The organism is Paenibacillus sp. Y5S-9 (genome assembly GCF_036894235.1).
In the GTDB taxonomy this organism is placed as follows: domain Bacteria; phylum Bacillota; class Bacilli; order Paenibacillales; family Paenibacillaceae; genus Paenibacillus.
The window spans coordinates 1,268,772-1,326,442 of sequence record NZ_CP145887.1; the positions used below are offsets into that span (position 1 = coordinate 1,268,772).

Below are 57,671 nucleotides of genomic sequence, written 5' to 3' on the forward strand. Positions count from 1 at the left end.
ATACGGTTTCCAGCGTTAACCCTTTGGCACCTAACGAGATTGCGACAAACATACTTAGCAGCAGTATGGCTATGGCAGACAAAAACGTGAGCCCAACGGTCACTGCAGATTTTTTTGAATTAGACGGACGATGTGGCAGTCCCGGATGTTGAATACGGGTCACTCCTTTGGTACCAACAACGCATTTCATTGTTATTGATTATCATTATCAATTAGTGATCATTATAGAATCTTAATTCAGGCCCGTACATGGCATAAATTAAGATTTTGGAGATGGACATTTTTTAGATTACAAAAGTGAAGGTTTGTTCGTCAACATAGAGAGCGCTTCATTGAGCTGGATGTTGATGGAATATGGAGCGTATACGACCCATGAGTTCCAGTCGATGAGATGTACACGTCCGTTTTTTACCGCAGGATGGCTGTTCCACAGTGGATTCGAAGCCATCTCTTTCAACAGTGTTGCCTTTTCATGCATAGAATTAATCGCCAGTACCAGCACATCTGCCTCCAGTCCGTCCCATTCTCCTGGTGTGAAGGGCAGCCAGTTGAATCCAACGCCGGGAGATTTGCCAGCCAGTTCGGTCTGAATGCGCTGAGGAGCGGCCAATTGCAGACTGCGGTAAAAGACGTGTCCAAAGTTGCGATGGCTGTACATCCGTGGACCTTTAGGTGTTAACGTGCCAACGGCAACGGTAATATCCCCGACCAATTCCTTCATTTTTTTGCGTGCGCGCTCTACCTTGCGTTCATGTCGATCGAGCCAATCTGTCGCTGCCTGGGTACGATCCACAATGGATGCAATCTGATGCAGATGACCAAAGACGTCAGTCTGGTTCCAGGGAATCGTGATGATGGGGGCGACATCGCCAATATGCTCCATCGCTTTGGCAGCTGCATTGTCCTTGGTCAGAATCAATTCAGGATTCACATCCAGGAAGGCCTGACGTCCCTGTTCCCACGGTTCATAAGCGTGGAAGGGCAGTGCCAACGATTTGGGCATATGAGGCAGGTGGCCCTGAATCTGAGCTGCGCATGGTGTGATACCCAGTGTCATCTAGTGATCCGTGTATGGATAGGAGAGCGACACAATATTCCGATGCACCTCCTTCGCATAGGAAGTGGGAGCGTATCCAGCATGGTTCCGGAAACGTCGGCTGAAATAGAATTCGTCACGGTAACCCACTTCACGAGCCACATCACGGACACGCAGATCGGAAGTGAGCAACAATTCCTTGGCCCGGTTCATACGCAGATGAGTGATGTATTCAATCGGATTCTTCTGCATGCGGCTCTTGAATAGCTGCGAGTAATAGGATGGATGCATATCAGCCAGTTCAGCCAGCTTTTCCAGTTTGATCTCGTGCATGTAGTTTTCGCGCATGTATTGCAGGGTGGACCTGAGCCACTGTTCGGGTTCATCCTGCCCAGCCCCTACGTCAGTCTGGTCTTCTTGAGGCCAGAGCATATGTAACAGTTCAGTTAGGAAGAGCTGTGCCTTCAGGCCTGTTTCCAAACCTTCGTTGGTCAGTTGTGTAAGCTGTGCGGCAATGCGCTGTATACCGTAAAATGGGCCCTGAATCCAGCCTGTAACAGGTGAGCTGAGCTCACGTTCGTAGATTCGTCTGGATTTTGTTTTCTCCGTAGCCCGATACAGATCGAAGTGAATCATATATAGTTCAATATCATGGTCTTCATCACTAATCAGTTCAATCGCAGTTCCTGGTGTGCATAGACAAGCTGATTTGCGAACCACGTGGGATTCGGTCTCATTCATAATCAGTTGGCCTGTGAATTTGTGCATGTATATGAAGGTATGATGAGCAAGCTCAGTTGTGGACCAGCGCCATTTCCCTCGGGTTATTATATGTTCTGCCTGACGAAGTTCAATCAGGGTATCATTCAAGAATGCATCCAGGCCTGCTCGGGTGGAGGATTCCTTTTCTGAATTGGGACTTGTCTGCTGATGTAACATGTGTGGATTCATGTCGTTGTGGGTGGTACCAGGGATGGTAGTCATGGTGCTATGCGACCTCCTCTCTTTTGAACAGTTAAGTAATAATGAATGAATCTGATACGTATCGTATTTTCTCGGGCCTGAACGTCTTACTTGAACATCTATTGATGCGTTTTGCATGATGCTATAATTATTAGCTGCCTTGGCAAAAAAATGCGTTTGCAGTATAGTCAGATGTTTTCTGAATAGCACACGGGTATGATCCCGTTATCAGATGTGATCGATAGTTTAACCAGATTGTCGCTAGTTACAAGTAGTTTAGGGACAAGACTTCTTGGCCCTAGTCTGCTGATAATCTTAGCAAATCTACTGGAGAATTGAAATGTACACAGATATGTTCGAGGCCCTGATGAGCTTGAATTCTATTGAAAGCACATAATCGAAATCGTTTTCTGACGTAAGCGTTTCTTTTTGGTAAAATAAAGGGGATAACATGTTGGCCTGATCTGAATCATGAACCTTTTCAACTCAAATTGCAGTAGGGAGGCTTTAATATGACAGAAATAGTGGGACGGGACAAAGTACGCTGGGGCATTATGGGCACGGGATGGATTGCATCCCAGTTTGCAAGGGATTTGGAGCATGCCGGGAACGCAGTGAAAGCAGCGGTAGGTTCACGGACAGCGGGAAGCGCGGAGAAGTTTGCAGCTGAATATGGTTTTGCACGCGCTTACGGTTCTTATGATGAGATGCTTCAAGACCCTGAGGTAGATATTATCTATGTGGCAACACCGCATCCTGTGCATAAGGAGAATGTAATGGCTTGTCTGGAGGCAGGCAAGGCGGTGCTCTGTGAAAAGCCGTTTACGATGAATGCGCGTCAGTTGGAGCAACTGGTGGAGACGGCACGAGAGCGCAACCTTTTCCTGATGGAAGGGATGTGGACACGCTTTTTGCCACCAATCGCTCAAGCCAGAGCATGGATTGCAGAAGGACGAATCGGTGAAGTACGTTTGCTCCAGGCAGACTTTGGATTCCGTGTTGGTTGGGAGCCGGAAGGAAGGTTGCTTAATCCGGATCTGGGTGGGGGAGCTTTGCTGGATGCAGGGGTGTACCCGATCTCCTTTGCTTCGATGATCTTTGGCGAACAGCCCCAGCATGTATGGAGTACAGCCAATATCGGTGAGACGGGTGTGGATGAGCAGTTTTCCGTATTATTGTCCTATTCCGAGGGACGTTCTGCGTCACTGAGTGCTGCCATTCGTCTGAACCTTAGCAATGAAGCGGTTATATACGGTACGGAAGGCAAGATTCGTCTCCCTTTATTCCTGGCGGGTAAAGAAGCCTATCTGCATGTGAATGGTCAGGACGAGCCCGAAAAGTTTACGGATGATCGAACGTGCATTGGTTATGCTTTTGAGGCAGAAGAAGCGGGACGTTGTATCCTAGAAGGCCGCACGGAGAGCAATACCATTAAACTGGACGAATCTCTGGAAATCATGAAGCTGATGGACACCATTCGGGGTCAGTGGGGTTTGCGTTACAAATCGGAGTAAACAGACAGGAGTTGACGTGTGATGGTGAAGATTCTGATATCCGGGTTTGAACCTTTTGGCGGGGATGTGGTGAATCCGACGGGGGCATTAATGGATGCTCTTGCAAACGAAGTGATCGAAGGTGCTGAGCTAAAAACAGTACTGTTGCCCGTGCACTTTGATGAATGTGCAGACCTGCTAATCGCAGAGATGGGAGCCTATCGGCCAGATGTCGTCATCGCCTGTGGGCTGGCCAAGGGCAGAACATCCATCACACCGGAGCGGATCGCCGTGAATGTCAAAGACATTCCGCCTGGCTCCTTCGCGGATAACCAAGGCCAGCGTCCTGTGGACGAGCCCATTGCAGATGGCAGCCCAGACGGTTTGTTCTCCACGTTGCCCATACGTGCCATGGTGAATGACATGTCCGCAGCAGGTATTCCCGCTGCCGTATCCAATACAGCAGGTACATATATCTGCAACAACACGATGTACCGGGTACTGGATCACATTCGAGTAGGGCAACTTCCGATCCGTGCCGGATTTGTACATTTTCCCGCCTCCACAGAGATGGCTGTGTTGCAGCCTTCCGTCCCGTCGCTGCCTATTCCCATGATGCTGGATGCACTGCGGATTATGATTCGTACGGTTGTGGCTGATTCGTAGGGGATGGTTCCGATTGTTCGGCTGCGGTTGCAGCAAATCGTAGGTGACGGTTGGATTCGTAGACCGCAGTTGTGAATGGGAGAGCAGTGGATTGGGATGGGTTGCAGTAGGGTTCAAGATGACTTGGAGAGCGTTGAGCTGCATGGGGTTCTTTCTGCTTCAATCTTGGGTTGAGCAGAGTGATAGATATGAGTATAAATATGAAGTTGAACATAGAGTGAAAAAAGAGCTGTCCCATCGTCATAAGTCTGACGTTAGGGGACAGCTCTTTCTATTTTGTGTGTCATGTGTAGACCAACATGGTTAGTGAGGCCACTAGTTTGCAGCAAGTATCTTGTTGCAAGTATCTCGCCTAGTTAAAAATTAGACTCTAAAACCCCAAACCCCAAACCCGAAACCCGAAACCCGAAACCCGAAACCCGAAACCCGAAACCCGGTAAGGCTTGTACAATCTTGCTGGAAAGTAGTGATTCAGCGAAATAGGTGCGGGGGAGTTTAAGGATAGACTCCGATTCGTAAGCCTTCTAAGCTTCTGAATACAACCTCTATTAACCCGAAGTAACCAAGCTCTTACAAAACAAGACGCAAGGACACCGCCATCACCCTGGCTAGCTAAGAAGTTTGTGTCCACGAATGAACCCCGAATAGACTTCTACGAAGCTTGCTCCTCAGAACGCTTTGGGACGGACTCAAACGAACCGAGCACACGCTATTTGCTGGAAATCCGCACATATCAATTTCTTACGAATCGTAGGATCGTTATTGTGCGAAATTATGCGAGTTTGTTGACGATAGGAACGAATTCTAGCCGAATACGGTGTCTGAGATTCGTTAGAATTCTCATACCACGTTATTCGGCTAAATAAGATGTGCTGTGTTCTTAAGATATAAAGCGTACAGATATAGATGTTAGATTCGCAACAGATCAAGGTCGAACTCGGGAACGAGTCCTTCTTTCATGGCACGGCCAAGCAGTGCAGTGATTGCACCGTAACCATCATCACCCAGGTTGGCGCTGAACTCATTAACATACAGTCCGATATGCTGTGCAGCTACGTCAGGGTCCATTTCTTGGGCATGTTCCATAACGTATGCTCTCGACTCATCCGGGTGCGCCCATGCATATTCAACGGAGGCGCGTGCCCATCCGGCGAGGGCATGAGCGTCCATGTTGCGACGTGCGATGATCGCTCCAAGCGGGATCGGAAGGCCGGTGTCGCTTTCCCACCAGTTCCCGAGATCCGTCATCAGTTTGAGATCATAGTTCTGGTACGTGAAACGTGCTTCATGGATGACAAGTCCGGCATCAATCTTGCCGTCTCGCACAGCAGGCATGATCTGGTCGAATGGCATGACCACAATCTCGCCTACACCGCCCGGAACATTTTGCGCTGCCCACAGACGGAATAATAGATATGCTGTCGAGCGTTCACTTGGCACAGCAACTCGTCGTCCAGACAGATAGGCTGGATCGGTCGTGCCATTTGCGGTCAGAACAAGTGGACCGCATCCTCTGCCGAGTGCGCCTCCAGCAGGAAGCAGAGCATAGTCAGATAACACGTATGGCAGTGCTGCATAAGATATTTTCATCACTTCAGGTGTATCGGGTCCATCCGGATTTGCCGCCAGACCATTGGTAATATCAATATCAGCATAACGGACATCCAGCTCAGGTGCGCCCGGGATCAAACCGTGCACCCATGCGTGAAAGATAAATGTATCATTTGGACAAGGGGAAAATGCAATTTTCATGATGTAATAACCTCCCGTAAAATGGAACTTGCAGCCTGTAGCGCATCGAGGGCATCCTTGATGCGCCAAGCGTCGCGGTCGCGTGGACCGACCGCGTTGGATATGGCCCGTAGTTCGAGTGCTGGCACGCCGAACTGCTGGGCAGCTGTTGCCACGCCGAAGCCTTCCATACCTTCGGCGGCGGCATCCGGCACGCGGCGCAATAGCTCCGCGGCCGTCTCCGCTGTTCCGGTCGCCGTGGACACGGTGACCGCAGTGCCTCCGCTGACGGCGAGCCCAGCCTGCTGCAGCTCATGGCGCAGGCGAGAGGCAAGCTCCGCGTCCGCCGCCACAATGGACGAGCCGAATCCGAGCTCGTCCACACTAAGGAAGCCGTCTGGCGTCTGCGAGCCCAGATCGGCAGCAACCATGGCGTCGGCTACCACGAGGGAGCCGACGTCTGCCCGGCCGGGGAACCCGCCGCCGATGCCGGCACTGATCACCAGCATGTAGGCTGGTGAATATCCGGCTCCGGCAAGGGGCCCCGGCCTTGAAGATGTGGCAGATGCCTGTGCCACATCGGATGGGCTTGGCGCAGTAGAACCCTGCGCCAACGCCCTAGTGCTTGCAGCCGCTACGGCATATGCCAATGTAGCGGCTGTTCCTGCTGCGGCCGAGGCTGGGCCAACGCCCGCTGCGATGACGTCAAATCGTTCCGCGCCCGTGTCTCCCAAACCACGGAGGACCGCATCTTTTTCCGCATCAACCGCGGTTACAATTAACACACGTTGTGATGAATTTGCTTGTACCGGACTTATATCTGAAGTGTTTATTTCCCCAGTTGAATCCCCGTGGTGTCCATTATTTTCGAATGATGCGTTGGGTTCATTATTCTGCTCTTTATCCTGTCTATGTTCATTCATCTCGGATTCTCCTTGTGAGGTATTCGAAGCGTAACCTATGCCTCCATAATATCTTTCTTACAGCAAGCTTTTAACTACACTTCTTAGGGTTATTACTGCCTTCTATATTTCCGTGTACATGTATAGTTCAACTTATATAAATGGAATTCGGACATAGTTTTGTCCACTAGAAAAGGACATTTATCTTCATTTTGTCTTTCAAAGAGTGGACACTTTTTCTAAAAAGGTACTATACCCATCCTTTAAAATAACACACTACATATAGATTTTTTCGGACGTAAAATTACAAATGATCTATATGTAGAAATCAAACTCCAGAGTGCTTTCTCATGTCTGTGTCCACCCTTTGAAAGACATATCTACAATATGTATGCTCAGTGCGGACAGCACGAGTTGGCGCTCCAAAAAGTCAGATAAACGATTGAAAAGGCTGGAGTCTGCCCCGACTCAATCAACGCTAATCATATATCGATTTTCGGATTTTAAACCAACAAACCAAATAAATAACTGGCCGACTCTACACCCGATCCCTACATAGTAGCTCATTTGTGTAAACTCATTTGTGCAAACCCGAACTTAAAGCAAGTACATAGTCTCGCTAACTCTAATTTAGCTACCTGCTGAACAGCCAACTACTGTGTAGACATTAGATCTATAACTGTGTAGACATTAGATCTATAACGCAACACAACATATCTAACGCATAACTGACCTAACAATCAAGCAGATTAAATGCGCACAAAAAAAGTAACCAAGATACAGTGATTATTGAACAATACTTCATCTCCATCATAACGGAAGGGGAAAGACCTGAACAACCTTTACATGTAATTCTGTCAAAGCGGTAAAGCAAAGGTTTTGGGTAGCTGACCGCATCACTTCTTCAAGTAGCGACATCTAGTCACATCTAGCCACATCGCTTCAGATAGCCGTTTTGCCTCATCTCATGTGAACGCCACCATGATCGTGCCGCGTCCTAAGCCGGAATGAACCTGCTTTCCAAAATTATATATGTCAAATAAACCATATAACCTCTCTTTATTAACGTACTCCCAATAAAACAAGAAGTCAAAGTCAACGGTTGACAATTCGATTTAACTGTATTAATAATAGTAGTACAGTTAATACACCTAAGAGTTGAATAGTACGGCACTACAGCTGTACAGCTTAGGTAACGCCTTTTTACACCTAGATATTTGCACATACACCTCAGATACAGTCATTTAAAACCGATAGGTTATTTCACACATGTACAGAAAGGAGGTGCGGGATGTTCGAATTAGATGTACGCAGCCGTAAGGCGATCTACGAGCAACTAGTGGACAAAGTCAAAGAAATGATCGTATACGGTATTCTAAAGCCCGACGAGCAGCTTCCTTCCGTTCGTGCGTTATCCACGCAGCTGACCGTAAATCCAAATACGATTCAGAAAGCGTATCGCGAGCTTGAACGTGAAGGTTACATTTATTCTTTGAAGGGAAAAGGGAGCTTCGTATCATCGTCTGTGGAACATCCGAATGAAGCCATGAGAGATGAGATCAGAGAGTCTCTGGTGAAGTTGATTGCAGAAGCTTCGTATTCCGGTTTGACCAAAGCGGATATGACGCTTTTGTTTGAGGAAGCGATGGCCCGTATAGAGAAGGAGGAGCCTCATGATTGAGCTGAATCAAGTCGTCAAAGCGTTTGAACAGGAAAAGGCAGTGGATGGCGTAACGATGAACATACATAAGGGGTCGATCTATGGTTTGCTCGGTTCCAACGGGGCAGGCAAGACTTCGCTGCTCAAAATGATGGCTGGCATTTACCGTCAGGACAGCGGGACTGTTCGTATCGAGGGTACTGAGATTTATGAAAATATGGATCTCAAAGGCCGCACAATTTTTATGGCCGATTCGCCGTACTTTTTTCCGCAATCTTCAATAACTCAAATGGCTGCATTTTATCGTTCTGTCTACCCGCGCTGGAATGAGGAGCGGTTCAAGCAACTGGCCACCGTATTCAAACTGGATGTAAAACGCAAGCTGCATCGTATGTCCAAAGGCATGCGCCGTCAGGCAGCCGTATGGCTGGGACTTAGCTGTATGCCTGAAGTGCTGCTGATGGATGAGCCGATTGACGGCCTCGACCCGGTCATGCGCCAGCAGATCAAAAACTTGCTGTTCCAGGAAGCAGCTGAGCGTCAAGTAACTATTGTTATCTCGTCTCACAATTTACGTGAGATCGAAGATCTGTGTGACCATGTGGCGATTATGCACAAAGGCCGAATTATTGTAGAGAAGGATCTTGATGATCTGAAGGCCGATACGCATAAAATCCAGGTCGCTTTCCGCCACCCGGACCATGCGAAAGCCATGGATGAGCAGATTGATATTTTGCATGAAGAGAAACGGGGAAGTGTATCCCTGTACATTGTCAAAGGCAACCGACAACAGGTAACCGATCAATTCCGTATACATGACCCGTATCTGCTGGATGTACTGCCTTTGACGCTCGAAGAAATCTTTATTTACGAAATGGAGGACGCAGGGTATGATATTCAACCGATTGTTCTGTAACCGGGGCATCCTGATCCAAAATTTCAGACAGCATGGATGGATAGGCATTTTATATCTCATCACATTGTTGTTCTCACTTCCGCTATATATCGCTACCGAGTACAGGGACGTGCCACAACAGATTACAAGTTTGTTTCAGGCCAATGGTGAAGTGCAGATTTTGTTCGCCATCACACTCCCCGTAGCGGCTGGAATCTTTCTGTTTCGGTATATTCAGTCCGGTGCACCTTCTGATCTGTTCCATAGTTTGCCGTTACGTCGTAAACATCTATTAACGGTTAACTTGTTGACTGGATATGCCATGATTTTGCTTCCGATCTGGATTACAACTGCAATTACCGGCTGGGTATGGGCAGTACTGGATCAACCTGCTTTTCTGTTCAATGGCAGCACGATCTGGATGTGGGGCTTGAGCATGAGCATATACTCGCTATTTATGTTCATGCTTACTGTGGCGGTCGGCATGTGCATCGGGCAGTCTGTGTTGCAGGGGCTTACCGTATACGCGCTCCTCTTGTTACCTGTTGTCGTATGGTTCATTATGTCACTTCATCTCCAGCATTATTTGCTTGGATATCCGTACGATGAATTGGGACGTAATGCGGAAGAAATGTCACTTGTTCTTCGCATGGCTTCAATCAGTTATGCTCCTATCACTAATGGAGAACTTATAATCTATTCGATATTCGCAATCCTGTTTATTCCTCTGACTTATGTGCTCTATGCGAGAAGACAGGTTGAATCTGCTACGCAAGCAGTTACATTTACTCTTGTGAAACCTATATTCCGATTTGGTTTAATGTTTACGTTGGTTCTGATTGGCGGAGCTTACTTCACGATTATTGCTCCAAGAGGATCAGCTGGATGGGGAATCTTCGGATATGTTCTTGGTGGAATTGTAGGTTATATCGTTGCCGAGATGATTATTCGCAAAACATGGCTGATCTGGAGCAGCAGGCTGCTGCCCAAGCTGATTTTATATGGTATTGTCGCTGGTTTGATATTGTACATCCCTATTGCCGGCTGGAATGGATACGCTGCGCGAGTGCCTGAACTGAACAAAGTGAACAGCATCAAGCTTGGTGGGGAGCGTTATATCTATAGTAACGGTGTCAATCAGAAGATGGACGATGCTCACCTCTATTCTAATGATCCGGAATACATGGGGGCAGTTATCGCTCTTCATCAAAAAATTGTGGATTCCGATCTTCCTATACTGAATGATCCAATCAATCCAGGTATGCGTGATGATGAGTATGTATTTATTAACTACAAGCTGGATAACGGCAAGGTGATGAAACGTAAATACTATATTCCAGAAGCCGAATTCCATCAGGAATTAATGGCTCTGAAACAGTCCCAGGATTACAAAAGAGTCGCCTTTGAAACGTATAAGCTGGAAGAGGATGCATTAAGTTTTGGCATTCGCTCTTCCACTAGTTCATACCGAAAGGTGTACATTAGCAATCCGGAGCAAGTCCGTGAATTCAAGGAACTCTTGAAACAGGACATTTTGGACCAGACCTATGAAGAACAGCGCTCGCCGTGGCAGTCGTTTGCTTACGCGGAGATGAATCAGGATTCTACTTCGAAAGATCCATCTCAACCGAGGGAGATGTGGAACTTTGAGATCAAACCTAGCTATGATCGGGTATTGGCTTGGCTGAAGGAGAACAAATTATACGATCAGTTGCTTGTCCAAGCAGACGAGATTATCTCCGCACAGTTTGCGAAGCAGGAGATCAACAGTCCGGGTTTTCTTCAGTGGGCGAATCCGCAGCCAGAATATATCGATGGGAGTCTAAGCATCAAGAAGCAGGTCGCAACCCAAAACAAAGAAATCATTAGCGATTTGCTCAAACGTCAACGGTCTGGTTATAAAACAGAGAAAGATACCATCTACCAGATCAAGTTGAATGTAACTCGTGGCGAGAACATCTACATGATGCTGAAAGAAGAGGATCTGACCGAGGAAATGAACGCTATTTTGGTCAATCAATAAGCTGAACTGTATCAGTTGTTAACTATAAGCGGGAGGGGTTCTCCCGTTGATCGAAAGTTTTACTCAACCAGTGAAACCAGATTTACTTGACCAGACACAGTGAATGGAATATATTAGAAAAAGGAAGGTTCGAGCGACTCGTTCAATCGAATCTCATATGGAACGGCTTATGAGGGAAGCACCCGTAAGAGCAGGCAAATGCCTGACTTGCGGGTGCTTTTTTGTCGTTCGCTGATTTCGTTGGCTATTCTGCTAAATATTTTAGAAGAAAGGGTGTTAGAGACGCATGCAAACAGAAACGTGGAAGGAAACGATAAATGAACAGGAGGCAATGGAGTGTTGTTCTTCCCTATTGGAACGAACAAACTCACATAACTTCATAGAACATGACGGCCTATTGGAAGAAAAAAAGGGGCGACAGCATATCGAAGATATAGCTACAGAAGATATAGCTTTAATGGAGACGAGTGACATACTATTCCCTTCTCCAATAGCAGGTAGCCATAGTCACATGATGGAACAAAGTAACGTTCGGCGTCGTCAATTGCCATCGTTGACTCATCTTATTTTCGGATCACGCCTGCTCATAGGGCTTGTGATTCTGTTCAGCGCAGGCACGATTTATTTTGCTTCTTCAGTGGAGGCTGCGGGCATAGATCTTGGCGTAACCGCGCAAAAAGCATGGGATTCCGTTTTGAACAAAGCCGACGCACAAACCAAGTTAACGTTGAAGCAAGCATACGAGAAAGTGGGGAACTGGAAGGCTCAAGAGCAGGTTTGGGAACAAAAAATAAAGACACTTCATGCCGCCAATACCGCAGAATTGGAGCGATTACGTGTAGAAATAAGACAAACCGATGATGCGAAGGTCGCAGCTCTAGCTGAAAAGGTAAAGCAAACCCAAGCCCGATATGAACCACTATTCGCCCTCTATAGTTCGGTCAATAGACAGTTGGATGCAGCCAAGGCCATCAAAAATAAGGAATGGAGTGCAGCAATCCGCACTCAGGCAGAGACGTTGAGACCCGTTGTGAAGCTTGCCAGAGAAGACATCCGAATCAAGAAAAAGGAACTTGCTGAAGTACGTAAACGGAAGAGCGCTGAAATAAAACGTTTACGAGCTATGGTAGCAGGGGCTGACTCCGCGAAGAAACAGATTCAAACGGCTAAAAAACAGGCGAGTCTGGCTAAAGAACGATATTCCAACGCATTACAACAGTTCAAACAGAGTACAAAGCAAAGCCAAACGTCACGTGTACTCAGCTCATTGAACACATTGGCTTCTGCAGCAGAGAAGTGCGCAGGTACAAAACAAAATATTCATACACTGGAGCAAAAAGTATCCACTACATATGTGAAAGTCAGACAGGAAATCGCCAAGAGACCCAAATAAGAGGAAACCCGGTCCTCTCCGCAACGTACACAACTTTAGATGTAAAGACGCTTCGATGATGATGGAACGAGGTGGAACTATTGCAGTCCAAGTTGGAAACGAAACGTACGGGGGCAAAAGGTTTTAAACGTAAACGTTACTGGATTCCCAGCGTTGTACTAATTTTGATCATAGGTTTTATCGGGATTGGTACACAATGGACACCCAAAATAGCTGTATTTTTATTAAAATCATTAATTGAAACTACTAATCCAGATACGAGCAGCAAGGACCGTATGATCTCGGAAGGCGTAACTCGTGTTGTGGATGTACCCTATGCAGACGAAGGGCGTAATGACAGTACGCTGGATATCTATTATCCTTCCGTAACATCGGAACCTTTGCCTGTTGTGTTGTGGGTTCATGGCGGAGGATGGGTCTTGGGTGACAAAAAGGATATCGCAGATTATGCCGTACAATTAGCCAAGCAGGGTTACGTTGTGGTCAGTATAAATTATGCGCTCGCACCGGATACGAAATATCCCATTCCCGTGATCCAGACGAATCAGGCTTTGACTTACGTGAAGAACCATGTCAGTGAGTATCAGGGTGACCCGGACAACATATTTCTCGCAGGCAATTCAGCAGGTGCCCAGATTGCAAGTCAGACCGCGGCAGTGGTGACGAATCCTTCTCTCGCCAAGCTGATGAATATAACACCAGCCGCCCAGCCGGAAGAGTTGCGTGGGGTTCTTCTATACTGTGGTCCATACAATCTAAGTACGGTAGCCAATACAGGTTTTCCACTCATACGGACATTTCTCTGGTCATATACAGGAGTCAAAACATTCGAAGATTATCCCCGTTTGCATGAAATGTCGACGGTGCTTCAGGCCACAGCAGCGTACCCGCCTGCATTTATTACCTCAGGCAATAATGACCCGTTGACCAGTCAATCGATTGAGCTGGCACAAGTATTGAAGCGCCTTGATGTTGAGGTGGAAACCTTGTTTTTCTCGAACTCGTCAGAGAAACTGGGACATGATTATCAATTTGATCTGGAGAGTGACGCTGGACAACAGGCGATACATTCGGCAGTACGATTCATGCAACAGTATAGTCGATGAGCAGACAAGTCTGTGGTACACTCGAAGCAAATGAGGGCGCAGGAGGAGAAGCATGGCAGATAAAGAAGATTTGACCCGGTTCGGGGTGGCGTTTCCTACACCTCTGATTGAGCAGTTTGACCAGTATATTGAGGAACAGGGATACAAAAACCGATCCGAGGCTTTCCGTGATCTTGTTCGAAAAACATTACTGCAACCTTCTGCATTACAATCCGACCAGGATGTGGCCGGCACCATTGTGATGGTCTACGATCACCATATCAGTGATCTTCCCATTCGTTTGATGGAGCTGCAGCACGAGGCGCATCATGACATCATTTCCAATATGCACGTACACCTGAACCATGACCAATGCCTGGAGGTTATTGCCGTACGAGGGAATCTGGGGCGATTGCGTCATCTGCATCAACAGATCCAGGTGCAAAAAGGGGTATTGTATGCAGAATTGTCAGTGACTTATGTGGATGAACTCAACAAACTGGCTCATGCTCAGAGTCATGATCAGGATGGCAAGCCGGATCAGAGTCTGGATCACAATCACAGTGCGGGTCAGCATGGTCACAACCATCATCATCGCTCTTCGGAGTAAGACAAATACGAGTGTAATTTCTATGAAAGTATAGCAAATCTAAAAAACAGACTATTGGTTAGATGCCAACCGTCTGTTTTTTTTGTTTGTTATAATACCTGACTCTATAGAACGCTACAAATGCTCGGCTATATAACTATTTAATTATTAATTCTGAAATATGAAAAAATATGGATTATGAAGTTAACTTTGTTGACATATGATTTGTATTTTGTGCTACAATTTCTCTAAAAAGTAACACGAAATAAGTGAGTGCAGCACAACTTTAGAGGGGGAACGACCAGAATGGGCAGATTTTCATGGAAATGGGGAAAACGAAAAGTTAGAACAGGATTAGGCATCTTGCTAGTATGTTCCATTGGTTTATCTGGTTGTGCACAGGGCACAGCGCCAACAGCTTCATCAGCAGAGAATGGACAGTCAGGTAGAGCCTTAACCAAAGACGAATTGGTGCTGGCCGTTGGCACCGAGCCGGAAGGTGGGTTTGATCCAACAACCGGATGGGGGCAATATGGGTCACCACTTTTCCAGAGTACCTTGCTGAAGCGGGATGCCAAGTTACAACTGGTTAACGACCTGGCTACGGCATACTCAGTTAGTGAAGATGGGCTGACCTGGACGGTTACACTCCGGAACGATGTAAAATTCTCTGATGGGGAGCCACTTACGGCTGAAGATGTAAAATTTACGTTTGATACGGCTGCTCAGAGTGGATCTGTGATTGATTTGACGAATATGGCTGATGTGAAGGCACCGGATGATAGCACGGTTGTATTCACATTGAAGTCGCCGCAGTCTACATTTATCAGTCTGCTGACGACACTTGGCATTGTACCTGAACACGCCTATGGTGCTGATTATGCGGAACATCCGGTCGGATCAGGGCCGTACAAGCTGGTACAGTGGGACAAAGGACAACAGGCCATCGTGGAAGCCAATGAAGAATATTATGGTAACAAGTCTGCATTCCACAAACTCACCTTCCTCTATCTGGATGAAGATGCGGCCTACGCCGCTGCGCAGGCAGGTACGGTGGATATCGCTGCTATCCCGGCAGCGTTTAGCAAACAACAGGTGAATGGCATGACATTAGAGGCCGTGAAAACCGTAGATAACCGGGGCATCATGTTCCCCATGCAACCTGCTGGTGCCAAGTCGGGAGATGGTCTTCCCGCAGGGAATGATGTGACATCTGATCTGGCGATTCGCCAAGCGGTGAACGTTGTGATTGATCGTGAGGCTTTGGTTGAGGGCGTACTGGAAGGGTACGGTCGTCCAGCGTATTCCGTCAGTGATGATCTGCCTTGGAGCAATGCAGATGCTGTATTTACGGATGCCAATCTCGAAGAAGCAAAGCGCATTCTGGCATCTGGTGGCTGGGTGGATGCGGATGGTGATGGTATCGTTGAGAAAAACGGCGTTAAGGCCGAGTTCAATCTGCTTTATTTTGCAGGTGATTTAACAAGACAATCTCTGGCGTTAGCTACTGCGGATATGGTTGCCCAGGCGGGAATTAAGATCAATGTTGAAGGCAAAAGCCGTGAAGAGACAAAAAAGATGGCTTACTCCAACGCTGTATTATTTGGTTGGGGCAGTCATGATCCTTTGGAAACGTATAACCTCTATAGCAGTACCCACAAGGGAGAAGGATATTACAATGTAGGACTGTACAGTAATCCTGTCGTGGATTCATGGATGGAGAAGGCCCTTCAGGCAACCAGTGAGGAAGAGGCATTGCCTTTCTGGCAGAAAGCGGAATGGGATGGCACAACAGGTTTCAGTTATCAGGGGGATGCACCTTGGGCATGGCTCGTAAATATAGATCATCTGTATCTTGTTAAGAACGGCCTGAACATTGGCGAGCAACAGATCCACCCCCATGGTCACGGCTGGCCGGTGACATCCAATCTGGAGGAATGGTCCTGGGATAACAGCACGAAATAAGAAGCTCAGCGGTAGCTTTAGCCTGAATTGGGGAGAGATTGGATGACGGGCAGGAATGGATGGGCTAGATTTGTTGGTTTTAAATTGTTGCGACTTGTATCTCTGTTGGTTGGGGTCAGTGTGTTGTCTTTTATATTAATGCAATTCTCTCCTGTGGACCCGATCGAAGCTTATATTGGTGGAGACATGATCAGGGTAAGTGCCGAACAGCGCAGTTTAATCGAAGAACGTTGGGGATTGAATGAATCTCCCATGGAACGATTGCTGACTTGGGGACAAGCGCTGATTCAGGGAGATCTGGGAACTTCGATGATCTACAGACAGCCTGTAGCGGATATTATTCAGGAACGGTTCATGAATTCTGTCGCGCTTATGGCTGTAGCTTGGATGTTATCCGGCATCATTGGTTTCACTCTTGGTGTAGTTGCTGCCATGAGACGGGATTCGAAGCTGGATCACCTGATCTGCTGGTATTGTTATACGCTGGCCTCCACGCCGGTATTCTGGATTGCACTATTGCTGCTGATGGTATTTGGGGTGTGGCTCGGATGGCTGCCAGTTGGCCTTGGAGTACCCGCAGGCATGTCGGCTGATCAGGTCACATGGGGAGATCGGGCTATTCATATGATTCTGCCAGCGTTGACCCTCAGTTTGACCGGGGTAGCTTCCATCGCTTTGCATACCCGGCAGAAGCTTACGGATGTGCTGGAGTCAGATTATATTCTGTTTGCAAGAGCGCGGGGTGAGCGTGGATTTCAGCTGTTCCGTCGACATGGGTTCAGACATGTTGTTTTGCCAGCCATCACGCTGCAGTTTGCTTCGTTCAGTGAACTGTTTGGTGGGGCTGTGCTTGCAGAACAGGTATTTTCATATCCCGGGCTGGGTCAGGCAACGGTTCAGGCTGGGTTGCGTGGAGATGTTCCACTGCTGCTTGGACTTGTGATGTGCAGTGCGATTTTTGTGTTTACAGGTAATATGGTTGCCGACATTCTGTATCGTATGATTGACCCGCGGATGAAGGAGGAGCTGATGTCATGAAGCAGACGGTAGAACGCTCCTCTGAGCAGACGACAAAAACATCCCCAGTACAAAAAGTGAAAACGGAGACTCCAGAGGTAAGGTTCAACATTAATCCGGGGTTACTACAAGCTGAGACTGGAAAAGGAACAGGAACAACACGCCAAACGAGAATAGGTTATGCGGGTGCCAGAGACCAAAATTTCCGCAATCCTCGCCAAAGAGCGGTGATCTGGGGAAGCCTTGCGGTGATCTGGATTGCCGTTGTGTGGTTGACGGGCAGACTACTTCCCGCTGGTTCTACCCTAACCTCATTAATGGATCGGAATCTGGCTCCAACCTGGGCGCATCCATTTGGCACAGATTGGCTCGGAAGAGATATGTTCATGCGCACGTTAAAAGGATTGGCAACCAGCATTCAAGTGGGATTACTTGCTGCATGTGGTGGTGGATTGATCGCAATGTTATTGGGTTTGGCTGCCGCTTCAAGCAAGGCTGCTGACCGGGTGATCTCATGGATTATCGACCTGTTCCTGAGTGTGCCACATCTGGTATCGCTGGTTATGCTGGCCTTTGTATTTGGGGGAGGTTTGGCAGGAGTGGCGGCAGCGATTGCGCTGACTCACTGGCCGAATCTGGCCCGGATTGTACGAGCAGAGATGATTCAACTGAAATCCGCAGAATATATTCAGATTTCACATAAGTTAGGTCAATCACGGTTACAAATTGCGGTGCAGCATATGCTGCCACATCTGGTTCCACAACTTTTCGTGGGCGTGCTGCTAATCTTTCCCCATGCGATTCTGCATGAGGCAGCCATTACGTTTCTGGGGCTTGGGTTGTCCCCGCAACAACCGGCAATTGGAATTATTTTATCAGAGTCGATGAGATATTTATCTGCTGGCATGTGGTGGCTCGCCTTTTTCCCGGGACTGGCATTGTTGTTGGTTGTTCGTGCGTTTGATGTATTGGGCAACAGTCTGAAGACAATGACGGGAACAGGTAGTTCAAGGGAGGTGAGGTAAATATGGCTCTTCTTGATATTGAGGGAGTATCGGTGTCATTTCGGCGTGCTCGTGGTTGGTTTGGACACGAACAGACTTACGTTATTCAGAATCTGAATCTTTCCATAAACGAGGGCGAGATCGTGGCTGTTGTAGGTGCAAGTGGATCGGGTAAAAGTGTGCTGGCGCAGGCCATTATGGGCATTCTGCCTGCCAATGCCAAGTTAGAAGGTAGAATTAGCTATGAAGGCAAGCCTTTAACCCCAGAGCGGCAGCTTCATCTGCGTGGAGACGAGCTGATGTTGATTCCACAATCCGTCAGTTATTTGGACCCGTTGATGAAGGTGGGGAGGCAAGTTCAGCCTGTAACCCGAGATGTGGGAAGGAAGCGCAGATTCATGACTCGATCCCACTTGAAAAAGACGGAGCAGGAGCTGACGGATCGTTATCATCTTCCTCAAGGAACAGCCGAGAAATACCCGTTTGAGTTGTCCGGAGGGATGGCAAGGCGGGTGTTGATGGCGACAGCGACCTCAGGCCAGCCGAAGCTGATCATTGCCGATGAGCCGACACCAGGTATTCATCCCGAAGTGTTGGCCGAGACGATGAGGCAATTTCGTGAGCTTGCGAATGATGGCGCAGGCATTCTGTGGATTACCCATGATGTCACGACTGCCCTGACGGCAGCCGATCGCATCGCTGTATTTTATGCGGGTGCCAATGTAGAGACGGCGCTGGTTGATGATTTTACGGGGATTGGAGAACGTCTGCGTCATCCATATACGAAAGCGCTCTGGAATGCGTTGCCGCAGAATGGATTTCAACCACTTCCGGGCTCCCAGCCATTGGCGGGTCAAGAGATTACAGCAGGATGTTCATTTGCTCCCCGGTGTAGCGCAGCAACCGCAGCATGTACCCGCGAACGTCCTCAGCTTCGTAAGATACGAGGCGGAGAGGTGAGGTGTTTCCATGTCACTTGAAGCAAAGAGTATAAGTTACCGTTACGATCAGAAATCGTGGGTATTTCAGCAGATGAATATGCAGGTGCAACAAGGCGAAGTGGTTGGCTTGTGGGGACCAAGTGGCTGTGGGAAAACAAGCCTTGGTCGCATTCTTGCAGGATATGCCGAACCTGTGGCAGGGGAAGTCCTTTTAAATGGGAAACCACTCCCACGTACAGGAGTATGTCCGGTTCAGCTGGTGTTCCAGCACCCGGAGAAGGCCGTGAATCCACGCTGGCGGATGCGCCGCGTGTTGCAAGAGGCGTCTGTGCATAGTGAACAGTTGCTCGAAGCATTGGGTATTCAGCAAACCTGGTTGGACCGTAGGCCGAGTGAATTATCTGGTGGAGAACTGCAACGTTTCTGTGTCGCGCGAGCACTCGGTACAGCGACACGTTATGTGATCGCAGATGAGATGACAACCATGCTGGATGCAATCACGCAGGCACAGATCTGGCATACCGTGATGGAAGTGGCTCGCCAACGTGATCTGGGGCTATTGATCATAAGCCATGATCGGGATTTGTTGGACAGGTTGTGCGACAGAATTACACCGATGCCGATATCGATGTGACTGTAATTTTAATTATGTTCGAATAAATAAAATGATCGAATGCAAAAGGGGTGCCCCTTGTGAAGTCATTGACCATGAATGTTAATCGTGGACTTGACTAAGGGGCACCCCTTTTTTTATATTGACAAATATTCACCATTTAACGAACAGTACACGTTCTGTTCGCAACGTACATTGATGTAACTGACAGCTTATTTGCCCGACAAATTGCTTAGCAACGCAGATAACCTGCGCATCGCCTCTTCAACCGTGGAACGTGGACAGGCTACATTAATACGCATGAACCCTGTACCCTCTGTTCCAAAGAAACTCCCGTCATTGAAAGCAAGCCCTGCTTCATGAAGAAGCATGTTGCATAGTTGTGCATGTGGGATATTCAGCTCCCGGAAATCCATCCATAACAGATAGGTCGCTTCGGGCAGAAGCATTTTAATCTGAGGCACATGTTCCGCAACATATTGCTGTACATACTCCATATTTCCACGGATATAGGCAAGGCACTCATCCAGCCATTCCTCGGCATCATTGTAAGCAGCTTCGGTTGCAACAGCCCCCAATGTGCTGATATTGGCAAGTCCCATCGTTTTTACACCCTGCGCGAACGATTCCCGCAACTTGGCATTGGGGATGATGATGTTGGATGTGCAGAGGCCAGGAATGTTGAACGTTTTGCTTGGAGCCGTGCAGATGATACTTAGATCAGAGACGGCGTCCGAGATCAGGGTCAGTGGTGTATGAGTTCCGCGCTGATGAGCAAGATCGGCATGGATTTCATCTGAAACCATCAGTACGTTGTATTGCAGACACAGTGACGTAAGTCCTTCAAGCTCTTCACGAGTCCATACCCGTCCAACCGGGTTATGAGGACTGCACAGAATCAGCATTTTGACCCGACCGGTCTGCAAGCTGGATTCCAGTTGTTCCAGATCCATCGTGTAATGACCGTTATTCTCTACCAAAGGATTGGTCATCAGTTCACGGCCTTGACCACGCACTACTTCATAGAAGGGCGCATACACCGGAGTTTGGATGACCACTGCATCTCCCGGGTCTGTGAATTGTTGTACAGCAATGCTGAGTGCGGGCACAATACCTGGAGTGAATACGATCCAGTCATCGTTAATCTTCCAGTTGTGGCGCCGTTCCATCCATCCTGCGACAGCCGCATGATACGCCTCAGTGCGTACTGTATAACCAAAAATCCCGTGCTCCATCCGTGTTTTCAGGGCCTGAATAACGGATGGTGGAGCAGCGAAATCCATATCGGCCACCCACATCGGAAGCGCATCAGCAACGCCGAAGATATCCTCAAGTGCATCCCATTTTTCTGATCCGGTAGAGATCCGGTTAATAGACTGATCAAATGTACTGTTATTGTTCATCGTATAAATCCCCCTTGAGTTCCGTTCCTTCGACCACAAATCGACAAACAATTATCTAATACATTGGTTAATTTCGCAACTGTTGTGCGTGTATGATTAGCTTCATATGTATGGTCCGGGATTCAGGACTTTATTCATATAAGAACAACTTAACGAGCCAGAGAAGAGCAGGCATACAACAAAGACTATTTTTGTACGCCCTTGGTCCTGTTTTGTCCATTTATCGTTTACAACCTCTTGTTAGATGCTATTATATTGCTAACATTTGGTGGAACAACGGGCTGTTATCCGAATAAGCTCGTGCCCATACATGATGAGCATAACTACATGAGTCTTTCGCGTACATCGAGCGATCGTCTTGAATCGTATTATGCATAAGGCTGACATTTGAACTCAGGAGGCGTTTAGGGATGAAAAGCAAAAAGTGGTTGATTGCTGCGGGTGTGTTTGGCATGGTGTTAACCGGATCGGCAGGTGTATATGCAGGTACACAACTGGAGACGATCAAAGCTTATCTAAACCATGGGCTCGCCATCGAAGTGAACGGACAGAAATTTACACCGACAGGTGACCAGGGCAAAAAACTTGCGCCAATTACATATCAAGGCAGTACATATCTCCCCGTTCGTTCGATTGCAGATGCGTTGAAGACCGAAGTGAAGTATGATTCCCAGAACAATAAAGTAAGCATCGGTTCCTCAAGCTCCACCGGTGGGTCAACAACCACAGGCAACAGCGGATCAACTTCACCATCCACAGGCACGAACACACAGGCTCAAGGTGTGAAGTCCAAGTATCTGCCAGCAGATTTCCCATTACCGAAGGATGCGAAGGCTACGAGCTTGATTGAGAGTAATGTGGGTGGCAACGATAAAAAAGTAGTCCTCACCTACACAACCAAAGAAACGTTGCTAACCGTTGGAACATCCTACAAAGACTATTACCAGACCAAAAACTTGAGCCAGAACACTCAGGATATCCAGGCAGACGGCTTCAGCATCGTGGGTCGTGAAGATGGCAAATATGCCGTAACGATCACAGGTTCGGTGTCTGCAACCAACAAGGATCTGAATGAAATCACCGTAGTGTGGGGCGAAGAGTAATCTTTCCTTCTATAAAAGGTGAACAGCAAAAGCCGTCCGTTGAAATCATAACAGATTTCATTGGACGGCTTTTAGGGTTTAATCTATATCTGGTCCTATACTCTAAATTAATAGTGTAATTAATAGTCTAAATATTAGTTCGTTACAAGTGCTCGTTAAACCAACCGGCAATATGCTCCAGACGACGTACTCTTAAGTGGGGGTGACCCCCACGAGATAACTCGTGGTTGGCACCTGGGAAACGAACAAGACGAGTGGTCTGTTTGCGTCGTTTCAACGCAATGTACAATTGCTCGGCCTGCTCAATCGGACACCGCAGATCCTGTTCGCCATGTAAAATGAGCAGCGGAGTACTAACGTTGCCGACATAAGCGAGCGGGGAATGTTTCCACAGCTTTTCCGTGTCATCCCACGCGTTACCCCCAATCTGATCTTCTGTGAAGAAATAGCCAATGTCACTGACGCCATAGAAAGATAACCAGTTGGAGATGGAACGTTGGGTAACAGCGGCCTTAAAGCGGTCCGTGTGTCCAACAATCCAGTTGGTCATGAAGCCACCATAACTGCCCCCGGTTACGCCCAATCTGGATTCATCGATAAACTCATATTGGGATAGGGCATAGTCCACGCTCTCCATAAGATCGCGATAATCGCCACCGCCATAATCTCCGCGACAGGCATCTACGAATTGCTGCCCGTATCCGAGCCCTCCGCGTGGATTGATATACACAACAGCGTAGCCTTGTGCGGCGAGAATCTGGAACTCGTGCATAAATGTAAAACCATACATCATGTGCGGGCCGCCATGAATCTCCAGAATGGTCGGGATTTTGACCCCGTCGACCATGCCATGAGGTTTCATGATCCATCCTTGCAGACGCAGGCCATCTGAGGAATTAAACCAGAAGGTTTCCGGTGTACTAAGGTGGATCTCATCCTCAAGCTGTGGATTACTGCGGGTGAGCTGAACCGGTTCTACCCCGGGATCTTCCGGTTGTTCATACATATAGAGATCACCAGGATTTCGTGTATCGGCAACAGCAGCAACGATCTGCCCGTTTTCCAATTCGGCAAATTGATAAATCTCCCGTTCGTCAGGCCATATATAGTCGGCACTGCTGCCGTCTCGTGCGAATTTGGCGATGCGTACACTACCATGGATGGTCGCCAGACAGAAGATTGAAGAACCATCCCTGCTGAATAATGGCCCCGTAGTTGTCAGATGTGATCGCATGTCGCCAACAATGCTGTGATTCAACTGTACGTCCCAATCCGTGCTCAGACATACGAGTTCACCACCTGATACTGGAAGGGTGTACAGCTTCACAAGTGTGGCATTTCCATAGGAACGGTCACTGGCGAGCAGTGCAATGGATTGTCCATCCGGTGCAAAGGCCAGTCGGCTGAACGTATATCCTTCCGGGGTTAACTGCTGCACATCCGATCCGTCTGCTTTGGCAAGGTACACATGATTAGTCAGGGTATAATCATTATGATCCTCGCCTTCTTCAGGCATTTGCGTGATCCATACGATGGATGTTCCATCCGGGGACCAGGCGTAGTCTCCAACGTCATAATGACCTGAAGTTACCGGGGTTGCTTCCGCGTACGCGTCAATCGGCGCGATGGTGAAGAGATGGGAACGTCTTCCTTTCCACAATCCACTGGCATCTGATTTCATTCGAATCCGGTCAACAACATGTTCTTGCAGCAGTTTGGGTTTATCGTTTATAGGATCTGTAGGTTCTAATTCTTCTTGTCCGCTCATATCCACGGATGATTTCACAAGTAAGGTATGACCATCTGGTGACCAGAGCAGGGAACTGACGCCATTTTTCAGGTGACTGATTTGCCGTGCTTCTCCGCCATCTGTTGCAATGATCCACACTTGGGATTTACCATCAACCTCTCGTATAAAAGCAAGCTGAGACCCATCTGGCGACCAGGCAGGGGAATGATCCTTCTCTCCAGAGGTAAAAGGCCTGTCCTTCTGACTTCCCAGATGCAGCAGCCTTAGGTGAGAACAATAACCGTCACGTGCTTCATTCGTTTTCCGGCTTACATATACCAGTTGTCCGCCTTGAGGGGACGGAGTTGGATCATTAACCCATGTAATCTGATAAAGATCTTCCGCTGTTATGCCGCGCTGACTCATCATTGTTTGTCCTCCCACCATGAATTAGAATTGGTTAATTTCCTAACCTTTCCATTTATATTAACGGAAAGCTAGGGGCAGGACAATAAGGGTGACAATGGAGGGGACAGAAATAACCTGAAGAAGCGGAGCGTTCGCCTAAAAGCTTTCTGTAAGAAAGCTGCATCGGAAGCATAGGCTATCCCCGGATTTTCACTTTGAAAAAGTGGAATCGAAAAATCTGGGGATAACAGCGATCGGAAGGTTGTTCTGTCATCGGAGTGGTCAGTGCAAACATTCTTTGTTCAATTCATATAGGTGTGTTAAAAGGATTTGCTCGAAGGATGACGAATCCTAATGTTGAATAAGCGCAGAAATGACGAAAAATGGTCTTAATTTAATGTTTAACATTGGTGAATTTGGTTTAATGTACAATGCAATTCCTGTTCAACATTCAGGTATTTGGTTCATGACCATTCGTTTATATAGAACTTGTATGATTCAGTCGCAATGGAGGAGGAACGTCACGTTGAGCACATCCTATGAGCAGCATGTAGAATATCCAAACCGGAAACGAATGGCGTGGCTTACGGCAGGGGCGGCACTCTTTGTGGCAGCCGGATTTTTTTTGATTTTTGATCGTTCTTCAGTTACGAATGATTCCATCCTTTCGGATGTGATTGGACTTCTATCCATTTTGTTTTTTGGGCTATGTTTCTGCTACAGTTTGGTAAAGATGATTAAGAAGGAACCCTCTTTTGTGATCGATGAGGATGGGTTTGTGGATGCATCTTCTTATACCGCAGGAGGGGCAGTGGCCTGGAGAGACGTTGAGAATATTTTTATGTATGAATTGATGGGACAGAAAATGATCGGGGTCAAATTGCGGGACGAGAAAGCTTTTCTGGATCGCCAGAACGGGATGAAACGCAAATTGATGACGGTCAACAGCAATATGGTCGATGCAACCATCAGCGTTGCCCAAAGTAGCCTCACAATGTCACTGGATCAGTTGTATATCATGATGATGAACCACTGGAGGCATGTGAGTGATAACATGATTTATGATTCGTATAATCGTCGTTAGAGAGGTTACAATGTCCATAAGTCTTCAGAATGGAGGAGTATAGATGATGCATGGTAATCAAACACGCACGATTCTGCTTCCGGATGGAACTGCCCTGCCTGCGATAGGACAAGGCACATGGTACATGGGGGAGAAGCAATCTAGCCAGGAAGAGGAGGTACGGGCACTACGTTCCGGTATTGAACTTGGAATGACCGTGATTGATACAGCGGAGATGTATGCAGAAGGTGGGGCAGAAGTCGTTACGGGAAAGGCCATCTCGGGCCTGCGTGATGACGTTTTTCTCGTATCCAAAGTATATCCCCATCATGCAGATCGCAAGCAGATGATTACCGCTTGTGAGCGTAGTCTCACGCGTCTTGGTACAGATCGTCTGGATCTGTATTTGCTCCACTGGCGGGGAGGAGTACCACTTGAAGAGACGGTTCAGGCATTGGAACAATTGAAGCAATCCGGTAAAATTTTGCGTTGGGGTGTCTCAAACCTGGATACAAGGGATATGCAGGAATTATGGAGTCTGCCGGAGGGGTCTCGGTGCATGGTGAATCAGGTGCTTTACCATGCAGCTTCGCGTGGTATTGAACATGATCTGCTTCCATGGATGCGGAAACGTAACGTTCCTGTAATGGCGTATTGTCCACTGGCACAGGGTGGCAGACTTCGAAGTGAATTGTTGGAGAATCTAGTCATTCAGGAGATTGCACAGGATCGAGGAGTTACGACTTCGCAGATCGCATTAGCCTGGGTGATCAGGGACGGAGATGTGCTGGCGATTCCCAAGGCGGTACAGCTGAATCATGTGGCAGACAATGCAGCAGCAGTGAATATCGTTTTGACACCAGAGGAACGGACCCGTTTGGATGAGGCATTCGCTGCGCCTAAAGGTAAGGTACCTTTAGATATCGTGTAGCTGGTTCTACTTTATCGGATAAGCATATGAATGAGATGACAATACGATTAATGAGTTATGCAGAGCAGATCTTCACGATCTGCTCTTTTTTTGTATGTATTTGGATAACCAAAGCTTACTCATCAACTGAGCGATTATATATTTATAACAAATGGGCTTTACAACACTATTTCACTAGTGTACTATGTAACTAACACACCAGTACAGAGAGGAGCGAGAGCTTTGTGACTATAGAATTTGATAACAACTTACCGATATATCTGCAGATCATGCAGTACATCAAAAGACAGATTGTAACCGGGACACTTCAAGCAGGTGACAAAATTCCTTCGGTTCGTGAACTGGCGGCCGAACTACAGATCAATCCAAATACAGTACAACGGACATTTCAGGAGCTTGAGCGGGAAGAAGTGGTCGAAACCAAACGGGGCTTGGGCAGATATGTGACCAGTGAGGAGCGGAAGATTATGACGATCAAAAAAGAGATGGCCGGTGAATTACTGGAACGTTTTCTGACCGGAATGCAGGAACTGGGGATTGAAGAGCAGGATATCTTATCCATCGTAGCCGATGCCGTTGCGGAAGGAAAGGGAGGAACAACGCATGAGTAACATCCTTGAACTGAACCAGATCAATAAAACATATGGCAATAAGAAAGCGCTCAGTAATATTACTTTGGATATTGCTCCAGGGCGAATCGTAGGTCTGCTGGGTAGCAACGGCAGTGGCAAAAGTACGCTCATGAAGCTGGTTGCAGGTTTGCTGCATCCGAGCAGTGGAACGATTCAAGTCACAGGTAAGCCTGTGGGGCTGGAGACGAAGTCACTGGTTTCATTTATGCCGGATCGTCCATTAACCGAAAAGTGGATGAGAGTGCGGGATGCGATTTCGTACTATCGCGATTTCTATGCTGATTTTGATGAGGAGAAGGCACGGGAGATGCTGGACTTCATGAATCTTGTCGAGAGTGACCGGGTACGGCATCTGTCAAAAGGGATGAATGAACGACTACAACTAACACTGGCACTTTCTCGTAAGGCTCGTCTGTATTTGCTGGATGAACCGATTGGCGGAGTAGATCCGGTTGCGCGTGGCAAGATTCTGGATGCGATCGTCAAATTCTATGATGAAGAGAGCAGTCTGATCATCTCCACACATCTGGTGAATGATATCGAACGGATTTTTGATGAAGTGGTCTTCATTCGTGAAGGTCAACTGGTGATGCGGGAAGAAGTGGAAACGCTCCGTCTGAAATATGGGAAAAGTGTGGATGAGATGTTCAAGGAGGTCTATGCGGAATGATGACATTATTGAAGTATGACTTTAGAAGGAACTGGAATACACTGCTGGCTGGGCTAGTTATTTTGATTATCGCTCAAGTAGGGCTTTCCCTTTTCGTGTCTGAGGTCACAGGGATTGTGCTTGGCATTATGGGTTATGTTGGAGTTGGTGTGGCTATTTATGTGAAAATGATTAAAACATACACGTCCAATATCCGCTCTTATAATCGCCGTCTGTTACCCGTAACGGGTCTATCACATGTGTTGTCTCCTTTGATCTTTGGACTACTTTGCGGGTTGGGGTTAGTCATTATTTTTACGACTCATGCCTACATCTATATTTCAATGAAGCTCAGAATGAACATGGCTAGCAATATTGATCTTTCGGGTCTGCATGTTTCGGATTATATTAGTTTGTTGCTGTTTAGCGCATGGGTTATGGTATTCATGACCGTCATTATCTTCCTTTCGATCTCGATTGCAGGCAGCTTCCGCTGGAAAACGGGACCATGGATCGGAATCGTTGCATTCTTTGTCCTCGTTAATCTGATTGGCTGGTTGGAGAATATTATTACGACTGGACGCTTCAGTCCAAATGAGATGTTCCGGTATACGGAAGAAAGTACAGGTATTGCAATCACAGCCAATGGCGTATTATGGTCGGACGGCATGTGGGTAAGCATTGTATTTGAAGTCATTGTGGCGGTCATCTTGGTGTGGGCTACCATTTATCTGAACAACAAAAAAGTCGAAGTCTGATGACAGGATAACTTGAACGTGATGCGAGCAACCAGGGTTGCTCGTTTTTTTTACATCCAGTGTTAATCCATATTTTGAATCCACTACCATTAATTATACGTATATATAGATATATTGTGTGCTCGATGCGAGATTAGGTTAAACAGAACAAAAGGATATGTAAGGGAAAGGAGCAATCGTTATGGAACTATACTTTAGGGATAACTTTTTTAATGCGGGTTACACCGAGATCATGAATCCAAATCAGGAACAGGCCGGGCATCTCGATTTGAAAAGTGTTTTTGGCTCTTCGCTCGATGTATCGGATAACTCGGGATTGGTTTGCAGTGGCAAATTCCGCATGTTAACCAATCGTTGGGATATCACTGCAGCCGATGGGAGACATCTGGGCGTATTGCGAGCGAGATTTAGTTTCTTCAGCAAAAAGTATGAGTATGATGCAGGATCACGCGGTACGTATGATGTGTCTGCTCCAGCATTTTCGCAGGAATATGATATAAGTGGCAGTGGCGGCCGCATCGTGGCCAGTTTTCGTCGCACCAGCGGCTGGTTTAGTTCTGGGGCATTTGTATTAGACAACCAGTCGGAACAACTGGACACGTATGAATTAATTGCAGTGGTCATGGGCGTGCATGCGATTAACAAAAGGCGGAATTCAGCTGCCAGCAGTGGTGGAGCAACGTAAGTGGATCGAGTAGAATTACTTTCGCTGATAAGTTTACGACATTTTTACGAGCAAGTAGGTATAGCGAAAAAAGGTTTGGATAAGGTTATCCAGACCTTTTTTTGTATATGGGACCAAATCATTGGCCATCGACTTTCGCAAGAGAGCCTTCCTCACGTTGGCGGTGCTGAACTTCATTCGCGCGTTCGGGATGCATATCAGGATCTTTTTCTACATAACGGGCCAATGCCTTGGCAGCTGTTTCGGACATCCGCTCCCGCAGCATCGTGTGGTCAGCGATTCGAACCCGTTTGCCTAGAAAACGCATCTTGGATAAGACGTAATCCATCTCATTGCGCGGAACGGTCAGCTCGATCCGATATGTCTGCTCGGCTTCCAGGTACTCGACCTGTTTCTCAAAGCAGGAGAAGGCATAGAGGATTCGGGACAGTTCCTGATTGAACTCGGGCAGTACCTCGATGGTGATGGTCGTTTTACGCTTCTCTGTTATCGCAGCAATTCGGGCAGTGTAACCCGAAGCGGTATCCGGCTCAACGGGTTGGGCTTCCACGGTAACGATGCTGTGCAGTTTGGTGGACATGAGCTTGTCGAAGCGAGGCGCGTACCAGAGCACATACCATTCTTTTTTGACCATGGAATACTCCAGTTTATACGGAAAACCAAATTCATCATGGCTTGTGCGTCCATTGCGGACGCGGCCTGTCATTCGAAATCCCTGATGATGCAGTATGATTAGCCTTAACTGTCGAAGTAGTGGGTGAGAGACACTGTTTTCTTCGCTTTTGGCTTTTTCGGTCAGGTAATCTTGAAGGTTCAGGTCCTGCTCACCATTCAGCATGTTGTACATTTTATCCAATGTTACAGCGCTCAGTGCTTCTCTCGCAGCAGGGTGATTCAGCATCATGCGAAGCCAGGCCCGTTCCTGTGAGGTCCAGGTGAACAGTCCGGTTTCATTCAGTCGTGTCATCATCTGGTAATTGAACATCTTCTCGAACAGGTTCATAATATTCCGCAATCTCCTTCCATTCCTTGATCATCTCCTGGCGTAGTCTCTGAGGTGCAATTATTTCGCAGCTTGAGCCAAAACTCCGTAACCACGGTTTGATCTCGGTGGTACCGTTGACCTGGATTTCGTAGAGAAAGGTATGGTCCGTTTCGGGTATAATCTTGCCCCATTGACCTTGCAGACGAACCCGATCCAGAATGAAGTTGCGCTGACCACGCTCCGGGTGGAAAAAGCGTGCTTGAACCGTCACGGTATTCCCCGTATCCACGAGCCAACTGTAGCGACTAATGTCGGTCCACTGTTGCTTCAGTTCGAGCATGTATTGCTCTTCTACTGAATCCTGTTCCTCCAGTTGGGTTATGCCTTCCATCCGGAATTTAACAAAGCCGCGTCGGCCCTGATACCCAATTACATACCAACGACCATACTGATGGTCATAAATCACTTCAAGGGGCACGATCCGGTTGGATCGACCATCTGCTTCCCGTTCAAAACGTGGATTCGTATTCTGTGAACTGTAGCTGGATGGTTTTTTCGGTGAATAGTATAGGAACTGCACACGTTTGCGCTGACGAATCGCACTAAGCAGCGTGTAGAGATGAGCTTCGTCCAGGATACGAGAATAATAGTGATACTTATAGATATAGGGTTCGGTCGCTTCTTCTTGCGGAAAACTTGCCGTAATGGCTTTCTTCAGACTGTCCCGCAATAAGTACCCCTGTACGGAAGGAACTTGGGTATTCGCCATCATATCCACAAAATCATACAACTCCAGCTGTTCCTCCACAGTTAATTGGGTAAGGACATCCTGTTGTAAAGCATATCGATATGGCCTGCCACCTGGCTCTTTTCGAATAACCCCAACCTCTTCCAGATACTTTAGATCAGAGCGAATGGTTTTCTCGTCAGGTAGTGCCAGATCTTCCGGCAGATCAGCACAGCAGGCGTCCAGCAGTTCCATCGCGGTTAAGGCTTCATCTTGTAAGGTATGCAAAAGGACAGAAAGCCGCTGAACTTCAGTCTCTTTCATCGACTTGGCACGGAAGAGAAAGAGCAGCATAGGCTCTGCCGACTCCCCGTATTGGAAGCGAACGAGATCGGCCATTTCCCGGCTTGCGTCGGCACCTGGGCGTTGATCAGCGACGGTCTGCATGATTTCTTTTAACCTGCGATTGGTTTTATCAAAGGTATGTACGGATATGCCAAGCCGCTCGGCATATTGTTTGCGGTTATATGCACCGCTTGTTAGGGATAACATGCGTAAGAACTGAATTTCTTTGTCAAAACTCTCTCTTGCCATGAACATTCACTCCTCGTTATCCCTTCATTGTAGCAGGATGAGCGGCAGGTTTCATTTTAAACTTGTGAAGGTTGACTCCATTTCAGAAAATGATTCGTCGCCATACTTTCGCCATGTTCGCGTGTAGGTGCGTGAGGCATAATGAGGTTGTGAAGCGGGGCAGCAACAAGCACTGTGGATCAAGGTTCCGAGGCGCCAGGGAGGGTTACTTCGACTGTTAATCGACCAGGTCGTTGGTTCGAATCCAATCGCCGCCGTTCATGGCGGTGTAGCTCAGCGGTAGAGCGGGTATTATACCTTCCCACCTTTTTCCTCGGAACATTTTATTATGAAAGAACAGCAAATAGACTCACACCGGGAGGTCATGAGTGATGAGCAGAGCGAAACAATTATTTAATCAACCTCAGCCAACGACACGTAATCATGGGGGCTATGGAGCCTATGAGCGATTGGTGGAGGAACAATATATACAGATGTTGATGACCAATACATTGAACAATACGTTCTATGCAGATACCCAGCAACTGATGGACGATGCGATGGTCAGTCATCAGGAGATGGCTGAGGTCGATGCAGGATTTATGGCACGGGCGCTGGTCTATGCTCGTAATGAAGGTTTGATGCGGTTACAGCCTCTATACGGGCTGGCATTGCTGTCCAAAGTGGACGCGGATCAGTTTTCGAAAGTATTCTCCAAGGTGATACAGACACCGGCTGACTTGGCCGATTTTCTGACGATTCTAAGAGGAACTGGTCGGGGACAGGGCGGTCGAGCGGTGAAGCGTCAGGTGAGTCTCTTTTTGAACGGGATCAGCGAATACTGGGCGATCAAATACAACGGACGTGGGCGTGGATACAGTCTGGGCGATATGATCGCTACAGCACATCCCAAGCCGATAGATATGAAGCAGCAAGCCTTATTCCGTTATTTGCGCGGGCATGAGGTGGATCTTACGGAACTTCCGCAGTTGCAGGCGTTGGAAAAGCTGAAGGCTACCCCAAACCCGGCAAGTCGGATGCATCTGATCGAGAAAGGTAAACTTCCGTATTCGGTGGTCACCTCGATCATGCAACCGACACGTACGGTGTGGGAGGCGTTAATGTCACAAATGCCGACTTTTGCGTTGCTGCGCCATCTGAATGCAATGGATCGGGCAGGTGTTTTTGAAAAATCGAAAAATATCGATTATGTTACACGTCGTCTAACCGATGTTGAGGCCCTGCGCAAGTCGCGGATTTTGCCTTTCCGATTCGCCAGTGCGTATGAAATGATTGCCAGAGAAGAGCTGCGGGGTGCTTTGCGACAAGCGGTGGAATTATCCGTTGGCAACCTGCCAACACTGCCGGGAAGAACGGCTATTTTCCTGGATCGCTCCGGTTCCATGCAAGGGGATTATTTGCGGATTGGTTCGGTGCTGGCACTGGCACTATATAAACAAACACGAGGTAACGCGCTGTTCTGGTTATTCGACCATATGGTTGAAGATGCTCGTCCGAAGATGAATGAGAGCATTATTTCCCAAGCTCACCGTATTCGCGCACAAGGTGGAACAGACACGGGTCGGCCGGTGCGGGAACTTCGGGATATCGGAGAAAAAGTGGATCAGATCATTATGATCACCGATGAACAGCAGAATGAAGGCAGCCCGTTATATGCTGAGCTTGAGCGATATCGGCGGATGATGAATCCGGAGCTGAAGGCATTTATTGTGGATATAGCACCTTATCAGCAGGCTATGGTACCGCCACGGGATGGCAAAACCTTTTACATCTACGGTTGGAGTGAAACAGTATTGACGTATATTGCCGAGACTGTGGCAGGCTATGATACACTCGCGAACCGGGTGAGAGAGATAGAGATTTAACTTGGGAATTTGGAGGCGACGGACCATGACCTACGTTCATGAAGAAATGAAAGATACGATAAGACAGCAACTGAAGCAGATTGAACAGGAGGAGCAGGTACGGATCATCTATGCCTGTGAATCAGGTAGCCGGGCGTGGGGGTTTCCTTCACAGGACAGCGATTATGATGTGCGTTTTCTGTATGTGAGACCGCTGGAATGGTACTTGTCGATTGAGGATAAAAGGGATGTTATCGAACGCCCGATCAGTGACCAGCTCGACATTAATGGTTGGGATCTGCGCAAGGCGTTGAAGCTGTTTCGCAAATCGAATCCACCATTGTTGGAGTGGCTGCAATCCCCCATTCAGTATGATGAACAGTATAACGTGGCACAGCATATCCGTGCACTGTCGCCTTTAACCTTCTCGCCCAAGTCCTGCATGTATCATTATCTGAATATGGCGAAGGGGAACTTCAGGGATTATTTACAAGGGGACCAGGTGAGAATCAAAAAGTATTTCTATGTTCTTCGCCCCTTACTGGCTTGTGGCTGGATCGAACGTCATGATGCGATGCCACCCATGGCATTTGAAGAGCTGGTGCAAGAACTTGTACCTGCAAATACATCGCTGTATACGGAGATTCATGAATTGCTGCGCCGGAAAAAGGCGGGCGAGGAACTGGATCTGGAGCCGCAGCTACCCGCAATACAGGCTTTCATAGCGGAGAAGATCGAGCATTTTGAACGACTGGCCGGCCTGATGGATAATGAGCAGATTATTCAATTTGAAGAATTGGACCGGATTTTCCGTTTTGCATTACAAGAGGTGTGGGGCGAAGGGGAATAAGAGAGAGAAAGTTGCATGTGGGTAACACTATCGCTAGAGTCGGAGTGAGAATATCCGCGTTTGTGAACTGTTATGTGAAAATAAATTTTGTTATTCACCTATATTGTATGGGTAATTATGGTATGATACTCTGGCTAAACTAATTGCTGGAGGTTATCCGTATGCGTATCAAAGTAATAAGCAGTTTGCTTGCCATTTTCATGATTTTTGCTACTGTTGCGTCTGCTCATCCAGGAAGAACAGATTCGAGTGGGGGGCACACCTGTCGAACCAACTGTGCAAAATGGGGGCTGAAACAAGGGGAATATCATTATCACAACGGAGGTTCTTCTTCGAGTTCCAAATCTTCCTCTTCAAGTTCATCCAGTTCAGGAAGTACCAAGAAAAGTAACAAGTCTTCAACTGCAACCCAAAAGAAAGCCACGCCTAAACCAGAATATATCATGTCTTCTGTTCAGGTGAAGGTGAATGGTTCCAAGGTTATTTTCACCGAGTCTCCAATTGTAATGAATAACACAAATCTCGTACCCCTGCGTGAGATGGCCGGAGCGTTGAAAGCCAAAACGTCTTGGGACAGTAAGACTCAAACCATTACCATTACCAAAGATAAGTACAAGCTAATCTTTACCTTGGGCAGTAAAAAGGTGAAGGTTAACGGGAAAGAGGTCACCCTACAGGCAGCACCCAAAGAAATTAAGGGAACGACGTACATTCCCCTCAGAGTTTTGGTAGAAGGGCTTGGGGCATCCCTCACTTCATCCGGTAATACGCTGACGGTGAAGGTGAAAGAATAAGAATTCATAAAGAAGCAGGTTAGGAGTTCATCCGGCCCTGCTTCTTTTTTTGTATATGAACTTCGTTAAAGCGAAACCTCATCAGGCCATTTTACTTGGCGCTACAACGTTGGATATGACCCGGATCAGTTAGTTGGTATGAGCAACGGCGCGAACCTCAATCAGTTGATGAGGGAAGGCGAGTCCGGATGTCCCAACCATCGTAACAGCTGGACGATGCGTACCAATGTACTCTTTATACACGGCAACACATGGCTCAAGATGCTCCTGCGGGTGAACCAAAAAAATCTCCAGTTCAGCAATGTTCGACTTGGTCACGTTAAATCCTGCGAGCACGCGATCCAAGTTATCCAGTGTCTGGCGGACTTGTGCTTCAATATCATCGACACCAATAAACGTCCCCTGCATATCATGCGAAAATTGTCCTGCAATGTAGATCGTACCGTTAACGCTGTATCCCTGAGCAACGCTAAATGCATCTTCCCAGGGCACACCGTGGCTATATATTTGAGCTGTAGTCATAAGTTTCTCTCCTTTGGAATTCAAGATATGGTTAGTATAAACGGAGAAAAACGACTTGTGCAGTACGCACTTTCATGACAGTGACTATCCATAAGGATAGCGTGAGCAGGGTGTTAGTAAGCCCAACGACTCATTTCGGAGAATCTTTATATCAGGATATTTAATTTAGCTATAACTAACTTAAGTCCTATATCCTTCCCCTAGAATCTGGGTAATAATTAAAGTAGGCAAGTGATTGATGCAATCTCATAACGTAACGATAGGGGGTAACCTGTATGGCATCCGTAATTCTGCTGGTGAAACAGACGGAGGACGATGAGAAGGTTATTTATCGATTCGGACCGAATGAGCGAAAGATGGGGCTCATTGAGATGAATAAGATCAAGGAAAGTGTGAGGGAACTGGAACCTGTCCAGGTGGATGGGGTAAGCCCGAGTTTTTTCTTTAACCGAGCCGCGCAGCGACTGGTACGATGTTTATTCAGGGAAGGCGGAAAGTTCCCGGAACGAACGACGTTTGAATCATAGTACACACTCGTTAAAATAAAACACTCTGTATCCCATGTTGTAGACTGGATACAGAGTGTTTTTAAGTTCTATTTGCTTGAATATTTTTTAAGTGTACCATCTGCTTGTAAATCGAGATATAACCTGTGAAGAATAGTTGCTGCTTCTGCTCTTGTTATTGTTTTTCTGGGATTAAACAGGCCTTCATTTGCTGTCATTATACCTTTCTTTTGTAAGGCTGCGAGACTGCTACCAACCAAAGCTGAGTGATCATCACTAAGTTCCAGTCCTTCAAAAAGTAACGGGTAGACCTTATTGGTCCCATCAACTTCATAGTTAAAGCGTCCATCTTTCAAATGTTCATCACTATACTCGCGTTTGGGGATATCCTTCATCGTGTGTAGAATGTCGTAGACTTCTTGACTGTCATCAATCTCATCGTATAAGACAGGTAGCAGGTTTACTACTCCGATACGAGTGAGCTTGTTATCAGGATAGAAGTAGTTGTTTCCCTTCTTAATGGCATATGTTGAATATGTAAACTGTGAGAGTGCTTTGGATGTGGAACTGTAAGCCCAGTGACTAGAAGGAACATCTTTAAACTTTCGAGTTGGCATGTCATCGTTCGTTATGTATTTATTAAATAACTGTGAAAACATCGTGATGAATTCTGCTTTGGTCACACTATTATCGGGTTTAAATGTGCCATTTTGGTAACCTTTGATTATTCCCTTCTTACTCATAAATTCAATGGATTCGATAGCCCAAGAGTGTTTGTTTTGGGTGACATCCTTGAAGGTGGAACCTTTGGCACTGGCAGCTGTAGAGCCTGCGATGAGAGATGACAAGAGGAACATGATGATAACTAGCTTTTTCATGCTGACTTCCTTTCTAAATGTAGATTCAAATTTTGGAAACTCCTAAATCTTAGCATAATAAATTTCGAGCGTATACTTATTTCAGGGAATAAAGGGACTATTTATCTATTCTAAAAAGGGTGCTGTGGCATTTGCTTAATGTAATGGATGAAAAAAGGCCCATCTCCACAATGTGAAGACAGACCGTTCTATGAATGCTAAGGATATTTATTCCATTCTAAAATTTCAGAACGTTTTGGCATAAGAGATCAGCGCCGTAATCGTAATGATGTTCAAGAGCGTTGAGATTAGCACCGTCTGGGCTGCAAAATCGGGTTCGTTATCGTATTCTTCCGCCAGGATGGATGCGTTGACACCGGTTGGCATACCCGAAGCGATAATGAGTGCCTGTGCAGCGATACCTTCCAACCCAAGCAGAAGCACAATTGAAATCCCGATAGCCGGGCCAATCAGAAGACGCAAAAATGTGCTAATATACACATCAAGGCGATACAGTTGAATTGGATATTTTACAATCTGTGCCCCGAGTGTCAGAAGCGCCACGGCAACCATACTTTGCTGCGCATAGGTTAGTGGCATGGACAGGAATGTAGGCAAGGGAACCTTCCACATGTGAAACAGAATGCCCAGCAAGAGCGCATATGGAACAGGCATTTTAAGAAAACCAATAATCACCGCGCGGTAATTACCTTTGAGCTTCGCGCCCTGAATGGACAATACGCCATAGGTGAATGTCAGTAATGCCTGCAAAGACATGACCAGCGCCTGAATGGAGGAGGCGAGGGGATCGCCGCGGAATACCAGTGCATTGATGGGCAGTCCATAGTTGCCTGCGTTATCCAGCATAATACTGTTGTTGAAGGCAGCCTTCATGCCTTTATTCATCCGAAGCGAGCGCGCAACGACAGAACCTACAATATAGAGAATCAATACATATATTGCGTAAAAGAGTGTCACAGTCCCGAGAAGTTCCCCGGACATATCCGAGTGATACATGCTCATAAAGACGGCTGCGGGGGTAATACAATAGAAATTGATTTTGGCGAGGGTGTACAAGTCCAGCTTGAACACCTTTTGCATCCAGGACCCGACGGCAATCAGGAGAAAGACGGGCAGGACGACTTCAAGCATGATGTCTGCAATCATTAGTTCAGCTTCCTTTTTCATGAAAATTTCAATCCGATTTCGAAAATGCTTTGCTCATTATATCATTTTATACACAACGGAACGTGGGAATAGGCTAAAAAAGATCAGGAGGGGTTGCATCATGATTCCAGATCATCTGGATGTTGGTTTATCGATATTGTTTATTGGTTTCAATCCTAGCATTACGTCTGGAGAGACGGGTCATCATTATGCTTACAAAGGAAACCGCTTCTGGCGCATTCTTGAACGGTCGGGATTAACCCCGCGTTTATATGATGCACAAGAGGATGGAGAGTTGCTGAAGCTGGGATATGGGTTCACAAATATCGTGGCCCGGCCCACTAAAGGTATGGAAGATATTACGAAGGAAGAATATGCAGAAGGACGCCAGATTTTGCGGCAAAAGCTGGAGGAATACCGACCGGACATCGCCTGTTTTGTCGGAAAAGGAGTGTACACCCAGTACAGCAAACGTGCCAAAGTGCAATGGGGATTCCAGGACGACCCGGTCGTCAAGGAGATTCAGGAGTTCGTCGCTCCGTCGTCCAGTGGACTCGTGCGCATGTCGATGGATGAGATTGTGGCGATCTATTCACAGCTTGCTGATTTTGTCACGGAGAAGAACGGGGAAGATTAAGAGGCAAGTAAGCAGAGTTCACCCAGTCGGCTTCGCCGATAAGGGCGAATTCTTTTTTTTGGATAAAGTGAGAGGTTTCGGGAACGGCTTCCGTCTATATAGTACAGAACCATGCATGGAAGCTGTAGAGAAGGGGGATTACATGACTCAACAGATACCGGAGGAGGAGCTTATTCAGCGCATTGTTGCAGGGGATAAGCAGTTGTTCTCCGTGCTTGTGGATCGATATAAAAATAAAGTCTACGGCATCATGCGCGGAATGGGCGCGAGTCATCCGGATGCACAGGATCTCGCTCAGGATACGTTTATTCGCATCTATCGTTATCTCCCGTCGAGGCGGGAGGGAAGCAGTTTCTCGTCATGGGTGTACACCATTGCGGTGAATCGGATGCGGGATTTTATACGGGAAAAGAAACCCGTCATGTCTCCGGTCGATCAGGCGATTGAACCTGTCAGTAATGAAACACCGGAAAAACGTGTGCTGCATAAAGAGATGCAGCGTGAAATATACCGCCAGCTAGAACAGTTACCGGAATCGTATCGCTTGGTGTTATTACTGAAGTACACAAACGAGTTGAGCTATGAAGAGATTGCGGATATTACAGGCATGAGTTCAACCAAAGTGCGCAATGCCCTTTATCGCGGGAAAAAGACACTGAGGAAGCAAATGGAACGCAAAGGAGGTTTAGCTACGTATGAAGCCTATTTCAAAGGATGAAGATCGGTTGTGGGAGGAGCACCTATACCGTGAGGAGCCGGATGCGGATTTTACGCTGAAGGTCATGCAGAAGCTGGATGGGGTGTCCATGGAGCGTGACGAAGCTGAAAGTCCATGGTCGAGAAAGGTACCCAAGACAAGATGGATATACCGTACGGGGATTGTGGCTGCGGCTGTGCTCCTGTTTGGAGGAGGTGCATTGCTGGTTTGGGATCGGACAGGTGCACCGGAGCAGCCGGTAGTGAGCGCTGTAAATATTCCTCGTTTACCCGATATACCAGTACCTACAGAAATAAGGGAAGCATTCCTCACTGAAGATTATAAGCGATTGAAGCCACCAGGGCTTGTGGTTAATCCGAACATTCAGATTGAAGATCAGGGATACACATTCGAGATCAAAGATGTGCTTGTCGATCGTTCACAAATTGTGTTTTTAACGGAGCAAACTAGCCCGGACGACATCAGGATACCAGTCGTTACTCCAGAAGCAGGGAAGATTCATATTACAGATGTACATGGTAATTTGGTTGCTGTTCCTGTAGTGAATTCCCAGCCTAGTGGTATAAATTATCGAAAATTCGTATTTCAATTAAATGATGTTATTCCAGATCAGATTGTCGTACGCGGAGAATTAAACTTTCTAAAAATACCTGATTATTATGATGCGGGTACTAACACAACGGTAAAAAATAATACAACAGTAGATTGGAGTTTCCAATTCAACATCGACATGACAAAAGCAAAAGCAATGGCTACTATGACTCCTATGAATAATACGTATACCACGCCGGAGGGGTTAAAGCTAGACATGACACAACTTGTAAGAACGCCAAGCGGAACCCGTCTTGATGTGAATGTCAGTTTGAATGATCAACTGCAGGCCAAAGTGAGTGAGGATTGGAAGGAACAGATGGATATCCTGTATCACATCGAAATTCCTGAAACCAATGAGTATAGAATATTTAACGGAAGCAGGCCTTACGCTCGACAGGCGAAGTTCCGGCTCCGTGATCTGAGTGAAGCGAACGAAAATGGCGGTTGGTTGAAACTATCCGAGACGTGGGACCCCGCATTTGTGACGGTGGACGCGAAGAATACTCGCTTTGTATTAGATGGCTACACCTTACCGGTAAAGGAAGAAAAGTCTATCGAAATTGATCTTGAACAACTCCCTCTCACGACCACAATATTTGAGCAATCAGGTGACAGAGTCGTTCTGAATGGGTATAACTTTGATCCAGAAAGAGGGGGGTATATTCCATCGGGTAGTGGAGCCGATGACCAGCACTCTCTTGTATTGTTAGGAAGTGCAGAGTTCTCCAACGAAATTGCCGGGGACAAATGGGTGGCGGTTGATCGTGAAGGAATCGAATATCCCGTTTCAATTCTAAATTCGATTAAAGAGATAAATAATGACGAAAAATATGTTACAAGTGATCTCAAATTAATGGTTCATGGCCTCTATCAGAATTCTGCTACCAGGTTCACCTTGAAACGAACGGTGGTTCACCGTGAGTTCCGTGATGTGAATTGGGAAGTGGATCTTCCATCGTACAGTAGCCTGCCTTGGCTGAAATAACCACTAGTACAATTCTCAGACATGAAGTATATGAAGCTTCGAATGGGTGATATAAGGATGGGTGGATGGATCAGTAGATTTAAGTGTGGATGTATAGAGACATATAAGCGTATAAGCCTAATATACGAAAAGGCCCTGCATAATGGTATGCGGGGCCTCTTTCGTATGCACCAGATTTATGGGAAAGGCAAGTACCTAACGAATCCATCCTCAGAAAAGAGCAGGTACCCTTTCTGAATTATGCCGATTCCCTTGGAATCAACGTAGTCGATAACATAACCGTCTCTTTCGGCGTCCCCGGGCGTTCGATCCGGCGTTGCAAAGCCTCTACGGCTCGCTGTCCAAGTTCCTCTTTGCACAGGTTAACCGTGGTTAGGGGCGGGGAAGACATAACTGCGGAATGTACATTGTCGATACCGATGACAAGGCAATCTTTAGGTGTGGAGATACCGATCTCCTGTAGTTTGTGCATCCATTGCAAGGCGATATCATCATTAACACCGATCCAGGCGTCAGGACGTTCGTTATCTGGCATGTTTTGAATTTTGGTGGCCAATTGGTTAACCCATTCCCCGTTCTCATACGGAATATTCCATTCTCTGAAGCTGGTCGTATGACTGGTGTCCACATGGAAATGGTTCAGGGCCAACTCAATCCCGATCTTCCGCTGCGCAAAGCTGGCAGCACGACCATCATCTGTGATGAGGCCAATCCGTCGGCAATTCATAGACATTAGATATCTAGCCACAGTGATACCAGCTTCCAGATTATCATGGCTGATCGTATCACAATTCAGCAGGGGTTCCTGATGATCTACCAAAATAATAGGCCGACCCGTCTGAGAGAGTCGTTGCAGAACCGTATGCGGGAAAGCCCCCATGACAATAATCCCGGCACAACGTTCCCAGTCCAAGTGAGGAGCAATAACTTTTTCGGGAGAGGTGTTCTCGTCCGTCACTCCGAGTGAGGGAGATACAATGGCATGATGCCAACCACGCTCATTACAGGCGGAGATCATGCCTGACAGAACACGTTGCCAGTAGTGAGGTTCACCGCGGTTGAGCTGATTCATGCATATGAGAGCAAACGGTGGATCGGACGGATCTGCATGGTTTGAAGTAGCGGGACTATTACTAGCACCAGGAGTACTTTGGCGATATCCTAAAGCCCGAGCGAGTTCGAGTACCCGTGCGCGTGTCGCTTCACTGACACCCGTCTTGCCACTGAGTGCGCGGGAGACGGCATATTTGGATAATCCGAGCTGGTCAGCCAGCGTCTGAATGGATACTTTGCGTGACATATCATTACTCCTTCATTTGACGATCATCTTCTGACACAGTACACTTACAAATAATAATGTTATTATAATTTATCATAACAAAAATAACAATGTTCAACTAAACATTTACACGATAACGGAGAGGGCAGAAAAAACTGAAAAAGCGAAGCTAAAAGCTTTCGGCAAGAAAGCTGCATCGGAAGCATAAACTTCGCCTTTATCACCGGATTTCCCCTTGAGAAAGGGGATCGAAAAAATCTGGGGATAACAGCGATTGGAAAGTTGTTCTGTCATCGTAGTGCCAGTGTAAAAATTTATTAGCTGAACTTAAATAAACCAATTCAAAGGAGACGACATCCATGGAACAGTTCAGATTACCGAAAATCCCTATGCCGCAACTGGAATTACCGCAAGCTGTGCAGGATATTCTGACTGAGGCGGACGAGCGTTTGCAACATCGACCGAGGTTGCTGGCTCAGTTTCGCAATTGTTTTCCTAATACGTTGGAAACGACCACAAAGCTGCTCGATGATGGGACAACCTTTGTGATTACAGGAGATATTCCCGCCATGTGGTTAAGGGATTCCGTAGAGCAGGTCATGCACTATGTTCCACTTGCGAAGAATAATGAGAAGTTGCAGCGTATCATTGGAGGGCTGATCAAACGTCATACGTTCTACGCTGATAAGGATATCTATGCCAATGCATTCAATGAAACGGCGAATGGATGGCATTGGGATGCTAATGATGAGACGGAGATGTCACCTTGGGTGTGGGAACGGAAGTTTGAACTGGATTCCCTTTGTTTCTCCATGAAGCTGGCTTATACATATTGGCGGGAGACTGAACTTACGGATATATTCGACGAGCGCTTCAAGAAAGTGATGGAGAATATCGTACAACTATGGGAGACGGAGCAGCATCACGCAGAGCGTTCATCTTACCGGTTCATGCGGCGCAATTGTCCTGCCCATGATACGCTGCGTAATGAAGGATTGGGTATGCCTGTGAATTACACGGGGATGATCTGGTCCGGATTTCGTCCGAGTGATGATGCTTGTGATTTTCATTATAATATTCCGGCGAACATGTTTGCTGCGGTAACCTTGCGTCAGATGGGGGAGATCGCGAAGTGGGTGTTCAGGGATGAACAACTGGTAAGCCGGATGGCTCGTTTGGAAGAAGAAATACGACACGGTATCTCTCTGTACGGTACTTATCGTCATCCAGAGTATGGACAGATCTATGCCTATGAGACGGACGGTTACGGTAACTTTTGTCTAATGGATGATGCGGGCACACCTGGACTCATGTCTATACCGTATATGGAATATGCTTCGATTGAAGACAGGGTGTATCAGAACACACGTCGATTTATTCTGAGTAAGGAAAATCCGTTCTATTATGAAGGGCAGGTAGCCAAAGGTATTGGTAGCCCCCATACCCCTCCGGGATACATCTGGCATATGGCGCTATCCATGCAGGGTCTGACCGCAGACAATGACGAGGAAATGCTGGCGATGATTGAATTGCTGGAAAGTACGGATGCGGGTACCGGATATATGCATGAGGGCTTCCACGCCGATGATCCCAACACGTTCACCAGACCATGGTTTGCCTGGTCCAACAGCCTGTTCTCACAGTTGGTGTACAAGGCAATGAAAAAAGGAATTCTATAAAATGATGTAAGTTCAAAAAAAAAAATTGCTCACTGCTCGCGAAGCAGCCGTTCCGGTTACGAATCGTTCTTTCGATCGCTGTTATCCCCGGATTTCCTGATCGACTTTTGTAAAGTCGAAATCCGGGGATAAGCGTATGCTTCCGATGCAGCTTTCTTTCAGAAAGCTTTTAGGCGAACACTTTGCTTCTTCAGAATCGATTTCGTTCCCTGCACTACTTTTACTATCGAGCGCGACTGTTTTTGAACGACATCATTTTTAGAATAGGAGAGTAGGTAAAAAAACAAGAAAGCCCAAACTGCTGAACTTTGCAGTTTGGGCTTTCTTGTTTAATTGAAAAACACAGGCGCTTCGCTATGTGTTTTTCAGCAGGTCAGCGATGAACACTTTCTGTCCTGTGCGTGCGCTTTCCAAGGATGCGAGGACCATGGCCATGCTGAACTGGTTATCACTGCAATCGGTCTCAGGCAATCGTCCTGATTCCAGTGCGGCGAACATGTCTTCGAGACAGCCGTGATGACCTGTTTTGTCCATGACAGGCAGTTCCGCTTCAATCCGCTCACTTGGCTGGAAAAAGGATGGTTTGCCGTCAGTATCCAGGCTTTGCGCAGTAACTACTTCAGCATAGATGTCATCGTGACCATCCCAGATGGCGGTTCCTTTTTCACCAATTACGCGCCAGCTTGCTTCCCATGATGTGGCTACACCTTCTGCGCACCAGGATCCGCGATAGTTGAATACGGACCCGTCAGACATCTCAAATATACATAACGCCATCGCATTGCCCTGATACCAAGACCCTGGAGGATTGAATTCATGGCAGTATACCGATACCGGGTTGGCTCCGAGAATATACCGTGCCTGATCAAACGTATGTATCGCCATATCGAGCAGCAGCGGACTATCCATCAGATCCCGGAATCCGCCGAAGTGTGGCCCGAGGAAGAAGTCGGCTCCTGCGTAACCTACCTGCCCTATAGCCCCGCCGGAAATGAGGTGCTGGTAGGCGCGGATACGCGGATCGAAACGACGATTCTGCATGACGGCTTGAATGTGTCCTGTGCTGCGAGCGGTTTGCACAATGTCTGTGCATTCGGAGAAGGACTCTGCTAGTGGTTTCTCGCCAAATACATGACATCCTTCCTTCAAGGCTGTCATGGCAATGCCGTAATGACTCGCCGGAATCGTGACATCGAATACGATATTCGCGCCAGTCGCTTGAATGCCTTCACGGATATCGGTGAACGTAGGGCAGGTGAGGCCATGTCTCGTAGCAAAAGTAATGGCTGTCTGTTCATACAGATCGACCAGTCCGACGATTTCTGTATCCGGCCTTTGCAAGGCATAGTCCGCCCACGTGTTTGCCATAGCACCGCAGCCAGCGATAATTACCCGATAAGGATGAGTCATGTTCTCATCTCCTTAGTATGGATTGTGTTATACAGCTCGCATGGTTTCCTATACCGGATTGGGCACAAAATCGCCGCCGCGGCATTGTTTCAAATATCGCAATGCATGCACCTGTCCGGTCATTTCGAGTTCGTCTTTGTAGACGGGATCATGCCAGCCTTCAATATCAATCGTGCCCTGATAACCGTTCTGGCGCAGAATGGTGATGATGTCTGCCCAGTTGTTATCCCCGAAGCCCGGAGTGCGGTGCCATACGAATTCACGTGGGCCATGCACGCCGTATTCCTTAACAATATCCCAGGCAATCGTGGCATCTTTGCCATGGACGTGGAAGACTTTATGAGCCCATTTGCGTAGCTGTGGAATAGGATCAATCAGGCTGGACATTTGATGGCAAGGCTCCCACTCCAAGCCGACATTTTCATCAGGAACAGCATCAAACATCATCTCCCAGGCCGTTGGGTTATGTGCGATGTTCCAGTCGCCTGTCTGCCAAGTGCCTCCCATATCACAGTTTTCAAAAGCAATCCGTACACCCCGGTCTGCTGCCCGGCGTGCCAGTTCACCAAATACTTCCTTGAACCGGGGGATGGACTCGTTAATGGGTTGATCCGTCAGACGTCCGGTGAACCCGGAGACGATATCTGCACCGAAGAGCTGTGCGTGATCGATCACTCGCTCCCAGCTTGCCAGTGTATCGGCGTTGTCTCCGGCTCCAGTTAGCGGATTACCAAATACACTCACCGCGGAGATGACGATACCTTGTTCGTCCACGATTTCACGGACACGTTTGGCTGTCTCTGCCAGGTCCAGATCACCAGTTGTTTGCCAGAAGGTCAGGTTAAACGATTCAAAGCCATGTTGCATGATCTGCGGGATAACGCGGACGGCGTCCTGCCCGCCTACAAGGGTACCGATGCGTAATGATTTATTCATGGTTGTATTTCACTCCAATATTGGCTTATAGTACTTCGTGACACACTCATTATAGCCGTGGATTAACGGGATGGCTCTAAACAATCTTGTGTAATAATAGTCGGATCTTGTGAAGAGGGGGAAGAAGTCGTGCTGGATCTGAAAGCGCTTCACGAAAATACCCGAATTGACCATAAATCACATCCATTTCAGCTGTTCCAAAATCGGTGTTCAGATATGAAAGCTGAAGAATGTATTCTGTATTTGCATTGGCATGAACATTTTGAACTGATTGTTATGCGCAAGGGCAGTGCGCTGTTTCATATTGATAGCAAACCTTATGTAGTTCGAGCAGGTGAGGTCATTATCATTCCTGGAGGTACATTGCATGTTGGATATGCTCTGGATGACGGGGATGTGCATTATGATTCCGTTGTAGTGAACCGTGCACTGTTCCATGATTTCACTCATGATCCTGTGCATGAGCAATATGTCGCGCCGTATTTGGAAGGAAGAGTGAGATTTCCGGTCAAACCGGCAGAGGAAAACACAGCCTGCACAGGCTATTATTCTTTGCTGAATGAAGCTGTGGAGGAAATGGCGTCACAGCCCCCGGCTTATCAGCTCGTAGTGAAATCCAAGCTGCATGCCTTGTTCACCCTGCTTGCGCGAACCTTTATGCCGCAGCAGCTACCGGATAAATCGGTCGGATCGTATTTTCCCAACCGCGAACGTTTCAAACAGTTGATTGCACAGATTGAAGCGGACCCCACAGGTAAGATGTCTGTTACGGAAGCGGCGAGTCATGTGGGATTGAATGCGTATCACTTCTGCAAAATGTTCAAAAAGCTGACCGGACGTACTTTTGTGGAATACGTGAACGGTTGCAGGATGAGTGAGGCAGAGCAACTGCTGCAAGGCAGTAGCCTGACCATTACAGAGATCGCCGCCAGAGTTGGCTGCGACAATGCGAACTATTTTACGAAGTTATACAAACAATACAAGGGGATGACCCCCTCGCAGGGACGTGGAAGAAAAGAAGGTTGAGCACGACCAGTTTAGCAATAGTCTCGGATAAAATGTCTATAAAGATGATTGTGACACTAAGTAACTCGCAGTCGCAATTGTGAGCAGAAGCAGAAGCAGAAGCAGAAGCAGAAGTAGAAGTAGAGCACACCGCAGTGATTACCGTAATAATAACCATACGCAAATACGCACATCTACAAAAAACCACCCGGATAAAGGCCTCTTCAAGGCTGTTATCCGGGTGGTTTTGATTCAATAATATCAAGACAATCCTCTATGTGTACAACGTGCTTATTTCATAAATCTGGAGAACAAACGATTGGCTTTCTTGGCGAGGTCGTCCATTTTGATGTTGGCATGATCGAACTGATTGTATCCCCATTTGATCGTTTGCAGCATGCGTGGAGATATGGGTGTTCCTTTGATGCGCGGATAGATGTTGTGATAGGCCCAGACAAGATGCTCCCAGCGATTGTCATTGCCGTCCTGAATATACTCGGATACGTCAATTACTTTCCCGCGTCCGTTCTGAAGAATTACATTTTTCAGATGAATGTCGCGAGGGTTCAACCCGCGGCTGCGAACGGCTTCTCGCGCTGCGTCCACATCGAGCATGACCTGCTCGGGGACGGGGATTCCCTTTTCCAAACATTCCAGCAGTGTATCCCCGGGTTCAAAACTGATCACGAGTACATTCCGGCCGCTGCCGTAATAGGTAGGGAAGTATGGCAGACCTTTGAGCTGCTCGTATACCTGTTTTTCATTTTCGAGTTTGTCCAAGGCATGATCCGAGTACATCTTGAAGGCATACTGCGGCAAGCCGTCATACGTAAATACAGCCGCATCCGTACCTGTGCCAATGCAATTTAAACCTTCTACATCGCCGATGATGTTCACCAGCTCATTCCGGTCGCTTCCGATGACTTGGATCTGTTGTAATGCTTCTTCCGCCTGGAACCAATCCGGTCGATTCATGGGTGGTGCCTCCTTTTAGGATATGCCTGTACAATTTTTTTATATAATCATTTTCTAACGAACCGAGTAAGTCTTATTTCACGTAAATCGGCAGATCTGAAAATGTAACGAATCAGAGACACGCTATTGACTCATTTGCTTGCAATAAACACGTTCTACAACCGGAATAAGACTAATTAGCGTGTCTGGGGTTCGTTAGATTCCGTAAAACCTCATAATCCACGTGATATGGTGTGTGAGATTCGTTAGCGCCGGGCCGCACTGGCCCCGGGCTAGACCCGTACTAGCATCCCGGTCCCAGATTCGCTGCCCTCTATAGAGTATATTATGCGTTCTGCTCCGCAATTTCATCTTTTGGTGATGTTACTATATAAACGATACGGATCGAATCGGAAACGGTTGCGTCAGAAGAAAATAACGGAAGCGCGCTTGCGGCAAGGTTGCCCGGGCTTTATACTGTGAGCATCAAGGGATCTCATGCAGATCCGGCATACAGAAAGGCAGATTACTTATGGCACAATACCCGCAGTGGTCTTATTCGCAGTCGCGGGCGAGTATGTTCGATGAGTGCCTGCGCAAATATTATTATCATTATTACGGTGCCCATAACGGCTGGAAGACAGACTCTGCTGATGAGATGCAGGTTCGTCTGTACCGTCTGAAGCAGCTCAGCAATCTGTATCTTGTCTTCGGAGACCTCGCGCATCGGATGTGTGAGTCGGCGGTACGCAGCAGGGAAGAGGGCAAAGATAAACCGCGTGAACACTTTCTGGAACAGACGATACGCAAGCTGCTGAATCAGGCGTATGTGGAATCGATGGACGCGGATCAGTGGCGGCTGAACCCCAAGAATCGCACGATGCTGTCCGAGATTTATTACGGGGATGATACGTTGAATGACCGGATCGCCACGATTAAGGAGCGGGCTTCGGCCTGTGTCAGTAACCTGTACCAGACGCTTACGTGGGAGGACTTGTCCCGGGCAAGTACAGACATTCTGGAGATCGAGAAATGGGATACCATGATGCTGCACGATACACGCGTGTATGTGAAGATGGATTTATTGTATCGGCGCAGTAACGGCAATATTGTCATTGTGGACTGGAAGACCGGCAAGGAAGATGACTTTTCGGATCAGCTAATGCTGTACGCATCCTATGTGAGAGAGCACTACCGGGTTCCGTTGGAGCAGATTGAACTGCGAGTGGAGTACCTGTTAACCGGAAAACACCGAGAGTTTACAGCCACAGAAGAGGATATCCGGAAGGTGGAGGAGAACGTGGGTCGTTACATCGAGGAGATGCGATCCTGTGTTGAGGATGAATACTATAACCGTCCAAAGGACGTCACCTACTTTACAGCGATGCCTTCCCACCGGTCCTGTCGGGATTGCAACTTCCGCGAAGTTTGCAGTGAGCGAGCAGTCTGAAGCGCCAAAACCGGAGCAACCTAAAGGCCTTATACCAACTAATGAGTTATTTCATATGTGAAAAAAACAAGAAGCGCAAGCCGGGAACATCATCTGCCCGACTTGCGCCTCTATTACGTTCCACAGGCCTGGCGACAAGGCGCCGGGTGGAACGAACGTATCAAGATTACTGTACAGCGGCGGTATTCTCCAGCGCCTGACCCGCAGGAACATAGGCATGCCCGAGATCCCTGGCAACCGCCTCATACGTGATGTGTCCATTCAGCGCATTGACCGCGCTACGAATGGACGAACTGCCGCGAATCGCGGCGGTTGCACCATGGTTGGCCAGCTGCAGCGCATAAGGCATGGTGGCGTTGGTTAGCGCCACCGTGGACGTACGCGGCACGGCGCCCGGCATGTTCGCCACCGCGTAATGCACGACGCCATGTTTCACATAGGTCGGTTCATCATGGGTTGTGATATGATCAATGGTCTCAACGATCCCGCCCTGATCAATCGCGACATCCACAATGACCGAACCCGGTGCCATCGTCTTAACCACTTGCTCGCTGACAAGCGTTGGCGCCTTGGCGCCCGGAATCAGCACCGCACAGATCAACAGATCTGCCGCCGCAACAGCTGTTGCAATGTTGGACGGGCTGGATACCAACGTGTGGATCTGATTGCCGAAGATATCATCCAACTGGCGCAGACGATTCAGATTCAGGTCAAGGATGGTCACATCGGCGCCAAGACCAATAGCAATTTTGGCTGCATTTGTTCCCACCGTTCCACCCCCAATAATGACCACTTTCCCCCGACTGACGCCTGGTACACCTGACAAGAGAATGCCCTTGCCACCTTCTGTTTTCTCCAGTAGCTGTGCTCCGATCTGGGAGGCCATACGGCCTGCAACTTCACTCATGGGGGTTAGCAGGGGGAGAGCACTGTTGACCTCCAACGTCTCATACGCAATAGCCGTTACCCTACTCTTTATAAGGGCTTTGGCAAGCTCCGGTTCCGCTGCGAGGTGCAGGTAGGTGAACAGAATCAGTCCGGGACGAAAATATCCATATTCACTGGCAAGCGGTTCTTTCACCTTGATGATCATATCGGCCTCGGTCCACACTGACTTGGCATCCATCCGAATCTCGGCGCCCGCAGCTTGATATTCATGATCCGTGAATCCACTGCCGATCCCCGCGCCTTGTTCAATCAGTACCTGGTGACCGGCTCTGATGAAATCAGCAGCCCCGGCCGGAGTCATTGCTACACGATTCTCATTATTCTTGATTTCTTTGGGAATTCCGATTCTCATCACCATGCACCTCGTCCATTTATTGGTTGTTAGCTTATACTACAAGTTTATGACTTGGATAATCGTTTTGCACCTTACTTAATGTCTAATCTTTAGAAATTGAACTCAACATATTGTCGAAAAAGACTGTTCAGGACATTTGTCCATGGATTATAATGTAAGAAAAAATAACACGAAGAGGGATCGCCATTGCGAAATGACCGTGTGTTTACGATCAAAGATATCCTTGCACGTCCGGTATTTGGCCGAGCACGACTAGCAGCAGGGAAGGATGGAGTGAACCGTCAAGTTGGCTGGGTTCATGTATTGGAGATTACCAATGTATCTCCATTCGTAAGCCCTCATGATCTTATTTTATCCACTGGACTGTGGCTTCAATCGGAAGAAGGGCGCGAAGAGTATCTGCTTCAGCTCATTGGCAGTGAGGCAGCGGGGCTATGTGTGGAGTTTGGTACCAGCATATACGGAATCCCGGAAGAACTGATTGAACTGGCGGACAGACACCAGTTTCCGCTGATCGTGTTTGAACAACCGGTCCGCTTTGTCGAGATCACACAGGATATTCACTCTCTGCTCATTAATCATCAGCATCAACTGCTGAAAAGTCTCGAAGCATACTCCCGTCAGCTTCAGCAACGAACATTACAGAGTACGGATATGTCTGCTGTGCTGAACCTGCTGCATGAGTACGCTGCCAAACCGGTGGTGTACATTTCGTCTATGGAGCCGGGCAGTTTTGTGCCCGAACTTGTTCCGGAGATGGAACAGGCCATCTATACCTGGTATGAGCAAGAGGTAGAACATCTGGATTTGAATGATTCAGATACCGAATTATGGTTCCACATGGACGAAGAGAAGGCTCTGTTGTGTCATCCGGTCGTCTGTTTTGGCCAGGTATTTTCGGCTGTAGGCATGATTGTGCATCCCGCAGCTCCAGTGGAATATCTCAAGCTGTTGCTCGATTATACGGCGAAGGCGGCGGCAGCGCTTACGCTTCGTTCCCAGTTTCTTGAAGAGAAGATGGTCCGCAATCAGAATGAACTGATCCAGGATCTGATGAATGGCAACATCCATCAGGAGGAACAGGCTCAGACCCGAATGGGGCTTCGTTTACTGGTGAAGGGACAGTATTGGTTTGCTGGAGGGGTTATAGAGATTGAGCATCGGTTGAAGGGTACAGGCCGGGAGCGAATGGAAGCGAATCATCAGGATGTTCTTGTCCTGCTGCGTTCCCTGCTCAAGAAGAACAATCTGCCTAGCCTGATTATGCTGAAGAACAATCAGGTATATCTGTGCTGTGCGAAGGAAGCGGTATCGGCTGCTGCACGTCATCAACTGCTGCGATTGCTGGAAGGGATTGCCCAGGACGTGAAACGGTTTGCCAGTCGTAACTTGAAGCAGGTTATGATCCATGTGGGATTTGGCAAGTTACGCAGCCGTTTGACCAGCCTGCCGGAGAGCCTTCAGGAGGCCTATCAGGTGATCGAAGTTTCGAGATCGGTAGATCCGATGGAACATGTTCACTTTTACGAACGTATGGGTATATATCAAATGTTAAAGGCGTTACCCCAATCCTTTCTGCAACCCTTTGTCCAGGATCACCTGGGTATGTTGATTGAACATGACCAAACGCATCACCTGCGATTGGTGGAGACGTTGGATGCTTACCTGCAGAACTTTGGTTCCAAGCGCGATGCGGCCGCCCAGTTATTTATTCATCGGCAAACGTTGTACAACAGACTGGAGAAGCTGGAAGAACTGATGGGTCCAGGTTACATGGATCAAGGGAGAAGAATCTGTCTGGAGATGGCGCTGCTCGCGCACACGATGATCGAGAATGGACAGTGGCAATCCTCTTGATGAGGTGAAAGGGATGCAACACAGACTGTGCATCGATCTTACACTACCTTGTGCACAGTCTAGCAGTTTTTACTAATCCGCCGGGTATGTTGTAATGAAGCAGGCAGGCGTTGCAGGGTGGAAGTGGAGCGTCGGCCCCGATACAGCTTCGTTTGACCGGAGGAAGGTGCCAGTGATAATGAAGAAGGAGCAGCCAGCCGATACGGGGGTGACGACCGGTCGGGACGTCCTTCCTGTTCTGCTTCATTGTCCTCCATTGAAATGCCACTTTGGTGCAGCCATTCATTAAGTCGTTTGGGATTGATTCCAAGTTGTCCGCTCAGATTACAGATATCGAGGTTTATTCTCACACAAATCCGCCTTTCCTGGAATATCGGGCTGGTAGTAGGGTATGAAAGGGAAGCATGAATTCGAGATCAGTAAATGCTCATATGCATGTTGGCTGTGCTTGATCGGCGGAATGATTCATTAAGTTAAGAAAAAGCGTGGAGGCGTCTATATACCGTGTTAAACGTTTCCATGTCCGCTGTTTTGAATATTTACTATAAATTGGCTTTTAACAAGATTCTATCACTTCACATGCAATTGCGCGTCTCAATATAGTCTCAATTTTGTGAGGAAAAAAAAGTATATTAAAAGTACCAGTATCTAGTACGGAGGACATATATGGGAAACAGTAGTGAGGCTCAATACGACAAATATCTTGAGGATGGCAAACGTTTCATTGGTCGAACCAAGGAACTGACGACACTGGAGCGGTGGTTCAATCATCCGGAAGCCCCATTAACCATATTTTCAATTACGGGCATGGGAGGCATTGGTAAATCTTCCTTGCTTTCAGAGATGTTATCTGTCTCTCGGGATCGAGGTGCGACGGCTATCTGGATGGATGGTCGATCATGTGGGGCGACTCCTTCCGTTTTTATGGATTATTTGTCCTCTACATTAGGCTTGGAAACAATGGATAGTGAAGGATCCCCGCGACCATTGAGTCTGCTGAGAGACACATCAATCGAGAAGAGATTGGTTCTGGCAGTGGATAATTATGAAGAGCTTGCTCTGTTAGAAAGCTGGTTCATGGAAGTCTTTGTATCCAAACTTCCGTTAAGAGGGATACTTGTCATTCTTGCATCACGCCCGGAACTGGCGTCCACCTGGCGGACACATCCCCGATTACATCAGAGATTTATACAGATGCGGCTTCAACATTTTACAGTTGATGAGATTACGGAATACATCACGGTGGCAGGCTTTCTGAATCAAGGGATAGCAGGTACCATTACGAGAATGACCGATGGACATCCGCTGGGGCTGGCCCTTGCTGTAGAAGCTGCAGATCAGAGGAGGAATCTTCCGCAGTCCGAATGGGCTGAACTGTCACATATGATCAGTGCTCGATTATTATTGGAACTTACGACACCCCGTCTGCATCCCGTAGTGGAGGTACTAACACTGCTTGAGACAGCCAATCAGGAATTATTATCATCAGTACTGGATATGACCGTGACAAAAGAAGAGTACCACATGCTGAGACAGATGTCGTTTATCCGTTCCGGCCCGGATGGTCTTGCCCTGCATGATATGGCCAGAGTACATCTACTACGAGATTTTCGCCAGCGTGAGCCTCATCGGTTGCAGACCATGCGTATCAAGATTGTGAAGCTGCTGAAACCACTGCATGAGCAGGCGGGTCCACATGAGCGTCGCCAGATCGCCCGGAAGATGCTGTTGCTCTGTCAGGAATCCATGCTTCAATACCGCAAGTACGCAGATGTGTCCCGTGATTCCTTGTTCTCACCTCTCGAAACGATGAGAAGCGAGGATCTGCCCGTTCTGCACAGCCTGTTACAGCAATGGTGCGAGTACAGCGTGGAACCATGGCAAGCCGCATCCTATGGTCCCTTCCTGGATGAACTGGCACATCGTTATCCCGAAGGAATCGTATTAATGCGTGACAAGCTTGGGGAGACAATTGCCATGTTCATTACCATCCTTGTACATAGGGAGAGTAGTGATTTGTTACTAAAATATTTTCCAAATGAGATGTATGAATGTTTCACACCACAGGAACTTGAGAATGACCCGGATCAGAGTGATACGCACTTTGCTTTGCTGGCTGCGGCAAGAGATGATGTGCCTGGTTATACACGAGAAGAACTGGTGGGATACATGGCACTGGATCGACTATCTCTACTGGGTGATGGTGCGCGAGCGATACTCGTTGCAACGAATCCTCATTTGAAACTGTTTTTGCAGAGCATTGGATTCCAGATGCGAAGAACCCGCACCCGTGCCTGCGACAGATTCGAGGACCGGGCGGACGTACTTGATTTGGATTTGCGTAGTGGGCAATTCGGAGAGTGGGTCATGTCTCTGCTTGATCCGGAATCAACAGAAGATCGTATACAGCCGGAAACAACGGAAGTGGATGGTGTAATCTGGACTGAACAGGATGTTCGCAAGATGTTGGGGAATCTTTGTTCCCCGGGAGAATTGCATGAATATGCTGGCAGGGTTAGAGGAGTAAAGGATGGAATCCAGTTACAGCTGTATGTCATGGATCTGTTGAAAGGCAGAGTACATGGCCTATCTCCACAGGATCAGATGCTGTTATACGCGGCCTACTGGACGCATGCTGGCAATCCAACTGCCGCAGCCCAGACGTGTTCCATGAGTCGGGCGACATTCTATCGCCATCTCAGAACAGCGCTGACTCGCTTGGCGCGGATTTTGTAGGGTTCTATTCGTTCATAATACCGATCATAACGACAAGAAGAGGCTGGTCATAGACCAAGCCTCTTCATGCGATTATAGAGCGTTGCTCTGGAGATGCCGAGTTGTTTGGCGAGTGTTCGTTTGTTGCCACCTGCTGCTTTCAGATATTGAATTAGAAGTTTCGCCTCATAAGTATCCAATTTTTGCTGGTAGGTAACGTTGGAGACAAGTTCGGAATCATCTGAATGATCTAATTCGTCCGCATTTGCAACCGTTCGAGGTTCTTGTTCTGGTTCTGCTCCCGCCAAATCCTGACGTTGTTGATTTTTGCTGTAGGCATGTGAATGAATGCCAGAATTCAGTTGAACTTCGGACTGTTCTTGCATGATGAGGGAGGTAAGGGTATCAGGCAGGTATTCCTGCTTCACCTCACCATCTGTCGTCAGAATGGTCAGGCGTTCGATCACATTTCGTAGTTCACGTACATTGCCTGGCCAATCATACTGGAACAGCAACTTGAACACTTCAGGTGGAACCAACTCAATATGACGGTTATAGAGCAATGAGAATTCTTGAAGGAACGTCTGGGTTAATTCATATATATCTTCCTTGCGCATGCGCAAAGGAGGGATCACAAGGTTAATGACATTCAGCCGATAGTAGAGATCTTCCCGGAATTGATTGCGGGCAATCATACTTAATAGATTCTGATTGGTCGCAGCGATAATCCGGCAGTTGGCCTGTTTCATGCGCGTTCCCCCCACAGGAAAGTAACTCCTCTCCTGCAACACCCGAAGCAGTTTCACTTGCAATTCCAATGGCATCTCACCGATCTCATCCAGAAAAAGAGTCCCCCCTTCGGCAAGCTCAATCTTGCCCTTTTTGCCTTTGGGATCCGCGCCGGAGAACGCGCCTTTCTCATAGCCGAATAATTCACTTTCAAACAATGAAGCAGGAATTGCCCCACAGTTAATAGCGATAAACGGTGCAGTCTGCAATTCACGAAGATCATGAATGGCTTTGGCGAATAACTCCTTGCCTGTGCCGCTCTCTCCGAGGATAAGTACGGTTGCTGAGGTGGTACTGATCTTGCGAATGGTCTCCAAGCACTGCTTGATGACTAAGCTGCTGCCCTTGATTCTGGCGAATGGATCTAATTCGGGGCGTAGCCGAGCAACGGCTTTCTCCAGATGCTGGACTTTGGAAGTCATATGTAATAGTTCCTGATGTAATCGGATTTCGGTTGTTATATCCACTTCAGCAGCAACTGCACCCACAATATGTCCATCCAGTTGGACAGGACGAGCATTAATCAGGGCGAACAGGTCGGGCCTTGGCTGATGCTGTTTGCGGTAGACCGTTTCACCGGTATACAACGTCTTGAGAGATTGTAGCCGATCTGGAGGAAAAAAGTCCGCTGCGGGTTGTCCGATGATGTCTTTTTTACTGATCGAAAAAACATGCTCCGCTCCTGTTGTCCAGTAGGCCACCTTGGCGTCTTCATTAATTAATGTCAGAGCTGAACCCGCTGTCTCCAGTGTGGTCTCAAAATAAGCTTCTATTAAGCGATGGGCATGCATCATGGCATGCAAAACATCGGATACGGCGATATATCCCAATAGGGGTCCATCATCCTGAATGAATAGATAAGAAGATGTGTCGAATAAGGAGAAGGCATCTACCAACGATGTTGATGACGGAATGGTAATTGTGGGGAGGTCTGTATCCAGAACATCCATATCCGTACGCAATAAAGACATTAATTCTGGAAGTAAATGTTTCATCGATATCACCTCAGTTAGAGCATAACTTTTCGGAAAAGGCTTCTTTTACACGAGTTACTTACAAGTGATTTGCAAATGAAATGACTGGAGAATGATGGTTACCCATATTATAACTTTCCAAATGAGGTGTGTATATATTTTTTGACATGAAGCATACATGTTGTCGGTATAGAAGAGATCAA

Annotated in this window: 51 protein-coding genes (1 of these 51 only partly in view); 32 read left to right on the plus strand and 19 right to left on the minus strand. The window is 47.5% G+C overall.

Features of this window, described 5'->3' with window-relative positions:
- The 3 genes from V6669_RS05545 to V6669_RS05555 form a co-directional block, all read right to left on the minus strand.
- A protein-coding gene (locus tag V6669_RS05545) for an iron ABC transporter permease (RefSeq protein WP_338591542.1) crosses the window boundary here: on the minus strand, nucleotides 1–190 show its 5' end (the start). The gene continues 884 nt to the left of window position 1, outside the view; the window shows 190 of its 1,074 coding nt (coding positions 1–190); its start codon is at nucleotides 188–190; its stop codon lies off the left edge, out of view.
- 99 nt (nucleotides 191–289) lie between these two features.
- Nucleotides 290–1,057, minus strand: coding sequence for an ABC transporter substrate-binding protein (locus V6669_RS05550; RefSeq protein ID WP_338591545.1), 768 nt, complete (start codon nucleotides 1,055–1,057; stop codon nucleotides 290–292).
- A complete protein-coding gene (locus V6669_RS05555; RefSeq protein WP_338591547.1) occupies nucleotides 1,058–2,020 on the minus strand; it encodes a helix-turn-helix transcriptional regulator in 963 nt (320 codons plus the stop codon). It lies immediately after the preceding gene.
- A 491-nt stretch (nucleotides 2,021–2,511) separates the two neighbouring features.
- Here V6669_RS05555 and V6669_RS05560 point away from each other — a divergent pair, with 491 nt between their 5' ends.
- Nucleotides 2,512–3,513 (plus strand): Gfo/Idh/MocA family oxidoreductase, encoded by a 1,002-nt coding sequence (locus tag V6669_RS05560; RefSeq protein ID WP_338591549.1) that lies wholly within the window; start codon nucleotides 2,512–2,514, stop codon nucleotides 3,511–3,513.
- 21 nt (nucleotides 3,514–3,534) lie between these two features.
- Nucleotides 3,535–4,158: a pyroglutamyl-peptidase I gene (locus V6669_RS05565; RefSeq protein ID WP_338591551.1), complete on the plus strand. Its 624-nt coding sequence runs from the start codon at nucleotides 3,535–3,537 to the stop codon at nucleotides 4,156–4,158.
- Nucleotides 4,159–5,067: 909 nt separating this feature from the next.
- Here V6669_RS05565 and V6669_RS05570 read toward each other — a convergent pair.
- Nucleotides 5,068–5,910, minus strand: coding sequence for a 1,4-dihydroxy-6-naphthoate synthase (locus tag V6669_RS05570; RefSeq protein WP_036672450.1), 843 nt, complete (start codon nucleotides 5,908–5,910; stop codon nucleotides 5,068–5,070).
- A complete protein-coding gene (locus V6669_RS05575) occupies nucleotides 5,907–6,812 on the minus strand; it encodes a futalosine hydrolase (protein WP_338591558.1) in 906 nt (301 codons plus the stop codon). The genes V6669_RS05570 and V6669_RS05575 overlap by 4 nt, the downstream gene beginning before the upstream one ends.
- Nucleotides 6,813–8,082: 1,270 nt before the next feature.
- On the opposite strand from V6669_RS05575, the gene V6669_RS05580 reads away from it, so the two are divergent.
- The 11 genes from V6669_RS05580 (at nucleotide 8,083) to V6669_RS05630 (ending at nucleotide 19,997) form a co-directional block, all read left to right on the plus strand.
- Nucleotides 8,083–8,472, plus strand: coding sequence for a GntR family transcriptional regulator (locus V6669_RS05580; protein WP_091034217.1), 390 nt, complete (start codon nucleotides 8,083–8,085; stop codon nucleotides 8,470–8,472).
- On the plus strand, nucleotides 8,465–9,367 hold the full coding sequence (locus V6669_RS05585; protein ID WP_091034215.1) for an ABC transporter ATP-binding protein: 903 nt from the start codon (nucleotides 8,465–8,467) through the stop codon (nucleotides 9,365–9,367). Before V6669_RS05580 ends, V6669_RS05585 begins: the two co-directional genes overlap by 8 nt.
- Nucleotides 9,342–11,369, plus strand: coding sequence for a hypothetical protein (locus tag V6669_RS05590; RefSeq protein WP_338591563.1), 2,028 nt, complete (start codon nucleotides 9,342–9,344; stop codon nucleotides 11,367–11,369). The genes V6669_RS05585 and V6669_RS05590 overlap by 26 nt, the downstream gene beginning before the upstream one ends.
- A gap of 511 nt (nucleotides 11,370–11,880) precedes the next feature.
- Entirely contained in the window at nucleotides 11,881–12,762 is an 882-nt protein-coding gene (locus V6669_RS05595; RefSeq protein ID WP_338591565.1) for a hypothetical protein, read from the plus strand.
- 80 nt (nucleotides 12,763–12,842) lie between these two features.
- Entirely contained in the window at nucleotides 12,843–13,868 is a 1,026-nt protein-coding gene (locus tag V6669_RS05600; protein ID WP_338591567.1) for an alpha/beta hydrolase, read from the plus strand.
- A 52-nt stretch (nucleotides 13,869–13,920) separates the two neighbouring features.
- On the plus strand, nucleotides 13,921–14,457 hold the full coding sequence (gene nikR, locus V6669_RS05605; protein WP_289391353.1) for a nickel-responsive transcriptional regulator NikR: 537 nt from the start codon (nucleotides 13,921–13,923) through the stop codon (nucleotides 14,455–14,457).
- Between the two features lie 285 nt (nucleotides 14,458–14,742).
- Complete coding sequence (locus V6669_RS05610; RefSeq protein WP_338591573.1) at nucleotides 14,743–16,401, plus strand: ABC transporter substrate-binding protein; 1,659 nt, start codon at nucleotides 14,743–14,745, stop codon at nucleotides 16,399–16,401.
- 42 nt (nucleotides 16,402–16,443) lie between these two features.
- The gene (locus V6669_RS05615) at nucleotides 16,444–17,439 is read left to right on the plus strand and encodes an ABC transporter permease (protein ID WP_338591575.1); all 996 of its coding nucleotides are present in this window, start codon (nucleotides 16,444–16,446) and stop codon (nucleotides 17,437–17,439) included.
- Nucleotides 17,436–18,443 carry an ABC transporter permease gene (locus V6669_RS05620; protein ID WP_338591577.1) on the plus strand — a complete coding sequence of 336 codons (1,008 nt, stop codon included), beginning with the start codon at nucleotides 17,436–17,438 and terminating at the stop codon, nucleotides 18,441–18,443. The genes V6669_RS05615 and V6669_RS05620 overlap by 4 nt, the downstream gene beginning before the upstream one ends.
- 2 nt (nucleotides 18,444–18,445) lie before the next feature.
- Entirely contained in the window at nucleotides 18,446–19,402 is a 957-nt protein-coding gene (locus V6669_RS05625; RefSeq protein ID WP_338591580.1) for an ABC transporter ATP-binding protein, read from the plus strand.
- Nucleotides 19,392–19,997, plus strand: a complete 606-nt coding sequence (locus V6669_RS05630) for an ATP-binding cassette domain-containing protein (protein WP_338591582.1) — start codon at nucleotides 19,392–19,394, stop codon at nucleotides 19,995–19,997. Before V6669_RS05625 ends, V6669_RS05630 begins: the two co-directional genes overlap by 11 nt.
- Before the next feature lie 191 nt (nucleotides 19,998–20,188).
- On the opposite strand, the gene V6669_RS05635 is transcribed toward V6669_RS05630, so the two are convergent.
- The gene (locus tag V6669_RS05635) at nucleotides 20,189–21,379 is read right to left on the minus strand and encodes a MalY/PatB family protein (protein ID WP_338591584.1); all 1,191 of its coding nucleotides are present in this window, start codon (nucleotides 21,377–21,379) and stop codon (nucleotides 20,189–20,191) included.
- Between the two features lie 410 nt (nucleotides 21,380–21,789).
- On the opposite strand from V6669_RS05635, the gene V6669_RS05640 reads away from it, so the two are divergent.
- On the plus strand, nucleotides 21,790–22,482 hold the full coding sequence (locus V6669_RS05640; protein ID WP_338591586.1) for a stalk domain-containing protein: 693 nt from the start codon (nucleotides 21,790–21,792) through the stop codon (nucleotides 22,480–22,482).
- A gap of 142 nt (nucleotides 22,483–22,624) precedes the next feature.
- Here V6669_RS05640 and V6669_RS05645 read toward each other — a convergent pair whose 3' ends face one another.
- Nucleotides 22,625–24,640 (minus strand): S9 family peptidase, encoded by a 2,016-nt coding sequence (locus tag V6669_RS05645; protein ID WP_338591589.1) that lies wholly within the window; start codon nucleotides 24,638–24,640, stop codon nucleotides 22,625–22,627.
- Between the two features lie 505 nt (nucleotides 24,641–25,145).
- Between V6669_RS05645 and V6669_RS05650 the strand changes: the two genes are divergently transcribed.
- From V6669_RS05650 to V6669_RS05675, 6 genes are all read left to right on the plus strand, one after another.
- Nucleotides 25,146–25,703, plus strand: a complete 558-nt coding sequence (locus tag V6669_RS05650) for an STM3941 family protein (protein WP_338591591.1) — start codon at nucleotides 25,146–25,148, stop codon at nucleotides 25,701–25,703.
- A gap of 43 nt (nucleotides 25,704–25,746) precedes the next feature.
- The gene (locus V6669_RS05655) at nucleotides 25,747–26,613 is read left to right on the plus strand and encodes an aldo/keto reductase (protein WP_338591594.1); all 867 of its coding nucleotides are present in this window, start codon (nucleotides 25,747–25,749) and stop codon (nucleotides 26,611–26,613) included.
- Between the two features lie 224 nt (nucleotides 26,614–26,837).
- Nucleotides 26,838–27,224: a GntR family transcriptional regulator gene (locus V6669_RS05660; protein WP_036606428.1), complete on the plus strand. Its 387-nt coding sequence runs from the start codon at nucleotides 26,838–26,840 to the stop codon at nucleotides 27,222–27,224.
- On the plus strand, nucleotides 27,217–27,915 hold the full coding sequence (locus V6669_RS05665; RefSeq protein ID WP_338591598.1) for an ABC transporter ATP-binding protein: 699 nt from the start codon (nucleotides 27,217–27,219) through the stop codon (nucleotides 27,913–27,915). Before V6669_RS05660 ends, V6669_RS05665 begins: the two co-directional genes overlap by 8 nt.
- Complete coding sequence (locus tag V6669_RS05670; RefSeq protein ID WP_338591601.1) at nucleotides 27,912–28,652, plus strand: hypothetical protein; 741 nt, start codon at nucleotides 27,912–27,914, stop codon at nucleotides 28,650–28,652. The genes V6669_RS05665 and V6669_RS05670 overlap by 4 nt, the downstream gene beginning before the upstream one ends.
- Nucleotides 28,653–28,833: 181 nt before the next feature.
- On the plus strand, nucleotides 28,834–29,337 hold the full coding sequence (locus V6669_RS05675; RefSeq protein WP_091034173.1) for a hypothetical protein: 504 nt from the start codon (nucleotides 28,834–28,836) through the stop codon (nucleotides 29,335–29,337).
- A gap of 118 nt (nucleotides 29,338–29,455) precedes the next feature.
- Here V6669_RS05675 and V6669_RS05680 read toward each other — a convergent pair whose 3' ends face one another.
- Together V6669_RS05680 and V6669_RS05685 are read right to left on the minus strand one after the other, a co-directional pair.
- Nucleotides 29,456–30,340: a WYL domain-containing protein gene (locus V6669_RS05680; protein WP_338591605.1), complete on the minus strand. Its 885-nt coding sequence runs from the start codon at nucleotides 30,338–30,340 to the stop codon at nucleotides 29,456–29,458.
- Nucleotides 30,288–31,643 carry a WYL domain-containing protein gene (locus tag V6669_RS05685; protein ID WP_338591608.1) on the minus strand — a complete coding sequence of 452 codons (1,356 nt, stop codon included), beginning with the start codon at nucleotides 31,641–31,643 and terminating at the stop codon, nucleotides 30,288–30,290. The genes V6669_RS05680 and V6669_RS05685 overlap by 53 nt, the downstream gene beginning before the upstream one ends.
- A 371-nt stretch (nucleotides 31,644–32,014) precedes the next feature.
- On the opposite strand from V6669_RS05685, the gene V6669_RS05690 reads away from it, so the two are divergent.
- The 3 genes from V6669_RS05690 to V6669_RS05700 all read left to right on the plus strand — a co-directional run bounded on the left by V6669_RS05690 (nucleotide 32,015) and on the right by V6669_RS05700 (nucleotide 35,131).
- Nucleotides 32,015–33,508 carry a TROVE domain-containing protein gene (locus tag V6669_RS05690; RefSeq protein WP_338591611.1) on the plus strand — a complete coding sequence of 498 codons (1,494 nt, stop codon included), beginning with the start codon at nucleotides 32,015–32,017 and terminating at the stop codon, nucleotides 33,506–33,508.
- Between the two features lie 25 nt (nucleotides 33,509–33,533).
- Nucleotides 33,534–34,337, plus strand: a complete 804-nt coding sequence (locus V6669_RS05695; protein WP_338591614.1) for a nucleotidyltransferase domain-containing protein — start codon at nucleotides 33,534–33,536, stop codon at nucleotides 34,335–34,337.
- Between the two features lie 161 nt (nucleotides 34,338–34,498).
- Complete coding sequence (locus V6669_RS05700) at nucleotides 34,499–35,131, plus strand: copper amine oxidase N-terminal domain-containing protein (RefSeq protein ID WP_338591616.1); 633 nt, start codon at nucleotides 34,499–34,501, stop codon at nucleotides 35,129–35,131.
- A gap of 129 nt (nucleotides 35,132–35,260) precedes the next feature.
- Here the strand turns inward: V6669_RS05700 and V6669_RS05705 are convergent, their stop codons facing one another.
- A complete protein-coding gene (locus tag V6669_RS05705; protein ID WP_338591618.1) occupies nucleotides 35,261–35,653 on the minus strand; it encodes a RidA family protein in 393 nt (130 codons plus the stop codon).
- 275 nt (nucleotides 35,654–35,928) lie between these two features.
- Between V6669_RS05705 and V6669_RS05710 the strand changes: the two genes are divergently transcribed.
- Nucleotides 35,929–36,180 (plus strand): hypothetical protein, encoded by a 252-nt coding sequence (locus tag V6669_RS05710; RefSeq protein WP_047841868.1) that lies wholly within the window; start codon nucleotides 35,929–35,931, stop codon nucleotides 36,178–36,180.
- Nucleotides 36,181–36,248: 68 nt separating this feature from the next.
- Here V6669_RS05710 and V6669_RS05715 read toward each other — a convergent pair whose 3' ends face one another.
- Complete coding sequence (locus V6669_RS05715; protein ID WP_338591622.1) at nucleotides 36,249–37,037, minus strand: S-layer homology domain-containing protein; 789 nt, start codon at nucleotides 37,035–37,037, stop codon at nucleotides 36,249–36,251.
- Between the two features lie 225 nt (nucleotides 37,038–37,262).
- Nucleotides 37,263–38,183, minus strand: coding sequence for an AEC family transporter (locus V6669_RS05720; protein WP_338594851.1), 921 nt, complete (start codon nucleotides 38,181–38,183; stop codon nucleotides 37,263–37,265).
- A 121-nt stretch (nucleotides 38,184–38,304) separates the two neighbouring features.
- Here V6669_RS05720 and V6669_RS05725 point away from each other — a divergent pair, with 121 nt between their 5' ends.
- The 3 genes from V6669_RS05725 to V6669_RS05735 all read left to right on the plus strand — a co-directional run bounded on the left by V6669_RS05725 (nucleotide 38,305) and on the right by V6669_RS05735 (nucleotide 41,117).
- Nucleotides 38,305–38,820 (plus strand): mismatch-specific DNA-glycosylase, encoded by a 516-nt coding sequence (locus V6669_RS05725; protein WP_338591625.1) that lies wholly within the window; start codon nucleotides 38,305–38,307, stop codon nucleotides 38,818–38,820.
- Nucleotides 38,821–38,962: 142 nt separating this feature from the next.
- Nucleotides 38,963–39,538, plus strand: coding sequence for a sigma-70 family RNA polymerase sigma factor (locus tag V6669_RS05730; protein WP_338591627.1), 576 nt, complete (start codon nucleotides 38,963–38,965; stop codon nucleotides 39,536–39,538).
- On the plus strand, nucleotides 39,516–41,117 hold the full coding sequence (locus V6669_RS05735; RefSeq protein WP_338591629.1) for a DUF4179 domain-containing protein: 1,602 nt from the start codon (nucleotides 39,516–39,518) through the stop codon (nucleotides 41,115–41,117). The genes V6669_RS05730 and V6669_RS05735 overlap by 23 nt, the downstream gene beginning before the upstream one ends.
- A 238-nt stretch (nucleotides 41,118–41,355) precedes the next feature.
- Here V6669_RS05735 and V6669_RS05740 read toward each other — a convergent pair whose 3' ends face one another.
- On the minus strand, nucleotides 41,356–42,417 hold the full coding sequence (locus V6669_RS05740; protein WP_338591631.1) for a LacI family DNA-binding transcriptional regulator: 1,062 nt from the start codon (nucleotides 42,415–42,417) through the stop codon (nucleotides 41,356–41,358).
- A 338-nt stretch (nucleotides 42,418–42,755) separates the two neighbouring features.
- Here V6669_RS05740 and V6669_RS05745 point away from each other — a divergent pair, with 338 nt between their 5' ends.
- Entirely contained in the window at nucleotides 42,756–44,075 is a 1,320-nt protein-coding gene (locus V6669_RS05745; RefSeq protein ID WP_338591633.1) for a glycoside hydrolase family 125 protein, read from the plus strand.
- 354 nt (nucleotides 44,076–44,429) lie between these two features.
- Here V6669_RS05745 and V6669_RS05750 read toward each other — a convergent pair whose 3' ends face one another.
- A complete protein-coding gene (locus V6669_RS05750; RefSeq protein WP_338591636.1) occupies nucleotides 44,430–45,485 on the minus strand; it encodes a Gfo/Idh/MocA family oxidoreductase in 1,056 nt (351 codons plus the stop codon).
- A gap of 48 nt (nucleotides 45,486–45,533) precedes the next feature.
- The gene (locus V6669_RS05755) at nucleotides 45,534–46,421 is read right to left on the minus strand and encodes a sugar phosphate isomerase/epimerase (protein WP_076214488.1); all 888 of its coding nucleotides are present in this window, start codon (nucleotides 46,419–46,421) and stop codon (nucleotides 45,534–45,536) included.
- Nucleotides 46,422–46,550: 129 nt separating this feature from the next.
- Between V6669_RS05755 and V6669_RS05760 the strand changes: the two genes are divergently transcribed.
- On the plus strand, nucleotides 46,551–47,447 hold the full coding sequence (locus tag V6669_RS05760) for an AraC family transcriptional regulator (RefSeq protein ID WP_338591641.1): 897 nt from the start codon (nucleotides 46,551–46,553) through the stop codon (nucleotides 47,445–47,447).
- A 270-nt stretch (nucleotides 47,448–47,717) separates the two neighbouring features.
- Here V6669_RS05760 and V6669_RS05765 read toward each other — a convergent pair whose 3' ends face one another.
- The gene (locus V6669_RS05765) at nucleotides 47,718–48,401 is read right to left on the minus strand and encodes a serine/threonine protein kinase (protein WP_338591644.1); all 684 of its coding nucleotides are present in this window, start codon (nucleotides 48,399–48,401) and stop codon (nucleotides 47,718–47,720) included.
- 511 nt (nucleotides 48,402–48,912) lie between these two features.
- Here V6669_RS05765 and V6669_RS05770 point away from each other — a divergent pair.
- Nucleotides 48,913–49,830, plus strand: a complete 918-nt coding sequence (locus V6669_RS05770; protein ID WP_036606467.1) for a PD-(D/E)XK nuclease family protein — start codon at nucleotides 48,913–48,915, stop codon at nucleotides 49,828–49,830.
- Between the two features lie 166 nt (nucleotides 49,831–49,996).
- On the opposite strand, the gene ald is transcribed toward V6669_RS05770, so the two are convergent.
- Entirely contained in the window at nucleotides 49,997–51,130 is a 1,134-nt protein-coding gene (gene ald, locus V6669_RS05775; RefSeq protein ID WP_338591647.1) for an alanine dehydrogenase, read from the minus strand.
- A 189-nt stretch (nucleotides 51,131–51,319) separates the two neighbouring features.
- Here ald and V6669_RS05780 point away from each other — a divergent pair, with 189 nt between their 5' ends.
- Nucleotides 51,320–52,990 carry a PucR family transcriptional regulator ligand-binding domain-containing protein gene (locus V6669_RS05780; RefSeq protein WP_338591649.1) on the plus strand — a complete coding sequence of 557 codons (1,671 nt, stop codon included), beginning with the start codon at nucleotides 51,320–51,322 and terminating at the stop codon, nucleotides 52,988–52,990.
- A 59-nt stretch (nucleotides 52,991–53,049) separates the two neighbouring features.
- On the opposite strand, the gene V6669_RS05785 is transcribed toward V6669_RS05780, so the two are convergent.
- Entirely contained in the window at nucleotides 53,050–53,340 is a 291-nt protein-coding gene (locus V6669_RS05785) for a hypothetical protein (protein ID WP_338591651.1), read from the minus strand.
- Nucleotides 53,341–53,656: 316 nt separating this feature from the next.
- On the opposite strand from V6669_RS05785, the gene V6669_RS05790 reads away from it, so the two are divergent.
- Entirely contained in the window at nucleotides 53,657–55,726 is a 2,070-nt protein-coding gene (locus V6669_RS05790; protein WP_338591653.1) for a hypothetical protein, read from the plus strand.
- Between the two features lie 47 nt (nucleotides 55,727–55,773).
- Here the strand turns inward: V6669_RS05790 and V6669_RS05795 are convergent, their stop codons facing one another.
- Entirely contained in the window at nucleotides 55,774–57,489 is a 1,716-nt protein-coding gene (locus V6669_RS05795; protein WP_338591656.1) for a sigma 54-interacting transcriptional regulator, read from the minus strand.
- Between the last annotated feature and the right edge of the window lie 182 nt (nucleotides 57,490–57,671).

Excerpts from the sequence above, each read along its gene's own strand:
- V6669_RS05720 (WP_338594851.1), bottom strand. The coding sequence starts at position 38,183 with ATGATTGCAGACATCATGCTTGAAGTCGTCCTGCCCGTCTTTCTCCTG.
- V6669_RS05610 (WP_338591573.1), top strand. The coding sequence starts at position 14,743 with ATGGGCAGATTTTCATGGAAATGGGGAAAACGAAAAGTTAGAACAGGA.
- V6669_RS05690 (WP_338591611.1), top strand. The coding sequence starts at position 32,015 with ATGAGCAGAGCGAAACAATTATTTAATCAACCTCAGCCAACGACACGT.
- V6669_RS05615 (WP_338591575.1), top strand. The coding sequence starts at position 16,444 with ATGACGGGCAGGAATGGATGGGCTAGATTTGTTGGTTTTAAATTGTTG.
- V6669_RS05795 (WP_338591656.1), bottom strand. The coding sequence starts at position 57,489 with ATGAAACATTTACTTCCAGAATTAATGTCTTTATTGCGTACGGATATG.
- V6669_RS05665 (WP_338591598.1), top strand. The coding sequence starts at position 27,217 with ATGAGTAACATCCTTGAACTGAACCAGATCAATAAAACATATGGCAAT.
- V6669_RS05595 (WP_338591565.1), top strand. The coding sequence starts at position 11,881 with ATGATGGAACAAAGTAACGTTCGGCGTCGTCAATTGCCATCGTTGACT.
- V6669_RS05745 (WP_338591633.1), top strand. The coding sequence starts at position 42,756 with ATGGAACAGTTCAGATTACCGAAAATCCCTATGCCGCAACTGGAATTA.
- V6669_RS05570 (WP_036672450.1), bottom strand. The coding sequence starts at position 5,910 with ATGAAAATTGCATTTTCCCCTTGTCCAAATGATACATTTATCTTTCAC.
- V6669_RS05565 (WP_338591551.1), top strand. The coding sequence starts at position 3,535 with ATGGTGAAGATTCTGATATCCGGGTTTGAACCTTTTGGCGGGGATGTG.
- V6669_RS05770 (WP_036606467.1), top strand. The coding sequence starts at position 48,913 with ATGGCACAATACCCGCAGTGGTCTTATTCGCAGTCGCGGGCGAGTATG.
- V6669_RS05750 (WP_338591636.1), bottom strand. The coding sequence starts at position 45,485 with ATGACTCATCCTTATCGGGTAATTATCGCTGGCTGCGGTGCTATGGCA.
- V6669_RS05680 (WP_338591605.1), bottom strand. The coding sequence starts at position 30,340 with ATGAACCTGTTCGAGAAGATGTTCAATTACCAGATGATGACACGACTG.
- ald (WP_338591647.1), bottom strand. The coding sequence starts at position 51,130 with ATGAGAATCGGAATTCCCAAAGAAATCAAGAATAATGAGAATCGTGTA.
- V6669_RS05790 (WP_338591653.1), top strand. The coding sequence starts at position 53,657 with ATGGGAAACAGTAGTGAGGCTCAATACGACAAATATCTTGAGGATGGC.
- V6669_RS05765 (WP_338591644.1), bottom strand. The coding sequence starts at position 48,401 with ATGAATCGACCGGATTGGTTCCAGGCGGAAGAAGCATTACAACAGATC.
- V6669_RS05645 (WP_338591589.1), bottom strand. The coding sequence starts at position 24,640 with ATGATGAGTCAGCGCGGCATAACAGCGGAAGATCTTTATCAGATTACA.
- V6669_RS05575 (WP_338591558.1), bottom strand. The coding sequence starts at position 6,812 with ATGAATGAACATAGACAGGATAAAGAGCAGAATAATGAACCCAACGCA.
- V6669_RS05670 (WP_338591601.1), top strand. The coding sequence starts at position 27,912 with ATGATGACATTATTGAAGTATGACTTTAGAAGGAACTGGAATACACTG.
- V6669_RS05725 (WP_338591625.1), top strand. The coding sequence starts at position 38,305 with ATGATTCCAGATCATCTGGATGTTGGTTTATCGATATTGTTTATTGGT.
- V6669_RS05715 (WP_338591622.1), bottom strand. The coding sequence starts at position 37,037 with ATGAAAAAGCTAGTTATCATCATGTTCCTCTTGTCATCTCTCATCGCA.
- V6669_RS05700 (WP_338591616.1), top strand. The coding sequence starts at position 34,499 with ATGCGTATCAAAGTAATAAGCAGTTTGCTTGCCATTTTCATGATTTTT.
- V6669_RS05550 (WP_338591545.1), bottom strand. The coding sequence starts at position 1,057 with ATGACACTGGGTATCACACCATGCGCAGCTCAGATTCAGGGCCACCTG.
- V6669_RS05685 (WP_338591608.1), bottom strand. The coding sequence starts at position 31,643 with ATGGCAAGAGAGAGTTTTGACAAAGAAATTCAGTTCTTACGCATGTTA.
- V6669_RS05640 (WP_338591586.1), top strand. The coding sequence starts at position 21,790 with ATGAAAAGCAAAAAGTGGTTGATTGCTGCGGGTGTGTTTGGCATGGTG.
- V6669_RS05580 (WP_091034217.1), top strand. The coding sequence starts at position 8,083 with ATGTTCGAATTAGATGTACGCAGCCGTAAGGCGATCTACGAGCAACTA.
- V6669_RS05590 (WP_338591563.1), top strand. The coding sequence starts at position 9,342 with ATGATATTCAACCGATTGTTCTGTAACCGGGGCATCCTGATCCAAAAT.
- V6669_RS05730 (WP_338591627.1), top strand. The coding sequence starts at position 38,963 with ATGACTCAACAGATACCGGAGGAGGAGCTTATTCAGCGCATTGTTGCA.
- V6669_RS05740 (WP_338591631.1), bottom strand. The coding sequence starts at position 42,417 with ATGTCACGCAAAGTATCCATTCAGACGCTGGCTGACCAGCTCGGATTA.
- V6669_RS05710 (WP_047841868.1), top strand. The coding sequence starts at position 35,929 with ATGGCATCCGTAATTCTGCTGGTGAAACAGACGGAGGACGATGAGAAG.
- V6669_RS05735 (WP_338591629.1), top strand. The coding sequence starts at position 39,516 with ATGAAGCCTATTTCAAAGGATGAAGATCGGTTGTGGGAGGAGCACCTA.
- V6669_RS05555 (WP_338591547.1), bottom strand. The coding sequence starts at position 2,020 with ATGACTACCATCCCTGGTACCACCCACAACGACATGAATCCACACATG.
- V6669_RS05675 (WP_091034173.1), top strand. The coding sequence starts at position 28,834 with ATGGAACTATACTTTAGGGATAACTTTTTTAATGCGGGTTACACCGAG.
- V6669_RS05635 (WP_338591584.1), bottom strand. The coding sequence starts at position 21,379 with ATGAACAATAACAGTACATTTGATCAGTCTATTAACCGGATCTCTACC.
- V6669_RS05585 (WP_091034215.1), top strand. The coding sequence starts at position 8,465 with ATGATTGAGCTGAATCAAGTCGTCAAAGCGTTTGAACAGGAAAAGGCA.
- V6669_RS05755 (WP_076214488.1), bottom strand. The coding sequence starts at position 46,421 with ATGAATAAATCATTACGCATCGGTACCCTTGTAGGCGGGCAGGACGCC.
- V6669_RS05695 (WP_338591614.1), top strand. The coding sequence starts at position 33,534 with ATGACCTACGTTCATGAAGAAATGAAAGATACGATAAGACAGCAACTG.
- nikR (WP_289391353.1), top strand. The coding sequence starts at position 13,921 with ATGGCAGATAAAGAAGATTTGACCCGGTTCGGGGTGGCGTTTCCTACA.
- V6669_RS05705 (WP_338591618.1), bottom strand. The coding sequence starts at position 35,653 with ATGACTACAGCTCAAATATATAGCCACGGTGTGCCCTGGGAAGATGCA.
- V6669_RS05630 (WP_338591582.1), top strand. The coding sequence starts at position 19,392 with ATGTCACTTGAAGCAAAGAGTATAAGTTACCGTTACGATCAGAAATCG.
- V6669_RS05625 (WP_338591580.1), top strand. The coding sequence starts at position 18,446 with ATGGCTCTTCTTGATATTGAGGGAGTATCGGTGTCATTTCGGCGTGCT.
- V6669_RS05620 (WP_338591577.1), top strand. The coding sequence starts at position 17,436 with ATGAAGCAGACGGTAGAACGCTCCTCTGAGCAGACGACAAAAACATCC.
- V6669_RS05655 (WP_338591594.1), top strand. The coding sequence starts at position 25,747 with ATGATGCATGGTAATCAAACACGCACGATTCTGCTTCCGGATGGAACT.
- V6669_RS05560 (WP_338591549.1), top strand. The coding sequence starts at position 2,512 with ATGACAGAAATAGTGGGACGGGACAAAGTACGCTGGGGCATTATGGGC.